Here is a 57,671-nt window from a genome sequence, read left to right as displayed (position 1 = left end):
TCTGGGTGAATCAGTCTTTTCCCAGATTCTTTACAGTAGAATCAATAATTGATAGAACTCTTGAATTTCTTTAGGCATAAGTAATCGAGGTTCATTTATTTAAAAAGACCGAAGCCAAGCTACGCGCCATTATTATTATTTTTTCAAAAAGCCTTGGAATTGCCGTTTCAATTGTAATGGCTTTGCACTTATGGCATTTAATGCAAAGTTTAAATTGTATTTGATGTGGTCTGCATATTTTGTCTTTATAGAAGATGCACTTTAGTAGCTCATTAGTGGCATTGAGCTTTTTATATTTTTCATTTATTTTCATTGATGATATTTCTTCTGGCACGGGGACATTTTAACTCTAAAGCTTATTAACTACAAGGTCAAGTTTTTATAGAATGGGACTGTTGCATAATGGTCATTCCCGTGTGGCTCCCCGCTTTCGCGGGGATGACAAATTACAAAAACTGTCATTATGCAACAGTCCCAGAATGTAAGTGTTGCCAAAAAACTGAAAAGGTACAAGTTTTTGTATTGTAGCGGCAACATGATAATGTCCGATGACACAAAATCGAATCAATCCCAGTCTATTCTTTTAATTTTAATGTTCTAAACTGCATGGCTTCTGCGATGTGTTCTGTTTTTATATCAGTTGATCCTTCTAAATCTGCAATAGTTCTTGCTAATTTAATTATTCTATCATAGCCTCTTCCGCTTATTTTCAGATGGGTAATAGCCGATTTTAAAAAATTGCCGACTTCTTCTTTTAAATCACAAAAAACTTTCATGTATTTTGGATTTAAATTTGAATTTAGCCTGAATGATAAATCTTTAAACCTTTTTTCTTGAATGTTTCTCGCTTTACATACCCGTTCTTTTATTTGGGCGGACGTTTCGCATTGAGGGAGAGAAGTTAATTCATCTTTTTTTAATCTTGGAACTTCTATGTGGATATCTATTCTGTCTAAGAGCGGTCCTGATATTTTGCTCCAGTATTTTTGGACTTTATTTGGAGGACACAAACATTGTTGTAGCGTATCCATGTAATTGCCACAAGGGCAGGGGTTCATTGCCGCGATAAGCATAAAGTTTGCGGGATATGTAACAGAGCCAAGCGCCCTTGAAACTGTAACTTTATTATCTTCTAATGGTTCTCTTAGAACTTCTATTACTTCTCTGTTAAATTCAGGAAGTTCATCTAAAAATAAAACGCCAAAATGGGCAAGAGAGACTTCTCCCGGCCTTGGAATTCTCCCTCCTCCTATTATTCCGATATTTGATGTTGTGTGATGTGGGGTTCTAAATGGGCGTTTTGTTATAAGAATCCTTTTTTTATTAATTAGTCCTGTTACAGAATAAATTTTTGTCACTTCAAGGGCTTCATCAGAAGATAAAAATGGCATAATGGTCGGAATCCTTTTTGCCAGCATTGTTTTTCCTGACCCAGGAGGCCCTATCATCAGGATGTTATGTCCCCCGGCGGCTGCTATCTCTAATGCTCTTTTTGCATGAGTTTGCCCTTTTATTTCGGAGAAATCGACATCAAATTCCTGGTCGTTTTTAAATAAATTAGAAACATCTACAATATGAGGCTCAATTTCTTTTTCTTTGTTTAAAAATTCGACAGTCTCTTTTAAGGAAGTGACAGAAATTACTACAAGGTTTTCTACTAATGCAGCTTCGTCGGCATTCTCTTTTGATACAACAACATTTTTTACTCCTTTTTTATAGAGAGAATGACAAATGGGGAGTATTCCTGATACCCCTTTTACATCTCCGTTTAAAGAGAGCTCTCCTATAAAAACGGATTCTTTTAATCTCTCTTTTGATACTTGATTTGAAGCGCAGAGGATTCCTACTGCCATAGGAAGGTCGTATAAAGAGCCCTCTTTTCTGGTATCGCCCGGAGCTAAATTAATAGTAAAGTAATAAGGAGGGAATTCAAACCCGGAGTTTATAATGGCACATCTTACCCTATCTCTGCTTTCGCGTACCGCTGCATCTGGAAGTCCCACGATGCTTTGGCCCGGAAGTCCTTTGCTTGCGTCGATTTCTACTCTTATTATTTCTCCTTCAAGCCCATATAAAGCCGCACTTTTTAATTTTACCAGCACAACTCTTCACCCTCTTTTTTATTTATATCCCGAAAGAGTTTTTAATATGATCTATAATTATCTCCCCTGATATATGACGATAAATCGCCACTACATCAAACCGGCATAGTGTGTTGTAAAGCTTTTTCTTATATATATATAATTTTGCTGCATGAATGATTGACTCTTTCTTGCTTTTTCTTATTGCATAAATTGGGGTAAAGAAACTTTTATGCGAGTAGTTTTTTACTTCAACAAAGACTAAAAAATCTTGGTCTTTTGCGATAATATCAATTTCACCTTGGCGTGATCTGAAATTTCGTTCTATAATGCGGAATTCTTTTTGTTGCAGGAAATTGCATGCTCTTTCTTCGCCATCTTTTCCTAAATTATAACTTTCTTGTCCCATATGGAAAATAGTAGCAATTTTCATGCCAGAGTTTTCTTAAGAAAAATTGATTTAAACAGCGAACCCCGATTATTCATGGATGAACAGAATTCTAGTAGGTTGTTGAGAGAATCCTTAGGTATGAATAATCGGGGTGAAGGGATTAGAAATCAGTCTTTTGCAGACGGACTTTTCATAGATTATTCACCCCGATTATCCTAATCGGAGTGAATAACCTGGGTTAATTTGCCCATGACCGGCATATGGGATATTTCTTCAATTATATCTGCGTTTGTTTTTTCTGAAGTTTCTTTTTTTATAAATCCGTTCATGACGATTCCAGCGATTTTTACCTTTCGTTTTTTTAAAGCTTCAATAGTTAAAAGTGTGTGATTTATAGTCCCGAGCCCAGCCCTGGCGACAATCAAGACAGGAATATTAAAATCTTTTATTAAATCCGCGACGAAATAATCTTTTAGAATAGGGACCAAAACGCCTCCGATTCCTTCTACGATAACAATATCGTGGTGTTTTTTAAGTTTTTCAAAGGCCGTAAAAATCTTTTTGAGGTTAAGTCTCTTTTTTAATAGTTTTGCGGCAGCGTATGGGGCGAGAGGGAGTTTTAGATGTATCGGGTTTATTAATCTCAAAGGATCTTTTAAGTTGAGTGTTTTTTTGAGTAGTCTTGCGTCATCATCCTTCTTTGAACCTGTTGAAATCGGCTTCATTATGCCGACATCAAAGCCTTTAAGCATCAAATGTTTTGCCAATAGGATTGTTACATAGGTCTTTCCCACGCCGGTATCGGTTCCTGTTACAAAAAGAGAGGCCATAAAAAAAATTATAACACGCTTTTACGAATATTCTTAGGCCTTGCGTATCCTACTGTTTCTGTTTATAATTATTTTAATACAGAAGGAGGTGGGACTTATGGCAAACAAAGAACAGGGCGGACAAAAGAATGTTAAAAAAGTCGCAAAATTATCACTTAAAGAAAAGCGCGCATTAAAGAGAGAAAAAAAAGCTAACAAAGGCTAATTATCTACGGCAGATTTTTAAGAGATTCTCAAGATTTTTCAGCTCGTTTTTTGAATGACTTGCAGTAATTGTTATTCGCAGACGAGCTTTTCCTTTTGCAACTGTAGGATATCGTATTCCTGAAACAAATATCCCATCTTCAAAAAGTTTCCTTGATATTTTCATGGTCTTTTCTTCATTGCCGATTATGATGGGAATAATGGGGAATTGGATATCTGGGTTCATGCCATGGCATGAACCCACGCTAGTATTGAAAACTTTAATATTATCCCAAAGTTTTTCTCGAAGTGTAGGTTCCCCCTCAATTACGTAAAGCGCTGCAATAGATGCTGCGCAAATAGACGGAGGGAGGGCTGTCGAATATATAAAACTTCTTGTTTTATTTCTTAAGTAATTGATTAGCTCGGAACTTCCGGCAACAAAACCTCCCAAACTCCCCACCGCCTTTGACAGTGTCCCCATTACAATATCAATTTGTCCTTCAATTCCAAAAAGTTCTTCTACCCCGCGTCCATTCTCCCCTAAAACTCCAGTTGCATGGGCTTCATCAATCATTGTTATCGCATTGTATTTTTTGGCTAGTTTTATTATTTCAGGAAGGGGTGCAATATCGCCATCCATGCTGAAAACAGAATCAGTGACAATTAAACGTTTTTTATATTTATCTGATCTTATCAAAACTTTTTCCAGTGCATGCGTATTTTTATGAGGATAGACTTGTAAATGGGCTTTTGATAATTTGCATCCGTCAATTATTGAGGCGTGACTTAAACGATCAATTATCACGGTATCTTTTTCATTAAGAAGAGAGGAAATTACTCCTATATTTGCCATATAACCTGAAGGAAAGATGATGGCCTCTTCTCTTTTTTTAAATTTGGCAATTTTTTTTTCCAATTCTTCATGTATTATTGTATTTCCGGAAATTAATCTTGATGCTCCGGCGCCGACACCAAATCTCTTAATAATTTCGATTGTTTTTTCTTTGACTTTTGGATGATTGGATAAACCGAGGTAATCATTTGAGCAGAAACAGACAAGCTTTTTTCCTCCTATCCAGACTTTAGCCCCTTCTGTCTTTTCAATGGTTTTAAGCGTTCTATAAAGGCCCGATTGTTTGAGCGATTCCAGTTCTTGAGTTATAAATTCAAGCATAATAATAAATATAGACTACCTGTTATTATATGTCTATAGATGATTTGGATGTTGATGTTTGAATATTTGTTGATATAATTAATACCAAATGACATATAAACGAGTCCTTTTAAAGCTTTCCGGTGAGATTTTTGGCGGTCAATTTAAGCAGGGGATCGATCCTGAAGTTTTGGCTGCCATAGCAAAAGAGATAGAGAAGGTTAAACGCCATAAAATAGAGATAGCGATTGTTGTCGGAGGAGGCAATATATTTAGAGGGTTGACCGGCTCTAACGCGGGGATGGAACGGGCAACAGGCGACTACATGGGGATGCTTGCAACAGTCATTAACGCCCTTGCCCTTCAAGATGCGCTTGAAAGAATAAATGTTTATGCCCGTGTTATGACCGCAATTGAAATGCGTCAGGTTGCGGAGCCTTTTATTAGACGCAGAGCAATAAGGCATATGGAGAAGGGTAGGGTTGTAATTTTGGCGGCGGGGACTGGGAATCCTTATTTTTCTACAGATACCACTGCTTCGCTTAGAGCCGCCGAGCTTGATACTGATATTATAATCAAAGCTACGAAAGTTGACGGAGTTTATGATAAAGATCCTGTAAAACATAAAGAGGCAAAAAAATTTACCTCTTTAACATATATGGAAATATTAAATAAAGGGTTAAAAGTTATGGATTCAACCGCAGCCTCACTTTGTATGGACAATGATATTCCTATGATTGTTTTGGATCTGATGCATAAAGGAAATATCGAAAAGGCGGCATTGGGCAAAAAAGTCGGGACTTTTGTTAGTAAGCTTATCAGATAGATTATAATGCTTTATGTATAAAAAATAGGTTTTTGTTGCTTAGATTAGCTTAAAAGGAGGAGTTTAAAGTGCAAGATGCTATAAAAGATTCAGAAACCAAAATGAAAAAAGCAATAGAAGTTTTAAAAAAAACACTTGCTGGAGTTAGAACGGGGAGGGCCTCGCCAGCTTTAGTTGACGGGCTTACCGTTGAATATTATGGCTCATCAGTTCCCCTAAAACAGCTTGCGAACATCTCCGTTCCTGAACCGAGGCAAATTGCTATTCAGCCCTATGATAAAACTTCAGCACAAGCCATAGAAAAAGCCATTCTTACGTCTAAGTTAGGGATAACGCCTAAAGTTGAATCAGGAATGCTTCGTCTTTTCCTCCCTCAATTAACAGAGGAGAGGAGACGAGATCTTACTAAACTTATAAAAGATGAAGCAGAAAAAGAGAAGGTTTCAATTCGTAATATCAGGCGTGAAGGGATGGATTTTTTAAAAAAACAGAAGAGTGAAAAAGCTTTGGCTGAAGACAGCGCTAAAATTCAAGAAGAGCAGCTCCAGAAGCTTACAGATAAGTATATTGAAGAGATAGATAAACTTATCCTTGCGAAAGAAAAAGAAATTTTGGAAGTATAAATTGAATGAAAAATGACTAATGTGTTGTAGCCCTTCATTTTATTGGTCGTTGGATAATTCTTCATTTTTCATTTATGAAAAAAATACCTCAACATATAGCAATTATAATGGATGGAAATGGGCGATGGGCAAAGGCAAGGCGGCTTCCTCGAATTGCCGGGCATAAGGTTGGCGCAGATTCTTTAAAAGAGTGTGTGAAGACGTGTGCCGAGATAGGAGTTAAATATCTTACTGTCTACGCTTTTTCAACTGAGAATTGGTCGAGACCGAAAGATGAAGTCTCTTTTTTGATGGGTCTTTTGGCCGATACCATTGATCGTGAAGTTGACAACTTAAATAAAAACAATGTTTGTTTAAATTTTTTGGGAAGGCTCACCCAATTTTCCGATCAGCTGAAAAATAAGATGGCTTTTTCGATGGAAAAACTTTCAAAAAACACAGGCTTGAACTTAAATATTATGGTAAATTATGGAGGAAGAGCGGAAATAGTGGATGCGGTAAATGAAATATTCCTGGGAGAATGTGGCTTAGGAGAAAAGACAGAGAAAGAGAAAATTACTGAAGAAGATATTAGTCGGCACTTGTATACAAAAAATATTCCTGATCCTGACTTGTTAATCAGAACGGCATCTGAAATGAGGATCTCAAATTTTATGCTGTGGCAGATTGCTTATGCGGAAATTTATGTTACTGATGTTTATTGGCCTGATTTTAAAAGGGAGGAATTGCTTAAAGCCATCGAATCTTATAGCCAAAGGGAGAGACGCTTTGGTAAAATATCGGAGCAAATTCACCCCGATTAGGATAGTTAGGGTTTACGCAGGGAGTTTAAAAATTCTTTCTGGCATGAACAATCGGGGTTAATTAAATATTAAAATTATGTCGAGATCATTTTTAAGTCGTGTTTTAACTATGTTGGTTGGTATCCCAGTAATATGGGGATGTACTTATTTTGGAGGGTTTGCATTTTTACTCCTTGTTTTATTGTTGGCTCTTTTTTCTGTTAATGAGTTTTACAACCTGATGATGAAAAAAGAATACCATCCTGCTTATTTAGTTGGCAATATTATTACGATCTTTTTTATAGTTTTTTCATATTATGCTTTAAAGCGAAATTGGGAGCCTGCTCATTCTGCTATTTTAACTATTGCCGCGACCCTTGCTTTAATAAGCGGGGTTTTTCTTAAAAGAGAAAAAGATACAATCGTTGACGTTGCAGTTACCCTGCTCGGGATGATTTACATAGGTTGGTTTTTTAGTTATTTTATATTTATAAGAAGCTTGACAGATCATGGCGCTTACATATTTTTTTTGGTTCTTACTGTTTGGGCAATGGATATTATGGCGTATCTTATTGGCAAAAAGTTTGGCAGGCATAAGTTGGCGCCAGCTATTTCTCCTCAAAAAACATGGGAAGGGGCTGTGGCAGGTTTTATAACTTGTCTTGTTGCTGCTGAAATATTTTCTGGGTTTGCCGGGATTAGTGGAACACATGCCCTGATTCTTGGCATCTTAATTGGCGTTGTCGCGCAGCTTTCTGATCTTGTTGAATCGGTTATTAAAAGAGATTCTAAAGTCAAAGACTCAGGTCATATGCTTCCGGGACATGGAGGAATACTGGATCGCATGGACTCTTTTATTCTGACAGCTCCTATAATGTATTACTATGTTGTCTGGTTTATTTTAAGATAAATGCTTTACCGCCAATGACCCCCTTTGCTATATGGGACTGTTGCGAAATGTCACCTATTACAAGATTTTCAGCTTGACTTTGTTTGTTGTATTATATTATACTATTTCAGTTTATTATAAAAAAATATAAAAAAATGAAATACATAGATTTTGAATTGAAAATCAATTCTCCCATATTTACAAGACAAGAAATCAAACTCCTTTCTTTTCGAGTTTTTGATTGCCAGCTTTCTTCTTGGCAAAAGAATGGGTACATCGTAAAAATAAAAAACGGCGTTTATGCGTTTTCAAAAAGAATAGATGAAATTTCAGGGGAAGAAGTTGCTCAAAAAATCTATTCTCCAAGCTATTTAAGCTATGAAAAAGCTTTGTATTTTTATGGTTTTATCCCTGAAATGGTATATGCTTTTACTCTTGCGACTCCTAAAACAACTAGGACATTTGAAAATGAATTTGGCAAGTTTATTTATCACAATATAAAAAGAAGCCTATTTTTTGGTTATGTCTCGATGCAAGGGAAAAGCGAATCTTATCTTGTTGCAGAGCCAGAAAAAGCAATCCTTGATTTTTTGTATTTAAGAAAGAGTAGCATAAAAATCAAAGAGGATATTTCTTCTTTTAGATTTAACTTTAAAGAGATAAAAGAAAAGACAGATTTCACAAAATTTAAAAAATATTTGAAAAGCTTTAACAATAAGAAATTTGAGAAAACTGTAAAAATCTTTTTTGAAACAGGCAATATTAATGCTTAATCTTAATCAAATAGAAAAATATTTTGAAAAAAAGATAACGAGACTTAATTCCAAGGGGATTGTTGTTGAATATCTTCAATATGAGATATTAGATTCGCTTTTCAAGCAAAAAGGAAGCGAATATTTAAGTTTTATTGGGGGAACAGCTATAAGAATTATTTATGACAGCCAAAGATTTTCGGAAGATTTGGATTTTGATAACTTTGGTTTAACTTATAATAAATTTAAGGAAATCATGGTAAAGGTGTTGACTGAGCTTGAGCTAAAAGGCTTTTCTGTTGAGAAAAGATTTTTGTCAAAAAATAGAAATTATCATTGTTATATAAAATTCAAAGATATCCTTCAAGGCTTTGGCATTGCAAAAGACAAGAAAGAAAAAATATTTTTAAGTATTGATGTTGAAAAAAAAGAAAAAATAGTAAATCCAAAGCTTACGACAATTAACAAGTTTGGTGTTTATCGCAAAATTCTTGTAAACCCTCCTGATGTGCTTTTAGCTCAAAAGCTTTTAGCCGTTTTTTTTAGAAAAAGAGAGAAAGGGAGAGATTTTTATGATGTTTCTTTTCTTTCTGCCAAAACAAGACCTAATTATCCATACATTGAGGGAGTTACTGGGCTTAAAAAAGATGAGTTTATTGGTAGGATGAAAGAAAAATGTTCCAAGTTGGATTTTAAATATTTGGCAAATGATGTCGAACCTTTTCTTTTTGATGCGGAGCAGAAAGAGCGGGTTTTGGGGTTTGATGAAGAAATTAATACTATTTTGCTTTGAAGGAGAAAAAATAAGAATGAACAAGTCAATAAAATCGTTAATAGAGATGGCTCTTCTTGAAGATATTGGATCGCGAGATATTACTACCGATGCCATTATTGATAAAAGAAAACCTGCTTCGGCAATCATATTGGTCAAGGAAGACGGGCTTCTCGCAGGGACATCTTTGGTGAAGGGGGTTTTTGATGTTTTGGATAAAAAGATCAAAGTCTCTTTTAAGGTAAAAGATGGTAATAAAGTAAGCGATGGGGAAGTTATCGCGGAAATAACAGGCCCCGCCCATTCCATATTAAAAGGAGAGAGACTGGCCCTTAATTTTCTTCAAAGATTATCAGGGATTGCTACGCTAACCTCAAAATTTGTTGTGGCTGTGACGGGGACAAATGTAAAGATTCTAGATACTCGCAAGACCACCCCTCTTTGGCGACAGGCTGAAAAAGAGGCTGTTTTGGCGGGCGGAGGACAAAATCACCGTTTTGGATTGTATGATGCGGTTTTAATAAAAGACAATCATATAAAATTTGCGGGGGGGATAGAACCTGCAATTAAGCTTTTAAGGAAAAAGGCCAAAAAGATTGAAGTAGAGGCTCAAAATATAAACGAAGTTAAAACGGCGATAAAGCTTGGTGTAGATAGGATCCTTTTGGATAATATGGACAAAAGAACCCTTATGGAAGCGGTTAAACTTTGTAAAAACGCAGGGATTGAAACAGAGGCGTCGGGCGGCGTGAACCTGAAAAATATAAAATTTATCGCAAAGACAGGAGTTGATTATATATCTGTTGGAGCTCTTACCCATTCTGCGAAAGCGCTTGATATCAGTCTGAAATTTGTTTAAACTTCTTGAAATTTACTTCTTTTATAATCGATAATGAATTACGGTAAGTCCAGGTTAAATTGGAAGACAAATAATGCTTTTTAAAAAAATAATATCTTTTAATATTGAAAAGACAGAAGAGCGGTTAACCGCAAAGAGTTTAGACCCTTTAATTGAAAAGCTAAAAAATGTGGACTCTTCTTCCGAGGCTATATCAGAATTTATCTCTTTGATGAAAAAAACAGGGTTTCCATTTACAATAAGCCATATAAAAAGTGGGATAATGTCAGGCGCTCTTATGAGATTTTTACAAACTCTGTCTACTTCTTTAAAAGAAAAAGACAAAAAAACGATTATCCCTTTAATTCAAACTTCTAAAATAGTTGAGGATGAAACAGGCTTATCGACTAACCAGGCTAGGGAGATAGGGCGTCAGATTGTCAATCGAGTGACGCAGATAGTGAGAAGCGGCGAAAATTTATCGCCCTTTACCATTTCATTGATTTTTATTCCTACTCTTGAAGCTTTGTCAATGGTAAGGAATAGTTTGCCGGAACCCTTCAAAATAATAGAAATGACTACTGACTCAGGACGGTGCAGGCTTACAGTTAAGCCCAATTATTAACCCCAATTATCCTGATCGGGATTAAAATTTAAAAATCTCTTTTACCTTTTCTTGAACTCCCTTTTCCAGCTCTTTTTTTGCTTTTGTCTCTTCTTCTTTTATTTTAGATTCGATTTCCACTTTTTTTGTTTCAATCTCTACTTTGAATTTTCCAATCTCTTTTTCGATGATATTGCTAAATATTGGCGAAGGGAAAGGTTTTATTAAAGCTCCTTGCAGCTCAAAAACAAGCTCAATAAACCCCTTATTATCTTTAAGAAAGACCAGTTCTTGCGGCAGTTCTTTTGCAGCGTTTGGACTGAATTGAAGATAAAGACGGTTCCCCGATACGTAATTCATAGAATTAAAATCCAGCTTGCCGTTGAATCCAATCCTTAAATCGGTATCTTGAAGTGAGAGTTTTGTAACGTTTAATATTTTGTTGTCTAGCACCGCCTGAATCCTTAAACCTCCAATAATCAGATCATGTTTTAATGTGTTGATATTATATTTTGTCCCTATGCTTTCAATCGATTTGATCTTTTTTATCTTCCCTTTTGACAAAATAATTATTCCTCTGCCGCTTAAAGTGTCAAATGTTTCAGGCATTTCTATTCCGGATCCCTTTAAATAGGATAAAGAGATATCCAGAGTTCCTTCCGTATTATTTTTAAGATCTAGGAAGTTTGGAAAAAAGGAATCAATCATATCATTTGTAAAGGGAGAAGCGGCAAAGTTCTTTAAAGACAAATTTTTTATTAAATAAGATAGTTTTGGAAGATCAAATTTTAGGCTTTCCAGCGTTAAGGCTCCTTGGTACGCGGCAAAGTTTTTTATTTTTATATATACAACCTGTTTTGAAAGATCAAGATCAAAAACAAGAGAATTTATGCCCAAAGTCTTAAATGTGATATTTTTAAAATCAACATTCGCGGAAATGGTTAAATTTTTTGGTATGTTTGAAAAAGATTTTTTCAAGGATTTGGTTAATGCTCCGTGCGGAGCTTTTTTTGCTTGTTTATTGTCGCTTCCTGCCGCCGCAAAAACTGCTAAAAGCGGATCGATTGTAAATTTTTTAGAATTTATTGAAATATTTACGACAGGCGCTTTTTTAATATTTTTTATATCTGCCGAAGCATTGATTGTCTCTCCCGCGATAGAAAGGCTAAACTCATCAACTTTTGCCTTGTCCATTGTTTTAACGTCTATCCCTATTTTCCCATGGAGAGCTATAGGGGTATCTTTCCCAAGATAATTTCCTGTGGCGGACAGGTCTACCTCTATAGGCTTTAATGCAAAAAGCGTTATATTTGATATTTTAAGATTTATATCTTTTAACCCGCTTTTCCCTGTGTAATAGTCGGAATAAATGATCTTACCATTTGATGCTTGGACTTTATTTATTAAAAGATTTATAGAAAAATCTGTTTTTCCCGATTTGCTAGATCCTTTTTCTTTAGATGACGCAACGGATTTTTTAGGTTCAAACATATCACTAAAATTAAAAAGGCCATTTTTGTCCTTTTCTATTAAAATTTCAGGTTTTACAAATGTTATCTCCGGAATTAATATCTTTTTTTGGAGGAGAGGGAAAAAGGCATATTTAAGTTCCAAAGAATCTGCCGAAATAAACGGTTCGGCTGAAAAACCTTTCCCGTTGCTTATTGTAACCCCTTTTAATTTGATTCCCGAAAAAAGGTTGAAAGATGCGCTTTTTATTTTTACCTCACGATTAAGCTGTTGAGATAAGCTTTTTGCCGCAAAATCTTTTATTATATCGACAGGGAGAAAAAAATAAAGAACTATTGATGCAAGTAGTATTACTCCGAAAAGCATAGCAACTATAATAAGAATCTTTTTCATAAAAACAACCTTTTTCATAAAAACAACCTCTCTTTTTAAACGGAAAAGGGAATTTCTCCTCAAATAAAGTTGTGTTCGGCTTCTTTTAATTTAGGGTGTTTTTTGTCTTTATCAGAAAGAAGAGCTTTCCCGTCAACTTTATCAAGCGGCCATAAAATCCCGATATCAGGATCATCCCATGCTATGGCCCTTTCGCTTGGGCCGTTGTACATCCCCGTACATTTATAAAGAAATTCAACATTATCTGTAAGCGCCAAAAACCCGTGCGCGAATCCGGGAGGGAAGTAGAGCATTTTATGGTTTTCTGCCGTTAAAACCTCTCCGTACCATTTTCCAAAAGTTTTAGATCCTTTTCTAATGTCAACGCCGACATCGAAAGCTTCCCCTCTTACCACTTTTACGAGTTTTCCCATGGCATGAGGATTTAATTGATAGTGAAGCCCTCTTATAACCCCTTTTTGCGATCTACTGTGGTTATCCTGAACAAATAAGTCTGTAAAATTGCCGTCAGTTTTGAAGGCATCTTTATTGTAGTATTCCATAAAAAAACCGCGATAGTCTTTGTAAACGTTTGGTTCTATTACTAAAACTCCTGAAATATCTGTTTTTGAAAATTTAAACTTCATACAAATGACCTATTCTATCATAGGATAGAACTAAAATTCCATGCAACTTTTCTGACATTTTGTGCGATATAAGATTATAGAGGGACTGTTGCATAATGGTCATTCCCGTGAAAACGGGAATCTATTTTTCATAAAACAACCCCGATTATTATAATCGGGGTTAAGATGGATCCCCGCTTTCGCGGGGATGACAAATTACAAAAACTGTCATTACGCAACAGTCTCATAGAGTAATCAAGGGGGTATTTAATTTATGACTACTTGGATAAGTGGAATGGGCGATACTGGAGGTTTGAGAGGGCAGCGGTTGACGGAAGCCAGGTTTTCTTGTAGAAGAGCTGACGAATCGTTTCCTTTGTCTGGGAGTTTGAGAGAAGGATGGAATCAGATTCCAATAAACGATATTGCGCGTCGTAGGGCATTTGTTTATAGTTCTGTTTTAATGAAGATACAAAGTCCTCGAGACCTTGCAACTCTTCGAGCAAGCTTGCCTTCTCCGGATATATTAAGCATAGCAAGCGGACTTCTTGTTGATATTGCTGAGATATCGCCATATTCTTCTCCTGTTTTGTATGTTTGGCGGAAGGGTGAGAGTGATTTTACAAAAGGCGTTATCGACGAATCTTTTTGCTCTAGGGATACAATGAAAAAACTTGAGCAATCTTATTGTTTGGGGCATGAACTTTTAGAATCAAGCGAATTTTATAGAAGAGAGTTTGATAGAAGAAAGGCTATTTCTTTTATTGCTGACAGTGTAGTTACAGATCCTGAAGTGCTTGGGATGAGCGTAGCTATTTTATTTAGCGCTCTTATCAAGGAAAGGGGTGACGAGACAACAAAGGCTCAATTTTGTGGAGAAATTTTAAGTGATCTTGTTGATAAATTAAAACATAAATTTGGGGATATGAATAACTTTGATAATTTAGAAAAATTTGCGCTTTTTGTGGAAAAAGCAGTATCGTGGATGTCAAAAAAATTCAGAGATGATTTTTCCGTGAAAGATGATACTTCATGGGTTGTTGATGATCGGGGATTTAGAAGCCTGCAAAGCAGTGTTTTGGCTAAATTTATCGAATTACAGATTAAAGATGAGGACATAAGAAATGAAGAGAGGTTTATGAAAAGCAAACCTAAGGTTGATCAAATTGCGTATTTAGTTAGAAAAGCAACTCGACATATTGATAAAGGAGTTTTAAGAGAGGTCTTTGGAGTGAAAAGAGATGATGAGATAGAAGGGACTTTGTTCACCGGTATAACTAGGGTTATAAACAGAGTATGTGTTTCTAGAGATTGAAAATAAAGATAATTTTATGATAGCAATGAAAGGGAATTTGCCGTTAAATAGAGCTATTCCTTACAAAAAACCAATCCAAAAAGCAGAGCACAGAAAAAGGGAGTGTTTTTATCAAAAGATAGATCTCCCTGTTGCTGCCTTGACTTCTTTGCCGAACAGACGAAAACTGTCCGTATTAAATATGATACAAGCCAAAAGAAGTGTTGTTTTGCCAATAGACTTTTTGCGGTTACTCGAAGATAAGGCCTCCGATTACCATTCTGGAGAGAGCCATAAAATTGATTTAATCAAAAATGAATTTTCAGATTATATTTTATTTGGGAGACTTAATGGCCTTGCTTTTGAGGCGGGGGGATCATTAGCCGCTTTGCTGGAAGGGACTGACCCTGAAATAACGGTTAGGGTTGCGATTGATGTTTGCCACGTTTTGGAGCTGGGGGGAGAGTTAAAACCTTTTATAGATTTGCCGGATGCAACTGTTGCTATTCTTTATGAGATTATACTTGTTTTAAGTGACTTGATAATGCAAGGGAAGATTTTCCTGGAAGATTTGAAAATACGCGATGCAATTTCTAATGCTTTGGCTGTGAGGCTGCGCCCCTTGCCAAAAATGTTTGGGGTACAAAGCTCCGGTGTAAATGTTTTTGGCGTTGACCCCGAGATTGAGCTTAATCCTATAATAATTAGAGGAATATTGAAAACCCTTGTTTTTATGCTGCAAAAGGGAGCTCCCAGAAGATTTAGCGTCCTTGCTGAAATTTGGGAGATGCTTCATGAAGTACAGGGGCTTAACTCTTCAATAAAAAATTACATGAGAAAAGAAATTCTTGGTCGGGCTTATTTGATGATTAAAGATGGATATGTTGCTGGTGTTCGTAAATCTGTTTTAAAGTTTACTCCTGTTATTTATGATTTGGAATATGAAGACTTTTCTGAGAATCTTATTGCGTTTTTGATTACTATAGGAGAAGAATCTCTGGCCCAAGTGATTCAGGGTGAATTTGCTGAAAGACTAAAATATCTTTAACCCCGATTATTCACCCATTTTTCTTAAAAAACTAGGATATCCAGTTGCAATTTCCATCTTGAGACTGTTGCGTAATGACAGTTTTTGCAATTTGTCATCCCCGCGAAAGCGAGGATCCATCTTGAGTCTGCAAGTTTTTGGCATAATAATACGATTTATTAAATAGATATGGTATATGGAATAGCAGGACAAAATATAGCTCCCGGAATGGGAGAAGAGTCTTTTGCAGCTTCTTCAGCGATGGTTGTGTCTGGGCTTGAGAAGGAACTTAGACCTACAAACATTAAAATGAAATATGAAGATGCGAAAATTGACATGGAGAAAGCGGAAGAATTTATTCAGCAGCTTGTAGATTCAACTGCTGTTGAAAGAATAAAAAAATATGATGGGGATGAAGAGAAAAAGAGAGAGAAAAAAGAAGAATCCCCTAAAAAAAAGAGAGCCTTTATCGGCAGTCAGAAAGGGGTTATTCGCCCTTTTGAATGGGCAGAGAGACCTAAAGATGAAGGGGTATTTTCTTTTTTATTTAATTTAGAAAATAATGTCCTTCGAGGTATTTTGATGGTGGTTTTACAACCTGAAATTAGAGAATTAATTGATTTGGCCAAAGACTTGAAGATAGATATTTCCGGCTGGAAACTTGAAAAAGTTAATATTGATTCTGAGGGTAATTTATTGCTGGCTTCCGGACTAACAGAAGAAGAAAAAGGGAGAATTTTACTTCTTGATGAATGTAAGATCCTTGAGATCGGAAATATCCTTGAGGATTCATGGTTAAAACTGTTAATAATTAATTGGCGCTTATTAAGGGTTAAACTCGGGCTGAAAAGGCTCGGGTTGACAAAAGAAGATCTTCAAAATATCAAGAAATCGGCACAGCAGATAGCCTTTTTAAAGTTAATTGCGATATTAAAAGATGCACATTTAAACAGGGTGTTTTCCGGATCTAAAAAAGAATTTGAAGCGTATTCACGAAAGATAAGAAAACTAACAAAGAAAATTTGGAAGCTTAATGTTAATTTCCCTCAAATTGGAATGGATTGGATTCATAAAAAATTAGAGACTCTTGCTTTGGAATCTGCTAAATATAAGCTGGAGCTTTTAAAATCTATGCAAAAAGTTGCGTATGACCCTGCAAATGAAGTGACTATACATTGGCTGGAAACTACTATAGCTCATTTCTAAAAACTTTTCGCAAGCTTCAATTCATGTTAATATTAACATATGAGTGAACTTCCAAAAGCCTATGATCCGAAAGCTGTTGAACAGAAATGGTATAAATTTTGGGAAGAAAACAAACTTTTTTCTCCAGATGACAATTCTTCCGCAGAATCATTTGTAATTGTTATTCCTCCGCCAAATGTTACAGGCTCTCTTCACATGGGTCACGCTCTTGATAATTCTCTGCAGGATGCCCTTATAAGATACAAAAGAATGAAAGGGTTTAAAACCCTTTGGATCCCGGGGACTGACCATGCAGGGATTGCTACGCAAAATGTTGTTGAAAAAGCCTTGAAAAAAGAAGGGAAGAAAAAGGAAGATCTTGGGCGCGAGAAATTCTTAGAAAAAGTTTGGGAGTGGAAAAAAGAATATGGCGGCCGTATTACCATGCAGCTTCGCAGGCTTGGCGCATCTTGCGATTGGACTCGTGAGCGGTTTACCATGGATGACGGCTTATCAAAAGCAGTGGCAAAAGAGTTTGTCTCTTTATATAAAGAAGGGCTTATCTATCGCGGGAAGAGGATTATTAATTGGTGTCCTAGATGCCAGACAGCTTTATCTGATATTGAGACGGAGTACCAGGAGAAGAGTGGGAAATTGTGGTATATAAAATACAGTGTACAGTGTACAGTTGATAGTTTACAGAAAAATCAAGAATACATTACAGTTGCTACCACAAGACCGGAGACAATGCTTGGCGATACTGCCGTTGCTGTTAATCCAAAGGATGAAAGGTATAAGCATTTGATAGGAAAAACTCTTATTCTCCCTTTAGTTAATCGAAAAATTCCGGTTATAAAAGATGATTTTGTCGATCCATCGTTTGGCACTGGAGCTGTAAAAGTTACTCCTGCTCATGATCCTAACGATTATGAAATAGGAGAAAGACACAATCTCCCTCAAATTAATATTTTAACTGCCGAGGCAAAAATAACTTTGAATGAATTTCCTGACGAAGAAAAAGGATTGGTCAATACTTTAGAAGGCCTTGACTGTTTTAAAGCTCGTGAGGAATTAGTCAAGCTTCTTTCCGAGAAAGGGTACCTTGAAAAAATAGAAGATTATCAAAATTCTGTTGGACTTTGTTATCGTTGCAAGACGACTATTGAACCTTATTTGTCTGACCAGTGGTTTATAAAAATAAAACCTCTTGCAGAAAAAGCAATACAAATTGTTGAAGAGGGGAAGATAAAGTTTCTGCCGGAGCGATGGGCAAAGGTTTATCTTCAGTGGATGACCAATTTAAAAGATTGGTGTATTTCAAGACAATTATGGTGGGGGCATCGCATCCCCGTGTGGACATGCAGGGAAATATCCAATGACCAATTACCAATGTCCAATGAATGCAGAGAGATTATAGTCTCTGAAGTAAAGCCTGAAAAATGTCCTAAATGTGGAGGGACAAAGTTAGAACAGGATCCCGATGTTTTTGACACTTGGTTTTCATCTGCCTTATGGCCCTTTTCTACTTTGGGCTGGCCGGACAAGACCGATGATCTTAAAAATTATTATCCAACCTCTGTTTTGGTTACAGGTTATGACATTATCACTTTCTGGGTTTCTAGAATGATTATGACAGGGATGCACTTCATGAAAAAAGAGCCTTTTAGTACTGTGTTTATCCATGGCTTAATTCGGGATGTTACCGGAAAAAAGATGAGTAAGTCTCTTGGCAATGTGATAGATCCTCTTGAAGTTATAGAGCATGCCGGAGCTGATGCTTTAAGGTTTGCGCTTACTTCTTTGGCCACAGGCGGTGGGCAGGATATTAAACTTGCAGAGGAAAAAATTACAGAAGCCCGAAACTTTGCGAATAAAATCTGGAATGTGAGCAGGTTTGTTTTAATGGGGACAGATGACAGACCACAGACGACAGACAACAGATTGCAGCCACAATCTTTAGAATTGGCAGATAAGTGGATTTTATCAAAATTTAATAGGGTTATAAGCCAGACTACAGTATATCTTGATAGTTATCAGATAGGGGAGGCGTCAAAGCTTCTTTATGATTTTATATGGTCGGAATTTTGTGACTGGTATGTTGAACTTGCAAAGGTACGACTTTACGGAGAAGATCAAAAGAAAAAAGAGACAGTTCAATCTCTCCTCATTTTGGTTTTAGAAGGGATATTAAAACTTCTTCATCCTTTTATGCCATTTGAAACAGAAGAGATTTATCAGATTTTACACAGAAGGGGGATTCCTAAGCCCGAAGAATCCTTAATGCTTCAAAGCTGGCCTGTTGCGGATGAAAAGCTTGTTAATGATTCTGTGGAAAAAGAGATGAATAAATTTATAGAATTAGTACGGGTGATTAGAAATTTACGAGGAACATTAAATATTCCACACAGCAAAGAGATTCGACTGATTACAATAGCAGGGGGAGATATCGTAATTGATGAAAGATTGGCAGCCCATCTAAAACCGATTGCGAAAGTTTCTTCTGTTGAAAACTTAAAAACATATCCTAAGAATACGGTTACGGTAAAATCAGGAGAGATTGAGTTTGGTATCCCTCTTTACGGGTTAATTGATTTCGATAAAGAGAGTGGACGCTTGCAAAAAGATTTTGAGTCTCTTCTTATTCAAATAAAAAAGATTGAAGAGAGACTGGGAAATGAGAATTTCATAAAAAACGCTACAGAAGGTTCTATCCAAAAAGAGAAGACAAAACTTCAGGAATATGAAGAGAGAGTTTTGATCTTAAAAGATTATCTTTCCGCCCTAAGAACTTTGGATTTTTGAAATTACGGGCTTTCTATTTTGATTAGCTGTATAGACTGTGAGTTTTTATATACTCTCTAACTGTTGCTGAGATATGAGAGGGTTCTTCTCCTCTTCCTATCTTTTCTCTTTCTTCGCTTGACGCGCTTGCCACCCTAACCTTTAGTCTCTTTATGCTTCCTGTTACATAGCCCCTGAGAGGGCCGCTTTCCGCGGAATTTAAAAATTGTCTGACTGTACACCAGCCTCTTGTTTTATCAAACCTGTCCGCGACCCATAAAGATGTGTTATCTTTAAATAGTCTTTCAATTGCCTCAAAGGCCTTTCCGTGCAAATCTGCGTAATATGCCGGTTCCATTATTCTAACCAGTGTGTCCATTCCGCAAAGGAAGGTGAGTTTCCCCTGCGATTTTGTTCTGAGCAGTTCGGCTAAACTGAAGAAGCGTGTTTGATTGGTAACCAGAACAGGATATCCAAGAAGATTAAACATGGAAATGCGATGCGCCATATTTTCTAAAGTTGCCTCTCCTTTTGAGACGATGGTTGTTGATATCTCAGGTAAAGATAAAACTTCTGCCTGCCCGCTTAGATTTAAAGCTTTTTCTAAAACCTCTATATGGCCTGTTGTCGGTGGATTAAAAGAGCCTTTATATAAAAAGATCTCTTTTTTTTCACGGGTCATTGACGGAATATCTTGAACCAGTCCATTTGAGGAAAACAGGACAAGATCTGAAAGTCCTGTTTGAACAAGTCTTATATTTCTGCAGATATGATCAAACGTCGAATCTGTTTCAACAAATATCTGGTCTATCGAAATTAGCCCGGAAGTCGCGGCTTTTATATTCTCTATGGAAAAGGGTTCCCGTGTTAAAAATTGATGGAGAGAGGCTAGGCCGAATCTCCCTGTGGCAATCTGCTGGTTTTGTCTCTCTTGATTTTGATAAACGCCGTGGATTATAACATCGGGCTTTCCTGTCCCGCATAATGCCAAGTAAAAATGATCTTGTCCCTTACGTGTTCTATCTGTTTGTGTCGCCCCTGTTAAAGCAAGGCCAAAAACCGCTCCGTCCTTTTTCGTTTTTGCCGCATTTCCCATGGCTTTTTTTGCTAATGCCAACGCCATGTCTGAAGAGACTGAAGGATAATTTGTCGCCTGCTCAAGAAATCGGTCTCTATCTGCTTGATTATAAAGTGAGGCAGTACTTGATATATATCTTGAGGTACCCCCATCAGAAAAAACACTCCTAGCTATTTCAGTCCCCGCGCCGATTTCGACGAGCATTCCCATGTACCCGGATTGAATTATTTCTTTCTTTAATAGCTGCTCTTCTCTTAAAGGTTCAAAAGGGGTAGAGCTCTGTCTTGAAAATTCGGTTGCTGCGTTAATTAGCGCTAGTCGATAAGCTTCGAGTTTTTTTCTGTTTGCGGGAGAAATTCTGCTGCTACTTAAGAGATCGTCAATTTGTCGAATTTCTCTTTCCATTGTTTCTATGACGCGGATTCCCGCCCATTTTAGAGTACTTAAGACCAAAGGGTCGTCTGTCACCGGGGTTGTTGCGCTTGTCACTGTTGTTGGAATTTCACTAAACCGCCAGATTAATATATTTCTGACTAACATTCTGTTTTCTTCAACCGATAAAAAATTTCTTATACTTTCTCCGTGAGAGAGTTCGCGTATTTTTAAATTTGCAAAAGCATCAGGGTTTTCTGTCATTAGTTTTGTGATTTTTTTCAATAAAATGGATTTTGAATTTATAGCCCCTTGCCCCTTAAGCTCTTTTAGCAGTCGTTGATCATCTGCAGAATAATTTGTTTCCTTCCGCAGGGGGACACTTCTTGTTCCCATATTATAATGGGGGAGCATCCTTTGAGAGTGTCTTTTTTCTATTTGAAAAACCATAACTTAATTTTCCTTTTTGGGTTTATCGTGTAATGATAGTTTTTGCAATTTGTCATCCCCGCGAAAGCGGGGATCCATCTTGTTTACGACACGGGAATGACTATTTTGCAACAGATCCCACTATATATCGTTGATATTCACTTGAAATTGCAGGCCAGGGCAGATTTTTCATGGGAGCCGAGTCCTTTGCCTTGTAATGCGATTTTTGCTATGTTAAAATCTTTAAATGATTTTCCGTGTGATTTTGTGTTTGGTTCTAATCTTTTCTTTTGTAGTCCCTTCTTTTTCTGAGTCAGAAGTGAATTTGACTTCTACTTCGGAAAAAACAATTAAAGAGAAGAAACTTGAAGAGATCAACAGGAAACTTAAAGAAAAACAAGAGAAGCTGGAAGAGACAAGGAAAAAAGAACAGAATGCTCTTTATAATCTTGTTGTTACCAAGAAAAAATTAGATCGCACAAAACAAAATTTAAAACGCGCTAATGAGAAGATAAGTCTTAATAAACAGAAACTGGACAAACTGGTTTCAGACCTTGAAACTACCCGCCAAGATCTGGAGATTAAGAGGATAAGGTTTAAAAAACGTATTGTTGAAGTATATAAAAACAGCTCTGTAAATTATCTTGAACTTCTTTTTTCTGCCAGAAGCATGGCTGATTTTATTAATCGGTTTTATTTTTTTTCGAAAATCGTGGAGCTTGACGGAGGCCTTGTTAAAAATATTTCTACAAGTTTTTCTTATCTTCGAGATAAAAAAGTGAAACTTGCGGATACCACGGAACAGATTAGAGGGCTTGCCTCAGAAATATCAAATGAAAAAGAAAAAATCTTAGCGCAGGCAAAAGAGATAAACAATCTTCATCTCTCGTTACAAGAGAGACGAAAAACCTATGAAAAACAGGTTGCAGAACTTGAAGCAAGTTCCGCTCAATTAGAAAAGGAAATACTTGCGAAGACATCGGGGGGGGCAGGCGCCGCCCAAAAAGGTACTGGTTCACTTGATTGGCCTTTGCGTGGTAGAATTACTTCAGTATTTGGCTACAGGGCACATCCTCTTTGGAGAAGGAAGGACTTTCACACCGGAATGGATATTGCTGCCCCTTATGGAGAGGTAATTAGAGCGGCAGACAGCGGAGAGATTATACTTGCTGGCTGGTGGAATGGATATGGCAAAGCTATAGTAATTAATCATGGCAAAGACATGTCTACTGTTTATGGCCATATGTCTCGCTTGTATATGAAAGTTGGGGATCGTGTTAAAAAAGGACAAATAATAGGATTGGTTGGAAGTACCGGTTATTCGACAGGGCCTCATTTGCATTTTGAAGTCAGAATTAAAGGCAAGCCAAAAAATCCAAGAGTTTTTTTGCCCTAAATAAAAAGGAGATATAAAAAATGAAGGGGAAATCAAAACGTTTTTTTGCGGTAATTATTTTGGCGATTTTTATTTTTTCTGTTGGGTTTTTATACGGAAAAAGCAGGGCGAACGATGATTTGGAGAAAAAACTGGAAGTTTTTCTTCAGGTTCTCAGCGTAATTAAAACTCAATATGTTGAGAAAGATGTTGATAACACAAAATTAGTTTATGGGGCTATTCGTGGAATGTTAACTTCTTTAGATGATCCTTATTCAAGATTTTTAGAGCCAACTGCTTATTCCGAAATGCGCATGAGGATGAAAGGGAGTTATAGCGGAATAGGCATATATATAGGGATGAAAGAGCATCAATTAATTGTCATCTCTCCTATAGCTGGAACACCGGCAGAAGAAAAGGGGTTAAAACCAAAGGATTTGATAGTTAAAATTGATGATAAACCTACTAAAGACATGGCGCTTGAGGAGGCTGTTTCCCTAATAAGGGGGAAGAAGGGGACAAGAGTAAAACTTTCTGTGATGCGTAAAGGATTTGATGAGCCAAAAGATTTTGTGATAAAAAGAAGCGAAATTCTCATAAAAAGCGTAGAGTTTAAAATGATGCAAGATGATATAGCCTATATAAAACTTAATACTTTTGAAAAACAGGGAGCTCCCGCTGAATTTAAAAAAGCAATTAATAGCGTCAAAAAGGATAATGCAAAAGGGTTGATTTTGGATTTAAGGGGGAATGGCGGCGGGCTTCTGGAAAATGCGATTGAAATAGGGAGTATGTTTATTCGTTCGGGGGCTATTGTTCAGACTGTAGACAGGAATGGAATGAATGAAATTCAATATTCAACGGGAGATGTTATTTGGGTAAATCCTATTGTTGTATTAATTGATGAGTCTTCAGCATCGGCCTCGGAAATCTTGGCAGGCGCTTTGCAGGACAATAAAATTGCTACAATTGTCGGAACCAACTCTTTTGGAAAGGCTTCTGTTCAAAGCGTCAGAATGTTGCAGGATAATTCGGCTATTCTTTTAACTATTGCAAAATATCTTACGCCAAGCGGGAAAGATATTACTAAAAAAGGGATTATTCCTGATGTTGAGATTAAGTTGCCAACCGAGGAAGCAAAATTAAAACTACTCGAAGAGACTGGCTCTGACCTCCAGCTTGATAAGGCGGTAAAAGTTTTGAAAGGGCTTATTTAAATAATGCTTTTACTTGATGATTTAAAACATATAAAAAAGATAGATAAAAGCGGGATGCTCTTTAATATTGAAGACGCGCCAAATCAGATTTCTTCTGCGATTAATTCCGTCTCATCGCAACTTTTTGGAGTTGATAAAGATCTTGAGTTTTTTGATGGGGTTGTGATCTCCGGCATGGGTGGGTCTGCTATTGCGGGAGATATTATTTTTGATCTGTTTGCTTCAGAATCGGACAAAAAGATATATATAAATCGCGGTTATGATATTCCCGGCTTTCTTGATAAAAAAAATCTTTTTATTGCCATAAGTTATTCCGGAAATACACAAGAGACATTGGCATCTTTAAAGGTTGCGGAAGAGAGAGGGATGAGAATCATTTGCGTAAGCAGCGGCGGAAAATTAAAAGAACTGGCAGAAAAGAAAAAGTATCTTTTCTTATCTCTTCCGGAAGATTTTGTTCCTCGTGCGGCTTTTTATTTTATATTTGTTTTTCTTGTCAGACTTTTTGAATTTTTAGGCTGTATTCCTATGCAAAAAGAAAATCTTAACAGCTCAATAGATATTTTAATTAAACTTAAAGAGAGTATTGGGCATGATGTTTTAGAAAAGGATAATATTGCAAAGCGGCAAGCAAAAATGATTAAAGGAAAGCTCCCTTTAATTTGTACTTCAAGTATGTATACGGCCGCATGTGGCTTAAGGCTCAAGGGGCAATTTAATGAAAACGGCAAAAAACTGGCAATTTATTCCGTCTTGCCGGAAATGAATCATAATGAAATAGGGAGTATTTTTGCCATTTTGCCAGAGAAAAATAAATTTGTCGCAATATTATTAAGAAGAGGCGATGAGCTTTTTCCAGTCAAGAAGAGGCTTGATGCTGTGGAGCGTTTATGGAAAGATAAATTTGGAAACTCCTCGATTTTACAGATAGATAGTTTGGGAAAATCAAAGATTGAAAAAAGTTTATCTTTAATATTTTATATTGACATTTTAAGTGTCTACTCTGCCGTTTTAGAAGGGGTGGATCCGACCCCTATTGAGGTTATTTCTGCATTTAAAAAGGATATGCAGAATGAGTAGGGCAAAAGCCGTAATTATTGCGGGGGGGCTTGGCACGAGACTTAGACCATTGACTTATGATATGCCAAAACCGATTGTTTCTGTTGTAAACAGGCCTTTTATTGTTCATCAGATAGAACTTTTTAAACAGCATGGCATAACTGATATTATTTTAAGTTTGCACTATATGTCCGAGGCTATAAAGCATATCCTTGGCAACGGTTCGGAGTATGGCGTTAAACTATACTATTGTGTAGAAAAAGATCCTTTGGGAACGGCTGGGGCGGTTAAAAATGCTGAAGAATTTTTTGGGGATGAACCTTTGGTTGTTTTTAACGGGGATATTTTAACAGATATAAATATTTCTAAGGTTTTAGATTTTCATATTTCAAGGAAATCAAAAGTTACATTGACATTGACATCTGTCGATGATCCTACAGCCTATGGTCTTGTGCTAACTGATAAAGAGAGAAAGATCAAGCAGTTTATTGAAAAACCGACTTGGAGCATGCTTGAGGGCGTTGATTGCAGAGAGATTAACGCGGGTTTATATGTTTTAGCCCCTTCTATTTTTAATGATGTTCCCAAAAACAAATTATATATGTTTGAGCACGATCTTTTCCCTAAGCTCCTTTGTGAGGGAGCTGCGATATATGGATTTTTGTCGGATCGTTACTGGATGGATATTGGTAATACTGAAAAATATATTCGTGCTCATGAAGACATTTTAAGAGGGGAGGTCTCCGTTCGTATTTTTGGAACAAGACATCAGGAAGGATATTGGCTGGGAGAGAATGTCTCTTTTGGTGAGGCGGTTAAAATTTTTGGTTCGGTTTTGATTGGGGACAGAGTCAAATTAAACAGTGGAGTTGCGTTGAAAGATTATACAGTTATTGGCGAAAAGGTTGAAATTGGCGAGCATTCTACTCTAGAGAGGTGCATTGTCTGGAGGGGGGCGCATATCGGAAAAAATGTGAAAATGTCGAATTGCGTAGTAGGTTTTGATTGTAAAATTGAGGATGATTGCAAACTTAACGGGGCTGTCCTTGCAAGTAAATCTCTTATCAAAAAAGGATCGATTATAAATGTTTAAAATCCTTGAAAAAAGCGATGAAATTTTAAAATATCTAAAAAGGCTTGAGGAGAGTTTTTTTGTGCCTTACAGTGCCGATTCTGTTATTAAAGATATTTTAAATAGAGTAAAGAGAGATGGGGATAAAGCTTTAATTGAACTTACAAAAGAATATGATCAAGTGGATATTTCAGGAAAAACTGACCTTAAACTGAGAGAAGAATCTAAAGAGACTGATCTTGCTGTTTCAGATTTAAAAGTTTCAAAGATAATAATCAATGCTGCTTATAAAGAGATCGATCCTTCGTTTTTAAAATCTTTTAAAAGACTGGTTAAAAATGTAAGGAGCTTTCATGAAAACCAGAAAGAACCCAAAGAGTGGAAGCGAAAATTCGCGGACGGCTCTTTTTTTGGCATGAGGAATATCCCTCTTTCGAGTGTCGGTGTTTATGTCCCCGGGGGGAGGGCTGTTTATGCCTCTTCTGTAATGATGAATGTTATCCCTGCGCAAATAGCCGGAGTTAAAAGGATTGTGATGGTCTCTCCTCCAAAGATAAATCCGCATGTTCTTGTCGCTGCAAACGAATTAGGAGTCTTAGAAATTTATCAGGTGGGAGGGGCTCAAGCAGTGGCGGCTTTAGCTTACGGTACTGCCACAATCCCAAAAGTAGATAAAATAGTAGGCCCCGGCAATATTTATGTTACACTTGCAAAACACAAGCTTTCGCCTATTGTTGGGATAGACTCATTGGCGGGGCCTTCTGATGTCTTAATAATAGCGGATAGAAAGGCAAATCCGAGATATATAGCCTCTGATTTGCTGGCTCAGTGCGAACATGATCCTAATGCTCAGGCTATTTTAATTACAGATTCGGAAGAATTTGCAAAGAGTGTAAATCAAGAGGTCAAAAAACAGTTTGATAGCCTTTTACGCAAAGAGATTGTGAGAAAAGCGATTGAAAGTAAGGGGTGTTTTCTTGTCGTAAATAATATTGAAGATTCTATTGATATTGCAAATAGAATTTCGCCTGAGCATCTTGAACTTTTTATTTCAAAGCCTGACAAGTTTTTAACTGGAATAAAAAATTCGGGGGCAGTTTTTGTTGGGGAATTTTCCCCTGTGGCGATTGGAGATTATGGTGCGGGGCCTAATCATGTTTTGCCTACTTATACAACAGCCAGATTTTCATCTCCTCTTGGCGTTTATGATTTTATTAAGAAGCAGAGTGTATTGAAATACTCTAAAAGAGCCCTCGCAAAAATCCGCGATGATGTTGTAATGCTTGCTGGTGTTGAAGGTTTAGATGCCCATAAAAAGTCTGTAGAGATAAGACTTACATAACAAGACTGCCGTGTTTTCCTGGAATGCTCAGGGTTTGTGTCATAATATTTAACAGATTATGGATAAAGATAAGATAAGAGATAATTTTTCAAAAAGCGCTTTAACTTATGATCAGTGCGCTGATGTACAGCTTGAAATGATGGAGATGCTTCTTAAAAAGATTTTTTGCCGTGATGATTATAAGCATATTTTAGATATCGGTTGCGGAACGGGAAGATTGGCGTCTATCCTTTCAAGCAGATTTCCTTCTGCCAAAATTGTAGGGATTGATATTGCCCCGGGGATGATTGAAATTGCTTCTTCAAGAATAAAAAATGAGAATGTCTCTTTTTATGTGGAGGATGGGGAGTCTTTGTCTTTTAAAAATAAGCAGTTTGATTTGGTTGTTGCAAATGCTTCTTTTCAGTGGATGGATTATAAAAAGGTCTTTTCTAAGATTCCTTCTTTTTTAAAGAAAGACGGGGCTTTCTTTTTTACTACCTTTGGCCCTGCCACTTTTAACAATATCAGAAGAGTCGGCCTCTCTGTAAATAAATTCCCTTCAAAAATTGAGCTTGAAAGATGCTTGAATAAATATTTTAATAAAGTAAAGCTTGAAGAGAAAATAATTGTGAAAGAGTATAGAGATGTTTTCTCTTTTTTTAGTTATCTGAAAAATATAGGAGGACAGAATCCCTTGGAAGTTAGGAATAAAGGGCTTTTAACCAAGAGACGGCTTCTTTCGCGTTTTGGCGAAGAGGAAGGAACGTTTAAAGTAGAATGGGATATCTATTTTGTGGAGACTCATACCCTTCCCCCCGATTAGGATAATAGGGGTTCACGCCAGAATCAATAACTAACAAATTGTCAAACATTACTCGAGTATGGATAATCGGGGTTAAAGCTGTCTGTCAATTAAAAGGCCTTTACCCATTGAATAAGAGTTGCTATAATTCAACTTGAGAATTGGAAAATGTCTGAAAATAAACAGAAAATACTTTTATTAGAAGATGATCAGGAGTTAGCTGAACAGATAACTGAGATTCTTTCATCTTATGATGTTACTTGCTCAGAGGCGGAAGAAAAATTTTTACAAGAAGCTTCCAACCCTAAGTATAAGCTTATTTTAATGGACTTTGATTTGAAAGAAAGGGACGGATTAATGATTTTTCGTGAGCTCCGCAAAAAACTGCCATTAAATAAAGTTATAATGTTTTCTTCATCAAATAGCATCCCCCTTGCGGTTCAAGCTACCAAGCTTGGCGTTTTGGATTTTTTGCGAAAACCTTTTGACTCGGAAATTTTAGTAAATTCTGTGGGGAAAGCCATTGAGACTCATGAGGTTTTTGATTTGGATTTTTCCGGGCTAAGTGATACAGAATGGCTGGAGGGAGTTAGCCCTGTTATAAGCGAACTTCTTGAAAAGATAAAAAAACTTGCAATTGATACAAATGATCTTGTAATTTACGGAGAAAAAGGGATAAGCAGAGAGGTTATAGCAAAAATTTTACACCGCCACGGGAGAAATTCTGACAGGCGTTTTTCTAAGATAGATATCGCTTCTTTTGATAAAAATCTTTCCGAGGCGCATTTTTTCTTGACTTTAAAAGAATTGCTCTCCTTTTCGGAGGAAGAAGGAATTGAAAATAAAAATAATTTCCCCGGAACAATTTTTCTTTCTGGTGTTGATTCTATTCCTGAGGCCTTTTGTTTAAGTGTCGCTCATTTTATAAAAGAGAAAAAAAGTCCTGTGAGAATAATCTTGTCTGTTTGCAATAAAGAAAGATTCTCTGGCTTTGAAACCTTGGAATTGCCTCCTCTTCGTTTAAGACGTGAAGATATCCCAATTATTGCTTTGTCTTACTTAATAAAACATGCTCCGCGGATAAAATATATTTCGCCTCAAGTGATAAGTTTTTTAATGTATTATGATTTTCCTGGAAATTATGATGAGCTGCGAGATTTAATACAGTCTGCATCTGTTTGTTTCCCGGGCGCTGAGGTTTTAAATTTTAAAAGTTTGCCGCTTGATGTTTTTTCTTTTAATAATGTATTACGAAACAAAGTTTTTTCCCTTAAAAAATATAATTTAAGTGAAATTAGAAGCTTTTTTGAAAAGGAATTTATAGATGTGATAATGTGGAAAGTAAATCACGATCCTCACAAAGCTAGCAGATTTTTGGATGTTCCGCATTCTGTTTTTTCTGAGAGGATTAAAACTCTCGGCCTCTCTGAATAGATTTTTTCTAAATTATTATGTCAAAGTATAAATCCCGAATATTCACAGTCGAAGCAATCATAAATACTCAAAACTTCGATTTCCCTTCACTTCCAGGCATATATATTTTTAAAGATGCGGAAAGCAATGTTATCTATGTGGGAAAAGCAAAATCTTTAAAAAATCGTTTGGCATCTTACTTTAAAAAAAATATAGATTCTCCAAAAACAGAATCATTAATTTCTAACTATAAGACCATTGAATATATTGTTACCTCTTCAGAACTTGAGGCCCTTCTTTTAGAGCAAAAATTAATAAAAAAATATAAGCCTAAATATAATGTTCAATGGAAAGACGATAAACGTTATCCTTATCTTAAGCTTTCTATAAGCGAGGATTGGCCGCGGTTGTTTCTTGTCAGGACAAAAGAAGATGATGGTTCTCTTTATTTTGGTCCATATGAAGCAGGAAGTGTCAAGGAAACTATTAAGTTAGTGGGAAAGCTTTTTTCTTTTAGAAAATGCAAATCTTCCCCTTTAAAAATAAGAAAGCAGCCCTGTCTTAATTTTCATATTAAAAAATGTCTTGCTCCTTGTGTTTATAAAACATCAAAAGAGACATACAAAAAGATTATTTCGGCGGTGGTTGAACTTTTATCAGGGAATCTTGAAAAAACAATATACAACCTTGAGGCTGAAATGAAGGAGGCTTCAGATAGACACGATTTTGAATATGCTGCAAGTATAAGGGATAAAATTTATAAAATAAAAAAAATTACCAGGGCAAAACCTTTTTGGTTGTCTAACAGTAAAGCGACCAGCTATAAACCGGCGCTTAATCAGCTTAAACAGGTTTTAAGGTTAGATAAGAAACCCTATAGAATAGAAGGGTTTGATGTTTCAAATACGCAAGGGACAAAAACAGTAGCCTCTATGGTAACTTTTATTAATGGAGAGCCTTCAAAAGAAAACTATCGAAAATTTACAATCAAAACAATAGAAGGGCCAAATGATGTAGCGGCAATATATGAGGTTGTTTATAGACGATACGCGAAGACTTTAAAAGAAAAACTTCCTTCTCCTGACCTTATATTAATAGATGGAGGAAAGGGCCAGGTTAACGGGGCTTACAATGCGATGATGAAGGCTGAATTAAAAATTCCGCTGATAGGACTTGCAAAAAAAGAGGAATTAATTTTTTCTCCCAGGAAGAAAACTCCTTTAAAACTGCCGGAAACATCTGCTGCCTTGAAGTTGTTACAAAGGATAAGAAACGAGGCGCATAGATTCGCTATCTCTTTTCATAGAAGTAAAAGAGGAAAAACCCTTTTTAATTAATCCCGACAATCATAATCGGAGTTAATTTCTGGTTCTATAGTGAATGATCGGGGTTAAAAGGGTCATCTATTGTTTTTATGATTTTTTTTATGCTTACAGCTCTACCTGTTTTTGAATCTATTTGGGCAAATACCGCATTAAATATTCCATCGTCTTCTTCTACCGGCTCAAATTTTTCGTGCATGCCGGTTATAAATTTTTTTAAAATCTGCTCTTTTTTCATGCCAATTATAGAATTTTTTCCTCCAACCATTCCGACATCTGTGATGTATGCTGTTCCACCAGGCAATATCCTCTCATCTGCGGTAATAACATGGGTGTGCGTGCCAAAGATAGCCGAAACTTTACCGTCTAAATAATAACTTAAAGCTACTTTTTCAGAGGTTGCTTCTGCGTGTATATCTATAATAATGATATCTGCATCTTTTTCTATCTCTTTTAATATTCTATCGCTTGCTTGAAAAGGACAATCAAGTGGAGACATAAATACACGCCCAACAAGGGATACAACTGCTATTCTATGGCCGTCTTTTGTTTTTTCTATAACGTATTCCTTGCCTGGAACCCCTTTTTCAAGAGGAAAATTAGCGGGCCTTGCCATCATTTCAAAGCTTGCAGCATCTTTTATGATCTCTTTTTTATCCCATACATGATTTCCCATGGTTATAACATTAATTCCTATATCAGAAAACCAATTGTAAATTTTTTTGGTTATGCCATAACCATGGGCGGAGTTTTCACCCTGAGCAATAGTAATATCTACGTTTAGCTCTCTTTTTAATTCCGGGAGTATATTCTGTGTAACTTTTCTTCCGAGAGAGCCTATAATATCTCCTATAAATAAAATATTAACAGTTTTATTTTGCAACATCTGTACTTCTTGTCTCTCTAATTACAGTAACTTTTATCTCTCCGGGATATTCAAGCTCAGTCTCAATCTTTTTAGCAATATCATGAGCTAATTTTGCCGACATTATATCGTCTATTTTATCAGGTTGGACTATAACTCTAATTTCGCGACCTGCTTGTATAGCGAAACATTTTTCTACTCCCTCGAAAGACTTTGCCACTGATTCGAGTTTTTCTAGACGTTTTACATATGATTCCAAACTATCGCGCCTAGCGCCTGGACGGGAGCTTGAAATTGTATCTGCTACCATCACAAGTACGGCTTCAATGGTTTTTGGCTGAACATCTTCGTGATGGGCTTCTATGGCATGAATTACTTCGGGGCTTTCTCCTGCTTTTTGAGCGAACAAAACTCCTAATTTTACGTGTGTTCCTTCTACTTCCTGGTCGATTGCTTTTCCTATGTCGTGAAGTAGCGCACCTCGTTTTGCAAGCTTAACATTTACTCCCAGTTCTGAGGCAAGCATTCCGGCAAGATGCGCCATTTCAATTGAATGTTGCAAAACATTTTGACCGTAACTTGTTCTGTATTTTAATCTTCCAAGCAATTGAATTAAGACAGGAGGAACGCCATGTATATCTGTTTCCATTACTGCCTTTTCTCCTGCTTCCCACATTGCGACCTTCAGTTCTTCTTTGGATTTGTTGTACATCTCTTCAACTCGTGCGGGGTGGATACGTCCGTCAACAATTAATTTTTCAAGAGTTCTTCGCGCTGTCTCCCTTCTTAGCGGATCAAAACTCGAAATAATAACAGCTTCCGGTGTGTCGTCAACGACTAAATCAACCCCTGTTAATGTTTCAAATGCTCTGATATTTCTCCCTTCACGACCTATAATTCTTCCTTTCATTTCATCGGAGGGAAGTTCTACTACTGAGGTGGTGGTTTCAACGACATGATCCACAGAGCATCTTTGAATAGCTGTTACTAGAATTTCGCGGGCCTTTTTTTCCGACTCCTGCTTTATTTTTTCTTCATTTTTGCTTATTCTAAGAGCTGCGTCTCTTTCTAATTCTTTTTCTAAATTTTGAAGCAGAATCTTTTTGGCCTCTTCCTTTGGAAGAGATGAGGCTTTCTCCAGCTCTTTTATGTGTTCTGATAAAACATGTTTTAGCTCTTCTTTTGTTTTTTCAACATTTTCAAGCTGTTCTTTTAGTTTTAGCTCTTCGGTATCTATGTTTTTTTCTTTTTTCTCAAGGTATTCTTCTCTTTGGAGCAGCCTGCGTTCAATGTTTCCGAGCTCTGTTTTTCTCTCTTTCGATTCTTTTTCAAATTCTTGCCGCAGACGGACAGCTTCTTCTTTTGCTTCAAGCAGAGCCTCTTTCTTTTTGGTTTCCGCATTTCTCTTGGCCTCTTCGAGGATCCTTTTTGCTGTTTCCTCTGCAACTTTGACTTTGTCGTCGCTGTATTTTTGTCTTGCAATAAGGTATATAATTGCTGCGATTAAAATTATTACAATAAGTACGCCTAAATACATTAAAAATTGTGTTTCCATTATTTTATCACTCCTTTAACTAGTTTTTTTTAGGCAGTTGCTTGGTTAACTGCTTTTTTTATATCTTTTCGAGAACTGGTTGCAACTGTTCGCGAACTCGTTGCGACGGAACGTTTTTCTTCGCTTGTTTTTTTTGCTTCTTCTATTTTTTGGCGGATTTTTGTTTCTATTTTATTGGAAATCGCCGAATGTTCACTTAGAAATTTTAAACTTGCATCATATCCTTGGCCTAATTTTTCTCCTTCAAATGCGTACCATGAACCGCTTTTTTCTACGATGTCATAATTAGTTCCCATATCAAGTAATTCTGCCTCATGAGAAATTCCTTCCCCATGAATTAATACAAATGATGTTGATGTGAACGGAGGGGCAACTTTATTTTTTACTACTTTTATTTTTACTCTTGTTCCAATGATTTTTTCCCCTTCTTTTATTTTTTCCTGAGCCCTAACATCTAACCTTAATGATGAATAGAACTTTAAAGCTCTCCCTCCTGGCGTTGTTTCCGGACTTCCAAACATTACTCCAACTTTTTCTCGTAATTGGTTGATAAAAATAAGGACAGTTTTAGACTTTGAAACAACTGCTGTTAGCTTTCGCAGAGCCTGGGACATAAGCCTCGCTTGTAGGCCGATATGAGAATCTCCCATTTCCCCTTCGACTTCCGCCTTTGGCACCAAGGCTGCCACGGAGTCGATCACAATTATATCCAAAGCATTTGACCTGACCAATGTTTCACAAATTTCCAGAGCTTGTTCTCCATAGTCTGGCTGCGAAATCAAAAGGTTTTGCGTGTCTACGCCTATTTTTTTTGCATATAATGGATCCATGGAATGTTCCGCGTCTATAAAAGCTGCTGTCCCTCCTTGTTTTTGTGCTGCGCCAATAGCCTGTAGCGATACAGTTGTTTTTCCTCCTGACTCAGGCCCGAAAATTTCAATAATCCTTCCCCTCGGAAAACCTCCAACCCCTAACACTGAATCTAATCCTATGCTGCCTGTTGAAATAACTTCAACATGCAATTTGCTTGCTTCCCCCATTTTCATGATGGACCCTTTACCGAAATTTTTTTCTATTTGAGATATTGCCATCTCCAGTGCTTTTGCCTTTTCATTTGACATTTTACTTCCTCCTTTTTTTACTTGTGCATAAGACTTTTTATCTTTGCACCTTAACTAAAGTTTTGTTCCGCCACCTAAGTGAAACCATAAAAGCCCCATTGCAGCCTGGGTTGCTTTCTCCCTTATTTCACTTCGCGTCCTTTCAAGAGTTAACTCTTTGCATTCACTTGATGCATTTGTTACAAGTGATAAATATACTAACCCTACTGGAGCGGGAGGTAGCGGATCCGGACCTGCACAACCTGTAATTGCAAGTCCAATATCTGTTTTAAATTTTCGCTTTATTCCTTCGGCCATTAAAGTGGCAATCTTTGCGCTTACAGCCCCTTCTTGTGCAAAAATTTTTGGCGGGATTTGCAGTTCCTGTATTTTTATCCTGTCATGATAACTTATAACCCCACCTATAAAATAATCAGAACTTCCAGGAATGTTTGTCAGCCTTGCAGCTATCATTCCTCCTGTCATAGATTCTGCTGTAGCTATTGTCTGATGACTGGTTTTTAATAGCTCAGCAATTTCAAAATCTGTTATTTTCCCCAACGAACTTAAAATTTTACTATAAAAGTCTTCAAGTTTAACCTCTATGGGTTTTATATTTTCTCTTTCCATTGTTTTATCTACTTTAGCTCCATACCAAATTTTTTGGCGTGGAGATGTATATATTCAACTCCGGAATACACAGAAAGGATCATTGCGATCCATAGGCATAAATTTCCAAAAGGGATTTCTAACATAAGCATTAAAACAGCTAAGACTTGCATAACTGTTTTAGCCTTTCCAGACAATCCCGCGGCTATTATTTTGCCTTCTGCTCCCAAATGGGCTCTCCATCCACTTATAAAAATTTCTCTAACAGAAATTATTACAACCGGCAGGGATGCTGCCATCCCCTTTTCTGTTAAGATTATCAATGCTGATATGACAAGAACTTTATCAGCAATAGGATCCATCAGCTTGCCAAAATTTGTCACTTCTTTGTTTTTACGCGCCAGATAACCGTCAAAAAAATCGGTTATAGCCAACACTGTAAATAACGCTGATGCCAAGTAGTATTTGTTTAAATACAACAAGGTTACAAGTAAGGGGATTAAAGCAATTCTAAACGAAGTTAAAAGATTTGGGATATTCAGGTTAAAACGGCTTCAAGATCGTAAGCAGACGCTTTGACAATTTTAGCTTTAACGAACCTGCCCAATTTTAAATTGGGATTAAATATTTTTACAGAACCATCTATATCTGGCGCATCCATATAAGTTCGTCCTATACAGAAGTTTTTACCGATTTTTTCTATTAAAACTTCGAATGTTTTACCGATCAATTTTTTATTCAGCCCCTTAGATATTTGGTTCTGCAAAGCCATTAACTTGTGAAACCTAAATTCTTTAACTTTTTCGGGAATCTGCCCCCTTAATTTTGCTGCAGATGTCCCTTCTTCTTTGCTATATTTAAAAATTCCCAACCTTTCAAACTGCATTTTTTTTATGAAATCGGCAAGTTTTAAGAATTCTCCCTCTTTTTCTCCTGGAAAACCGACAATTAAACTTGTTCTTAAAACTAAGCCCTTTATTTCATTTCGTAGGGTTTCTATCAAACCCTGAACATCAGAAGAGGAGACTCCTCTCCTCATCTTTTTTAAAATATTATCACAAATATGTTGGATAGGCAAGTCTATGTATTTACATATTTTTGCTTCTTTTTCAATGGTTTTTATCAGATTTTTTGATAAATGTTTGGGGTGTGTGTACATTATACGAATCCATTTTATATCTTTTATTTTTGCCGTTTTTCTTAATATCTCTTCAAATTTTGGATGTGCGGAAGTGTCTTGGGCAACAAAAATAATTTCTTTTACTCCTTTTTTTGAGAGTTCTCTCGTCTCTTTTAGAATGTCGGCGACTTTACGGTTTTTTAGCGGTCCTCGAATTTTAGGTATTAGACAATATGAACACCTGTTATTGCAGCCCTCAGAAATTTTTATGTAGGCGGTCCAAGGATTTGTAGCTTTTATGCGGGGGGAGTGGCTGTCGAAAATATCATCTGAATTGATTATCCCGTTGAGCTTGCTTAGCTTGTTGAGCCTGTTTTTTTCGTTTTTTATTTTTGGCAGGCAACCAGCCACATAAATTTTCGCTTTATGTTTTTTATTTTTTATTGCCTTTTTAATTATTGCAAAAGATTCGTCTCTGGCGGATCTTAGAAAAGCGCAGGTATTTATAACTATTATGTCTGCATCTTTTAAATTTTGCGTTATTGAGTAGCCGGCACAAACAAGTTCTCCCATGATGACTTCGGTATCGCAAAGATTTTTAGGGCAGCCCAGAGAAATTATATGTGCTTTCATTCAGGGGATTCCCATTTAACATTTTTAAATCTTTTAAACCAGGTCATTTGTCTTCTTGCAAAGTTTCGGGTCCTTTTTTTTAATTCTTCGATCATTTCTTCCTTTGTCCATCTTCCTTCCAGATATTCTACAACCTCTTTGTATCCCAATGCCTGAAATGATCTAAGGTTTTTTGAATATCCTTTGGCCAACAATCCTTCTACTTCATCAATCAATCCTTTTTTTATCATGTTGTCTGCTCGCCTATTTATTTTTTCGTAAAGTTGTTCCCGAGAGAGGTTAAGCCCTATTATATTTGCTGTTTCTGTTGTGTCAGATTTTTTCATTTTTTGCATCTGAGTAATTGGTGATCCCGTCAGTTCATAAACTTCAAGCGCGCGTATAATTCTTTTTCGATCGTTCTGATGGATTTTTTCGGCGCTCTGTTTGTCGACAGAGTTTAATTTTGTATAGAGCTCTTCTATTGTTAGTTTTTCTAGGTTTTCTCGGATTTTTTCATTTCCGGATACGATAGGGAAGGAAAACCCGTTAATAAGCGCCCATAAATATAGGCCCGTACCCCCTACGATAAGGGGCGTTTTTCCTCTGACAATGATTTCAGGGATTATCTTTTTCGTGCTTGCTATAAAATCTGAAACAGTCCATTCTTCGTCTGGATTTATAATATCTATTAAGTGGTGAGGGATGTTTTTTCTCTCTTCCAGGGGAGGTTTTGCTGTTCCTATATCCATTCCGCGATAAACTTGCATCGAATCGGCAGAAATTATCTCTCCGTTTGACTCTTCTGCTAACTTAATTGAAAATTTTGTTTTTCCTGTGGCGGTTGGGCCTAGGATAATTATTGTTTTTTCTAAAGGCATACTAATTAATTTAAAGGCTTGTCTTTGTCATGTATATATTTTTTTTCAAGACGATGGAGTGAATGTAAGACAATTAAAGTTAGAGCGGTTGTAAAGATTGCAACATGATATAATTCAAAACTTATAGACATCCCAATTGCAGCAGCTATCCATATTGATGCGGCAGTAGTAATTCCGGAGATAGATCCTCCGGCATTTCTAATGATAGTACCAGCTCCGATAAAACCTATACCTATTAGTACATTGGATGCGATGCGGGTTGGATCTACGTTTGGAAACATAGAAAATGCCATGAATGAGAGCATAGTAAATATCGTTGCTCCTATGCAGACTAAAATATGAGTCCTAAGTCCGGCAGCTTTTCCTTCTTTTTCCCTTGAAAACCCTATAAATCCTCCCAAAATACACGCAAAGATAATTTTTGTTATTAAGTTGCATTCAAAAGGAGATATGGCAAGTAAATTGCTCATGTAATTTTAAACCCCCCGTGTTTTTTAAAATGTTCTATAAGTCCGCCATCTTGAAGTAGCGTCTGCATCGTTTTTGGCAAAGGGGCAATTTTAATCTCTTTGTTTTTTGTAGAATTTTTAATTAAGCCATTATTCAGGTCTATTTCTAATTCATCATTTTCGTCAATTTCATCTGTATTACATTCAATTGCTAGGAGTCCCAGATTAAAGCAGTTTCTATAAAATATTCTGGCAAAAGATTTTGCAATGACAGCCTGTAATCCTGAGTATTTAATAGCCTGCGGAGCCTGTTCGCGGGATGACCCACAACCAAAATTTCTTCCGGCGACTAAAAAATCTCCTTTTTCTATCCGCCTGTAAAAATCGGGGTCCAAATCTTCCATAACATGTTTGGCAAGTTCATAAGGGTCTTGTATTTTAAATTTATAACGGCCTGAAATTATATAATCTGTATTTATGTCGTCTTTTGTTTTTGTTGTTCGCGCTTTTCCTTTTATGCTCATGATCTTTAAATTTTAGCATAGCTTTTATTGGTAGTAAACCAAAAGTGGTTTCATTTTATAATAGCTGAAATTTTTTTGTGAATGAGGTGATAAAGAATCATCATAGGAGAATCGGAACTTATTCTTCTAAAATCAAACGGGAGGTGAAAAAATAATGACACAAGTAAAAGATGCATTATCACATACATTGGCAACGTTAAAATTTGTAGGGTTGCCAAAATGGAAGGAAGAAAAACTGCAGACATCAATTTTTAAGATGAGCATAGGTAAATTGTTAGGTGGTGACTATGTATATGAGCTAACGTCAAGCAGAAGCCACCAGATAGCAGAAACAAAAAGAACTGGGATTCCTGTATCAGCGATGCGAAGAATATGGTTTAATTTATTAAGACTTAATCTTGATAAAGAGGTGCAAATGTTTGCTATGGCACAACTTGGGGGATCGCCAGCTTATTGGGATAGAATTGCCAGAGATGATATGGCTAGAGAGGCTATTTTAGCGCAAGCTCAGCTAGTCTATTCTCCCGGAGGAATTTTTAAAGCTCTTTCTGATGTTGACAAGCTAACAGTAATGACGGCGAAATTCAATTCAAAAACGGTTCATCCTGAAGATATTGAGGCTGCAAAGCCCTTTAAGGATAATCCTTTGTTTAGAAATACTGTAGAAACCTTTGTTAGTAGTATACCAGAAGCACATAAAGAAGCACTAAAAAAGCTTTTAGACCTAATTCATAACGAACTTTTGCAGTAACTTTATCGAATCATAATTTTAAGATATACTGTCTCAGATTAACCCCGATTAGGATAATCGGGGTTAATCTCTGGGGCAGTATGTGTTTTTGTGGTATTTTGTAATGGCTCCCTTCATTCGCGCCTTATTCTGTTGATCTCTTTGATAGCCCAAGCCTTATTTTAGCTGCTCTATTAATAAAAAAATGAAATTATTTATTTTTTTGACCGAATACTATTATATGCAACAGTCATATTATACAGGGACTGTCGCGAAATGACAGTTTTTGCAATTTGTCATCCCCGCGAAAGCGGGGATCTATCTTGTTTTCTGAGAAATAGATTCCCGTTTTCACGGGAATGACCATTTCGCAACAGTCCCATACAGGAAAATTGACACAGAAAATGTCAGAAATAGTCAAAAAGGAGTTTTATGCTTGGCGCTGTTTCTTTAGTCCCTTCATCTGCAACTTTTAAAAAACCTGTTTTTCTTGACAGGGCGATGCGCTTTGCCGTTGGTCTCTGGATTTTGGGTAAAGGACCATTGCTGAACGAAGACATGGTTTTGTTTGCTGATAAAAAGGGGCGACTCTTTTTATCTGAACATGAGTTAAGCATGAGCGACTTTCAATTGGCGGAAAGAAGCAGGCATAGAATAGTTGAAAAATTTTTAATTCCTGGCGTTGAACCCGGTGCCTTGTGTAGAGTCAGTTTCAGCGAAGAGTTGGAATTTTATAAGGGAGATTATCGTAAAAATTATCTGGTAGATGTTGATGTTAAAGGCAAAAAAGAGACATATTATCTCTGCTGGCGGGAATGGAATTTTGGTTATGCGCAAAAAGCTTCCTATGTTGTAAAGAACCCTGATGTTCTGACTTCAAAACAATTGGATTTTTTTTCTGACATTAAAAGGAGAGAATTTGGTTTGTCTGGATATTTAAGGGGTCCTTTCCCTTTAGATTTTGAAAAAGAGACATTTCTTCTTATGCTTGCAAAGGCTGGAAATAAAGAAGCTAGGGATTTGTTGGTTTACTTTTATCGCCGGTTGATAAAGAGAATTGCAAATGGCAATCCCGACAGCGACGACTTAATGCAAGAGTTAAGTTATAAACATTTTCCACGCTCTATCGATAAATTTAATCCTGAACTTGGGGTTTTGTTTTCCGGGTATGTAGCAGAGCGGTTGAATTTGATAGCTTTTAGGCTTGTTAATAGAGGGGATAAAACCAGGACAGGCAAAATTTCTTATGAGCCGGGATGGAGAAGAGAGGAGCGTGTGAGGGTTGGGAATATTATTACAAGGCTTGAAAAGGAATTAGGCTATAAACCTGAGGAGAGAGAAATTGAGCTTGCCCTTGCAGAAGTTGTTGATATTGATTCTTTGCCTAAACGACTGATTAAGAGCCTTGAACGTGAAAAAGGAAAAAAATTAAGCGATAGTGAGCGTAAGGTGGCCGGAGGAGAATGGTTGCTAAGCAGGTATAAAAAAATAGGGGAAGAGAGATTTTCTGTTGAATTGTCTTTAGACTCCAAAGGTATGAGCCCATTAAAATTAAAAAACATATCTTTGTGGGGCGTAAGTTCTTATGGTTTGACTCAAGAGGGGAGTATTGATGAAATTGTAAGAGAAGGGGTTACTCTCTCTCCTTTAACTTTTGCAGAAAGAGATATTCTTACGAGACTTTATTTATATGATGAACCTATGTCCAGAGAAAAAATTGGGGTAGAACTAAAAATAACAGGAGAACGGGTCGGACAAATTGAAGTTAGAGCGCTTTCAAAAATGGCTTATTATCTTTCTCAAAAATACCCTGAATTTTTTTCTGTAAGAAATTGGGAACTTAACGGTAGAAGGGCAAAAAGATATCTTCCCCAAACTTCTCTTGTTGGATGCTTAATAAAACAAAAAAGGAAGAGCCTGGGAATGTCTCAAACGGAGCTGGCCGAAAAACTTGGAATTTCGAGGTCGTATGTAAGGGGGCTTGAGAATGGAGAGAATAACATTAAAGGGCTTGATGAAGGGATAGCCTTAACTCTTTCTCTCTTTCTTGGGGTTAAAGATATTTTCGAGGGTCGGATATTTTCCCTTCGATCATAGAGGCTGCTACCGTTGCCGGAGATCCAAGATAGATGAAAGAATTTACATTCCCCATCCGCCCTTTAAAATTTCTGTTTGCGGTTGATATCACGTTTTCTCCATCTGAGGGAACTCCATTGTGCGTGCCGACACATGGGCCACAGCCTGGAGTGACCGCTATTGCGCCGGCATTTAATAATATTTGATATGTCCCGTCATTTATCATATCTAAAAGAATATCTTTTGACGCGGGGGCTATTATTAATCTGCAGCTTGGATTTATTTTTTTATCTTTTAAAATTTTTGCCGCAACTTGAAAATCTTCCAATCTTCCGTTTGTGCAAGTTCCTATATATCCTTGTTGGATTGGAACATCGCCTATTTTTGATATAGGAACAACATTGTCTACTGTATGTGGCTTTGCAATCTGAGGCTCTATTTTTTCAACATCAATTTCAATTGTTTTTGCGTATATGGCATCTTTGTCCGCGTATACAGGCTCTGCTTTTTTAGGCGAGTTACTTTTTACCCAATCTAAAACTTTTTGGTCGGCTTCCATAATCCCTGCTTTTGCTCCGCATTCTATCGCCATGTTTGATATAGTAAATCTTGCGTCTACTGATAAGTCGGAAATAGCGTCCCCCCCAATTTCCAGCGCCATATAAGTTGCTCCGTCTGACGTTATATCTCCAATAAGTTTTAGTATTAAATCTTTGGAATATATTCCTTTCTGAATTTTACCGTTATATAAAACTTTTATAGTCTCCGGGACTTTAAACCAAAGTTTGCCTGAAATCATTCCCGCGGCTAAATCTGTCGATCCGATTCCTGTGGAAAAAACATTTATAGCCCCATATGTGCATGTATGTGAATCGGCTCCTATTACTAAATTTCCAGGGACGACATGTCCTTGTTCTGGAGTAATTTGGTGGCATACCCCGCAACCGATATCATATAATTTAATGCCATAAGACCTTGAAAAATCTCTTATTTTTTTATGTATTGCAGATACTCCTGAGTTTGGGGATGGAGAGCTATGATCTATTATTATTGCTATTTTTGAAGGATCAAAGACTTTGTTTGCTCCCATTTTGTTGAAGGAATCTATTGCTACTCCGCTTGTGCCGTCTTGCCCAATCATAAAATCGAGATTGGCGATTACTATATCTTTAGCTTTTGCATCGGTTTTTGAGTGTTCTGAAAGGATCTTTTCAGAAATTGTTTTTCCATTCATATGTTTTATTATATCAAATTTAGCCTATCTGTCATAGAGAGGGATCAAGGGTTTATGATTCTTGTTTAACGGGCAGGATAATTTTAACCCATGTCCCTTTTCCTAACTCTGAGTCTATATTGATGCTTCCTTTATGTCCGTCTATTATACTGTGAGTTATGGCAAGCCCAAGTCCTGTTCCTAAGTGTTTGGTTGTAAAAAATGGATCAAAAATCTTTTTTAAATTTTCAGGTGAAATCCCATGTCCTGTGTCTTTTATTTCTATTATTATATCCTGCAGCACCCCTTCTATTTTCCTTCCTTCTCTTATGTCAATATTTATTTCCCCTTTGTTGTGAATTGACTGGATCGCATTAAGTATTAAATTTGAGAAGACTTGTGATAACTGTTCTTTGTCGGCGGTTATTAAAGGTAAATTTGTTTGATATTGCGTATTAATTTCTATGGAAGATAGTTTTGCTTTTTCAGTGAAATATTTGACATTATCTTCCACGACCTCTTTTATGTTTAAATGAGTAAAGCTGGGAGAGTTTGATTTTACAAAACCCATCAAAGTTTCGACTATTGAATTTATACGTTTTATCTCTTTTGGCATTGTCTCTATCAATTTATCGATAAACTCTTTTTCGTTGCGTCTTTGCGGAAGAAGTTGAGAAAAAACATTTAGAGAAGAGAGCGGGTTTTTTATTTCATGGGCCATCCCCGCGGCCATTGTTCCAAGCGCTGAAATTTTATCTACTCGTCTTGCCTTTTCTTCCAAAACTTTAATTTCGGAAAGGTCAGTTATTGAAAGAAGAGCTCCTATCTTTTTCCCTTGAGTGTTTACAAGGATTGTGCTACTTAACGATACAGGAACAAAATGGTCAGAAACCATGAGTTTTGATTCAAAACTGTTGAAACATCTGTTTTTAAGAGTTGCTTCAAGTATTTTTGATATTTCGTTGTTTAAAAACAGCTCTTTAAAATTTTTGCCAATAACATCATTGTGTGACAAGCCGGTTATTTTTTCCGCCATCGGATTAAAAATTTTTATTTCTCCGTAAACATCAATTGTTAGGACTCCCGATATCATGGCATCTACAATATCCTGAATATAATTTTTAACAGTTAATACCTCTTCATACAGTTTTGTGTTTTCCAGCGCTACGGCGACCTGATTTGCCAACGTTATCAGAAGCACCATATCCTCCAGCGTAAAGGTTTCGCCTGATGCTTTTTGTCCTAAAAATATTATAGCTGTCAGCTCATTCTTTGATATTACCGGTATCCAGATAATCCCTCCGAGACGCGCCATATCATCTCTTGTTTTCTTTAAAAATATCTCTTCATCTTTAGACTGGAACCCTTTTTGTTTTGATATTTCGTCTTCTATTTCATCTATAAAAAGTATATCGTTTCGCATAAGAAGCCAATTAGGTATTGGTCCGTTCGCATCCATCTCAATATATTTGTATTTGTTTTCTTCTGCATCTCCATTGAATGGAACGGAACGGTATTTTCCCCGCTCCTTTTCCAAAAGCAAAAAGGATACTTCCGAGACTTTCATTGTTTTTATAAATGTTGATACTATTAAATCTGTTAAATCTTCGACTCGTATTTGGGTTGCAATTTTACGGCTCATGTCACGCAATGTTTTTTGGTAATCATATTTAGTTTTAAAAAATATTTTATCTGTTATATCTTGCAGAGATTTAACAAATGGCATAGCAATAAAAGAAATTATTATTACTACCGATCCTATTGCAAGGTTGGAATTGTATCCCAAAATCCCCCTAAGAAACTGTTCGGAGAACATTATGGCGATAACATAAATTGCCATAATAGCTGCCATTGCAATTCCATAAATAAAACTTTTTTGAATAATTATTTCTAAGCTCATTAAGCGATGGCGAAGGATTGCATAAGTGATAATTCCAATCAAAATTATCGTAGAATTAGGTCCAAGGAAAGTAAGGTAAGTAATTCGCATTGATGGAAGGATTAAATTTGTTGTAATTGCAATAAGGGCAGAAAAACCAAAAGCCAACGCCACATAGCGAATTTGTATTTGGTTAACCCCTGAAAATTTTCTTGCTTTCGTAAAAAGAACATGAAAAAACAGGCCAAAATATATTAAGTAATATAATAAAAATAGCGGATACATAAATCCATATGTTCTCATAATTCCATTAGCCCCAAAACTTACTTCTTTTAAAATTAAATTACTAAAAACACATATAGGGAAAAATATAATTGGAAACACAATAAGTCCCCATTGCACCTTAGAAATGGGGTTTATTTCTTTAGGAAAAACAAGGCTAAAAAATAATAAGAAAGCCGGAATAAAAGATGCGCCTAGAAATGCTATCTTGCCGCTTGTAAAAAGGATATCTAAGTCTGTATTATGCCAGAAAAAGATATAAACTCCTATTGTCCATAAAATGACTCCGCAGATTACTCCAAAAAATGAAAGATTAATCTTGTTTTTTACATTGTTTAGCAATACCATACTTCCCAAAGCCAGGTTTGCCAAAACCAAATAAAAAGAAAATAAAAACTTACCCCAACCAAGAATAAAAGATACAATTGTACCAGTAACTGCCAGGATTATGAATAAAAACAACACTCCGCGAATTAAAAAATTTTCTATGTTCAACAGCTTGTAATGTATAATGGCATATGTGATAAAAAAAGCCATAATAAGAGTAAAAGGAGGACCAATTGTAAAGAAAGAGGAAAACCCCATCAGTGGTAATATTAAACTAGCTATGCTTCCAAAAAAACCAGATGATACAATTCCAAAAAGAATATAAAAAATCTAGAGCTTCTCTATCCCTACTGACTTCAAATATTTGTAAAATAAATTGCCCAAGCCTAAAACAAAATAAACAATAAAATATACGCTATAAATTCTGTAAAGAGGCCCAAAAATTGGACCACCTAAAAACGGATAATTATAATCTTTTATTAATAATTGGCTTATCATTAAAGGGGTAAATAAAGAAAATAAAGAAAAAATCAATCCTGGCAAAAGACAAACCATTTTAATAGTATTTGAAAGTTTTCTTTCTTGTTTAGGGAAAATAAAGCTAAAGTACAATATTAAGCCCGCTATCATCCCAGATCCTACGGGAGTCATTCTCCTAAAAAAAATAGCCCAATCTGCAGTTTTTGCATTTAAAAATAAAAGAACACTTAGCGTCCATAAAGCAGAAGAGATGAGAAAATAACTAAAAACACGGGAAGGTTCATCTTTAGGATTTTTAAAATAAATGTATAAAGCCAATCCCAGGTTAAGTGCTAACGCAATCAACAAAAGAACACTATTAGAAATTACAAAAAGGGCCACGCTTGAAATTATATCGTTTTAATGAAAAAGCGTCAACCGTCCTTGACACCGTCCTTGGCGCGGCCTAAGTGTCAAGAAAAAGACTTTCGAGATACGAAAAAACCTATTCCATGGAAAGGAGCAACAATATGATTTTTCCAAAAACGTCTTATTATCAAAGCTCTTCTCGTCCATTTGGTGTACAATCCAGTAATAATCATCATATCGCCATTCTCTCTTTTTATATTATCACAAAATTTTGTAACAGCTGGATCTTTATGATAAAGACGTATCCCGTCATAGACAAGCCCGCCCAAAATAACTTTTGTTATTCCTCTCCAAACAGAGAATTTCTTGTCATATTCTAAAGTCTGACCTAATTTTTTGTGATATTTTTTTAGCAACCTTTCAATAAGGATGCTTTCTTCTTGCGTAGGGGATCTCATTGTTCTTACATTGGGGTAAATATTTTTTAAAAACTGCAATGACCCAACAATTCTATCTGCAGGAGTAAAGGCAAGAAGCCGAATAGTTCCATTACTAAGGCTATTATATTCTCTGGAAACCTCGTCAGTCATTCTTTCGTTAAGTTCAACAGACCACCTCGATCCTTGAACGCGAGGGTCAACAACGGTTCCGGAAAACCTAAAAACTCCTTCCTCCTCCTTTTTCATAGAAGCAAAACTTAAAATTTCACCATCCTTATCTATCAGGAGCGCTAACCTTTCCGCAGATTCTAGATAAGCATCTGTAACATACTTTGAAATAAACTCAATATTATATTTCTCTCCAAAAATTTCACCTTCTTTGCAAGTCACTGGAGTAAGACTTCTAATGAAAGCTTTCACCATCTTATTTTTTAATTCTTCTTTTTTTACAGGATCAAGCGCTATGGCAGGGGTCCTCATTATATTTAAACAAAATTCTTCTTTTTTGCCTTGTGGATTTCTTCTCTCTACCATTTTAAAAAAACTACCCGCAAGAAATGGCGTTAATTGAATCGAAGCCTTTGATATTCTTGATTGGGCTGAGCCCTGTGCCTTTGCCCTAACATTAGCAGGCGTTAATTGAAGGGTGTCTTTTGCTTCAGGAGTTGCCTCCTTTTCTTTATGCCATGTTGTTGGAATTTGAGTTGCTTTATTGCCTGAAATTTCTTTTGCTCTATTAAATACTTTTTCTACTAAAGCTAATAAAGTCTTTTCTAAGTCTGTTGGATTTGTATTTTTGCTTATCAAAACCCCCCTACTATCATCGGAAGTTAGCTCGCAGGTAATACCAAATTTCTTCTCATGATATATAATGCGTATTTTATCTTTTTCATCGATAGAAGAAGGAGGCAGATGTTCAAATTTGATACTATCTCTTATCATGTTTATAAGTTTTGAGTCAAGTTTAACCCAATCTTGCGTAGAAAATAAATCTAAAGATTGAAGCGACGCCCTTGATGCGCTTTCACTTATTCTAGGCGCAACCAAACTGACTTTAACCCTGCCGAAAAGAGCTGTTTCTAAGGATTCTTTAAATTCTGTGAACAATTCATGAAAGGTTTCTATTGAAGATAGATTGTCACAAAAATCTGCGGTTGCTCTGTTTATATGTGCAATCTGATTATAATACTTAAGCGTATTTGAGTCTTCCCAGTAAACTCTTTTATGGAAAACTAAATAGTCTACGGCTTTTTTTAGGAGCTCTAAATCAAACTTTTTAAAAAAGAAGTATTTTTCTGTTAAAAGGGGAGGTAGCTTTCCTTCGGCAATTTTTTGAGAATGGTTTTTTGTGTAAGCTTCAGCAATTTCTTGTAATGTATAACTGCGGGTTGGGTCGGCATTTGGGTCTATCAATCCAAAAATTTTCGAGGCTAAAATTTTGATTTGAGAATTTGAAATATTAGAACTTGATCCATTGCCGGAAAGATATCCGTCAGTAGGGGATGCGCTTTCAATTCTTTGTGATAATAATGGCATGTTTGATGGAGAAAAACATAATTTTGGATCAAATTGAACTCCATACAAGAGTGGAATAAAGCTTGGTAAATAATTTATTAAAACAAACCAATACAGCCCCTTAACTTTTTGTGGGAATTTGGGGTTGTAATCATAAGGAAATATGACATTTCGCGCTCCATTATTTAAGAGCATTATTCTTTGTTCGTTGCCTTTGTTTGCTGCCCAGGTTGCTTTGGTTGTAAGATTGGAATGCATAATATTTTTTCGTAATATCCTTCTAAAAATTGCAGGCAATAATATTTTTCGCGGATTTATGTTTGACTTTCTAGTCTAATAAGATTTGTAAGTTGTACATTTAGTTTATGCCCTGATTTTTTCGCGATAATTTTTGCCTTTAGATAAGCTTGTAATAACGCTAAATCACCTATTAAATCTAGGATTTTATGGCGAACCATTTCATCTTTGAATCTAGGCTTGTTAACATAACTGTTTTTACTTAGAACCAGAGCGTTTTTGGTTGATGCCCCTTTTGCAATTCCGTTTTTTTTAAACATTTCAACTTCTTCTATATATCCAAAAGTTCTTGCGGGAGCAACCTCCTTTATAAAATCTGTGTTTTTATTGTAAATGAAATGTTGTTTTCCAAAGGCGGGAAAATCGACTTCAAAATCTATACAAAATCCGTCGTAGGGAATAACCTTAATAGAACTTTCTCTCTCTTTTACTTCAATAGTTTTTTTAATTACTATAATTGTTTTTTTCTTTTTAAGTATTTTTATGCCGGCGCTTAACAATGCTTTTACAAAAAAAAGCGCGCTACCATCCATTGCAGGGGGTTCGGGTGTCGAAAGTTTTATCTCTAAAGAATCTATCCCTAGTCCATAGGCAGCTGCCAGGACATGTTCTATTGTTTGAATCTCGCCAAGGTTTGTTCCTCTGTTTGTTGTTGTGACATTATTAGAAGAAGCTTCAATTTCTTTATCTCCAAGTATAAAATTGATTTTACCCTTTTCTGAGGGTAAAAAACTGATTTTACCTTTTTCCCCGGAATGAAGGCCTATTCCTGATAAGGAAACTTCTTTCTTAATGGATTTAGATTGGTTCTCTTCTTTTGATTGGGACATTTACACCGTCTCCATACAATCTATAATAGCTGCGTATGAATTCTTCTTTAAGAACCTCTTTTGAATCCTTGTTTGTTACGGTTCGTTTTACGACGGTACGAAATGGCGCGCCCGAATGAATTATAGTTTTATACGATGTCGGAATATATTTCCCTCCATGGCTTGCCATATATATAGCGGGGCTTGAAAAAGTTACCTCTTTTGACGTCGGTGTCCCGTATATGCTAAAAGATAATTTATGATTAGTTGCGGTAGTTTTTATTAGAATCGGACGCCCTGTGTCATTTTGGAACTTAAAGTCGGCGGATCCTGGATAGACTGTAGCATCTCTCCCTAAGGGGTATATGTTAAAATAAAAAGAGTGGTTACGCCTGGCAATAACTTTTAAATCAGCCAGGGAGACTACATTATAAAGGGTTGTGGCAATTTGACATGTTCCTCCCCCATATTCAGGAACAAGCTCATTATTTGAGATGACAAAGGCTTGCCTGAACCCTCTTTGAGGAGAAAAATCTCCTATTTGTTCTGTTAGCGAAAAGATACCATCCGGCATTATTAATTTCCCATCAAGCCATGATGCAATAAGTTTTATATTGTGAATTCTATTTGGAGAATCATGAGAGCCAAAGTATGTTGTAAATGAGGCTATTTTATGTACGGGTGGCATTGAACGTAAGGATTCTTCTGTTATTTTTTGATCAAACGAGTATTCTACCTCCGCGGAGACTATATATCCTCCGTTTAACAACGCCCTTCTTAATTTTTCTAATGTTTTCTCAACATTTAGTTTTCTACTCGGGTTGTCTGGATAAATGTGGTATCCCCCTGTCTTTTCATCAAATTCTATTTTTGCATCTATTGCCGGGGCATTTATTTGTTGAGCCAATTCGGAAAGGATTGCTTCGGTCTTTGAAGGTGTAAATGAAAGGGAAGGAGTAAAAACATGATAGTGCTGGGATAACCGTTTTTGCAAACTAAGAAAATAATTTGTATTTTGAGGGAGCGAAAAAATGTTGTTTGCTGTTTTTTCTGAAAGATAGTAAAGCCCTAATTCTCTGGGCAAAAAAGAAAAACTCTCATCGGAACTGACCGAAAGAACTATAGAATGAGGGAATACCTCTGAGATAAAACTTCTATTTAACTTATCTACTACTTCTTTTCTGGTAAGCTTGGAAATATTGACTTCGCCTATAAAACTATTGGGAGGAAGCTTTTGATTGCTGATGATAAAATCAAAAGCCATTATTCCAGCCAAAACAAAGACTGAAAGTATAGCGAGTATAAATAAAAATTTTATTCCAGCTTGGCTATTCAATAATTTTAGTTACAGCTCCAGCTCCGACGGTATGTCCGCCTTCGCGAATAGCAAATCTCATACCTTCTTCTATGGCAACCTCTGTTATTAAAGAGACAGACATTTCTATATTATCTCCAGGCATGACCATTTCAACTTTATCTGGTAGTCCGATTTCTCCGGTAACATCAGTTGTACGAATAAAGAATTGTGGCTTGTAACCTGGGAAGAAAGGGGTATGTCTTCCTCCTTCTTCTTTTTTTAATACGTATACTTGAGCTTTGAATTTTGTATGTGGTTTAACAGTTCCAGGCTTTGCGGCGACCATCCCTCTCATAAGTTCTTCTTTTTCTATTCCTCTTAAGAGTAAGCCTACGTTATCTCCTGCCATCCCTTCATCCAGTGTCTTACGAAACATTTCTACTCCGGTAACAGTTACTTTTTTATGTGATCCTAAGCCGATTATTTCTACTTCTTCTCCCACTTTTACTATCCCTCTTTCAATACGGCCTGTTCCTACTGTCCCTCGTCCGGTAATTGAGAAGACATCTTCCACAGGCATCAAAAATGGCTTATCTATAGGTCTTTCAGGATCTGGAAGATAAGTATCTAAGGCATTTGCTAGTTCCAAGATGCACTTAGCTGCCTCCGGATCTGTTGGATTTTCCATGGCTTTTAAAGCTGATCCCCTGATGATTGGAATTTTATCTCCGGGAAATTCGTACTTTGAAAGTAATTCTCTGATTTCTACTTCTACAAGATCTATTAATTCAGGATCGTCAACCATGTCACATTTGTTTAAAAACACTACTACGTTTGGTACGTTTACCTGCCGGGCAAGGAGAATGTGTTCACGAGTTTGAGGCATAGCTCCATCTGCGGCGGAAACAACCAGTATAGCTCCATCCATTTGCGCTGCGCCTATGACCATGTTTTTTACATAATCTGCGTGACCAGGACAATCGATATGAGCATAATGCCTCTTGTCTGTTTCATATTCTACGTGAGCAATAGCAATTGTAATACCTCGAGCTTTCTCTTCAGGCGCGGCATCAATTTCATCAAATCTCTTTGCTTTTGCAAATCCCTTTTGCGCTAAAACATTTGTAATAGCTGATGTTAGGGTTGTTTTTCCGTGATCAACATGTCCTATTGTTCCTACATTCAAGTGCGGTTTTTTTCTTTCAAACTTTTCTCTTGCCATTATTTTTCCTCCTTAGAATTTTAGACATTCAACCTTATACTTTTCCTAGCATAATAAGTAGTTCGGACAAATGTTATATTATCAATAAAACTTGTTAATTGTCAAGATCAAATTTGATGTGATATTGTATTGCTTCTTGCTAGAGTTTTCTAATTAGTGTAGAATTTAACATAGAATTAAAGGTTATCAATTTATAATTTGAAGGGATTGGGACAAAATTGATACGTAATTGGCTCCAAAAAAAATGGTATAAATTTAAAAAGTACCGCTTTGCTTATTTTTTTGTGCTTCCTACTGTTATAGGAATGGTAGCTTTGCATTTGACTCCTATTCTGCAGGGAATTTGGATGTCGTTTCTTAAACTTAATCAATTCACTCTTGATCAATATGTAGGGGCCCCTTTTATAGGACTTAAAAATTATTATGATGTTTTGTTAAATTTTAAAAGCCCTATACGAATAGGCTTGTTTGACGCCGCTAGAAATACTTTTATTTACACCCTTGTTGTCACTTTCGGGACAGTTTTTCTTGGAATGCTGGTTGCGTTAATGGTTAACAGAGAATTCAGGGGGAAAGGGATGATTAGAACTCTCTTTTTGTTTCCGTGGGTTGTCCCTACCTATGTTACAGGTTTATTGTGGGGGTTTATGTGGCAGCGAAGTGTCGGAATAATTAATATAATACTTGTCGATATCTTGCATTTGTTGCCGGACAAGCCTTTTTGGTTAATAGGGCCAAATACAATTTGGGCGATTATTGTTCCTACAATTTGGAGATACTGGCCGTTTTCCATGCTTCTCCTTTTGGCTGGGATGCAAAGTATTCCGGAAGAGCTTTATGAGGCAGCTGATATAGACGGAGCTTCCGGATGGAGAAAGTTTTGGATGATTACTTTTCCTCTGTTAAGGCCGGTATGGTCCATTTTAATACTATTTGGATTGATATTTAATGTATACAGCTTTAATATAGTAATAATGATGTTTGGTTTTGGCGCCGGATTTCCCGGTGAGTGGGGGGATTTATTGATGACGAACATTTTTAGAAATTCGTTTATGCAATGGAATTTTGGTTCAGGGGCCGCGACCTCAGTTTTGCTTATGATAACTATGATTCTTATTGTGAATGTTTGGTTCTATTTTTATAGAAAAATTGAAGAAGAAAGTCGATGAATATAAAACTTATTTGATTATAAAAAATATGTAGTTACAACAAAAAGAAAAAGAGGACAACAGTGATTAATATATCATATTATGCAAAAAAAAGAATAAAAGATTACCTGATCCATTTTGTGATGTTGGTGATCCTTGTTTTTACTCTTTTTCCTATTTGTTGGATGATTTATACATCATTGAAAGAAAACACAGATATCCTTGTTGGTAAAATTCCATTATCCCATGCTCATAACAATGTTGTTGATATAAAAGTTGAGGGAAAAACCCTTTGGGTTTTAACCTCAGATGGGGGCATTAATAATCTTGACAGAAAAACATTAAATTCTAAAGGGCATGTAAGCGCTCAAACTATGTCAACAGACTTTTTGGTTGATAAAGATTATATTTGGGTCTCTTCAGCAAATCACGGATTATTAAGATATGATAAAAATAATTTAAAAACAAAAAAGGAGTTTGATCTCCGCCTCCCCAGCTTTGATAAGGCTAAGGTTGGGCCTACGACTCTTCATTCAAATGGCAACAATATTTATTTTACAATGAAGTATAAAGGGTATGAGCAGGTTGTCGAGTTTAATAAAAAAACAGAAAAAATTTCTAAAGTTTATACAGTTAAAAACATGTTTTCACCCTCTCAGATTCAATCTGTTTTAGCAGTTGGCAATAGTTTGTTTGTTGGTCTTGATACAGGGCTTATCGAAGTAAATAGAAAAAGTGGTCAAATCGTAAGATCTTTTTCTGTGATAAAGCATCTTCCTCTAGGAGTGGAAAGGATGGCGCAATTTTCAAGACTTGGCGATGAAATAATTATTGCGGGGAATAGCGGTGCTTTCCTTTTTAATATAAAGAAGGGAGAGATCGTAAAAAATGTTTATCCAAATGCTGTTTATGGTTTAAATGTTATTGGGGAGAGTATTTATATCGGGACAAACAGAGGTTTAGTGGAATATAAAGCCGGCGTCGATTTTAAAAAGATTTTTGCTAAAGAGTCTTTATTTCGCCAAATAAAACAAGGTGGAACGGTAATAACTGATTCATCTTTTACCCCTTCAGAAGTTATTGTTTTTGATAGAAGCGGGGATAAGCTTTACTTGGGGTCTACTTATGGACGTTTGTCTGAATATTCTTATGGGGCTAAAAAAATAACGGCAACAGCTGCAGCAAACCCCGGGCATTTGGTTGTTTCCTGGGTTAACTATGTTGATATGTGGAAGAATGTTGATTTCGGTTTGTATCTTAGAAATTCTTTTATAATTTGTGGGATATCAATGTTTTTTGCCATGATTTTTGCTACAATGGCCGCGTATGCTTTGTCCAGGTTTGATTTTCCCGGAGCCCGATGGATTTCTGTCGCAATTCTAGCAACACAAATGGTTCCGGGCATTATGTTTTTGATACCTATTTATTCTAATTTTGTTAAAATTTCAGATATGACTGGAATTCCTATAAAAGGGACATTTTATGGGATAATTTTTATGTATTCTATATTTTTTATACCTTTTTCTGTTTGGATTTTGAGAGGATTTTTTGCTGCGATTCCGATAGAGCTTGAAGAGGCTGCCCGAATAGATGGTTGTTCTCCCCTTCAGGTTTTTTGGCATGTGGTTTTACCCCTTGCAATCCCTGGAATTATAGCGACAGGTATTTATATCTTTCTTACAGCTTGGGATGAGCTTATTTTTGCTTGGGTTTTGACATCAGCAGATACAATGACAATCCCTGTGGGAATTAGAAACTTTGTGGGGAATTATCAAAACAGATTTGATCTGATAATGGCTGCTGCAACCGTTGCGACTGTTCCTGTTATGATTCTTTTCTTTTTGTTGCAAAAACATATTGTTAAAGGTCTTACCGCAGGGGCGGTTAAGGGGTAGTTGTTTTTACGTGAAATTTATTTATTACTATTTAGATAAACAGATGGAGGAGGTGAAAACAGTGAGAAAGCTTATTATTCTTTTTGTATTGATTTTTGTTTTGTCTGCTGTATCGTATGGTTTTGGAGAGAATAAATCTTCAAATAGTTCCTCTAAAGCTTCTTACCCTTATTTAATCGATGGGTTTGCAGATGGGAATTACAATGAAGGACCGGAATGGTTTGTGTTTGATAATATCATTCCTACGGTGGTTTCTAACTCAATGTTGCCCCAGAATAATATCGAAGTTGGAGAATATTCTTTAAATATTGTTGGGACAGCAAAGAATTGGTATGTTGGCGGAATGGGAACCGTTTTGGGGATAGATGCCACCAAATATAATTCTCTTGAAATGAATGTTTATGGTAACGGAGAGGGTTCTGGTCTTTTAAAGATTGAACTATACGATGATGATAACGGAAATGATGAGATCGAAGTTGACAAAGCATGGAAGCCTACAGAAGATGATTTATGGAGCTATGAATTGACAATTGATTGGAAAGGCTGGAAGCATGTGTCTATGCCTTTTACTGAATTTGCCAATACAGGCAGAGGGAATGGAATTTTTGATCCCAACCTGACTGGTGGATCTAGCGGATTGAATAAAATGCAATTAATTGTAGTTGCGAATCAAGAAGACGGAGCTGTTGATTTTAATATAGATTCACTTGAATTTGGTCTTTCTTCTTCTGAAAGTGAAGGCATGTGATAGTTTTTTGATGTGTGGATAAGGTTATAGTTGTTTATCTGAAAAGGCACAGGCATTTTTTGCTTGTGCCTTTTTGTTTGTAGTATATTTTGGCGCTGTTAGGAAGAGGGAGTATTTTTTCTTCGAATAATTTCTAAGTACACCATTAATACAGAAATATCAGCGGGGGATACTCCTCCTATTCTTGAAGCTTGGCCCAATGTCAATGGCTTTTTTTCTGATAATTTTAATCTTGCTTCTTTAGATAAGGTTGTTATTGAATGATAGTCAATTAAGTCAGGGATTTTCTTTCCTTCCAGTCTTTTCAGTTTTTCTGCATGCTCAATTTGTCTTTTTATATAACCCTGATATTTTTTTGATATTTCAATCTGATTTTTAACTTCTTCTGATATAAGATTTTCTTTTTCAATAGCATCCTTCTTTACTAGAAAAGCATTGTAACGGTCTTTTGATATTAAGCCGATATTGTACCCTTTTTCTGTTAATCGTAAATCCGCATTATCTTGCCTTAGAAGTAAACGATATTCTGACCGTGCCGTTAGCATTCTATAAGGCTCATCTATCTCTTTTGTTATCAGATCATCAATTAATGTTCCGATATATCCTTCATCTCTTCGAATAATAAGGGGGGGCTTGTTTTTAATTTTCTTTGCGGCATTAATTCCTGCAATTATGCCAAGAGCTGCAGCCTCTTCATATCCGGATGTTCCGTTTATTTGTCCTGCGCAAAAAAGCCCGTCTATTTTTTTTGTTTCCAGGGAATATTTTAACTGTGATGTGGGAATATAATCATATTCCACAGCATACCCGGGCCTTAGTATTTCTACGTTTTCTAATCCGGGCATTGATTGCAACATTTCTAGTTGTACGTCTGCAGGGAGGCTTGTATTTAACCCTTGAGGATAAATTTCCATTGTATTTCTTCCAGTTGGCTCTATAAAACATTGATGTTTCTCTTTTTCAGCAAAACGGACAACCTTATCTTCAATTGAAGGACAGTATCTAGGGCCGATCCCTTTAATTTTCCCTTGATATAAAGGCGACCTGTTTAAATTGTTCCGAATTATTTCGTGTGTTTTTGATGTTGTCCATGTTAAATAGCATGGGATTTGGGGAAGCTGTTGTTGTGGATTTTTCGGGACTTCTAGGCCATATTGTTTATATTCCCAAACAAAGGAAAACATTTTAGGAGGCTCATCTCCCGGTTGTACTTTCATTTTAGAAAAATCTATAGATCTTTTATTAAGTCTTGGAGGAGTTCCTGTTTTTAATCTTCCAAGTTTTAATCCGATTTTTTTTAAGCTTTCAGAAAGTTTTTTTGCGGGAAGTTCTCCCGATCTTCCCGCTTCCTGGTGGTTCATTCCTGTATGGATGACACCGTTTAAAAAAGTTCCGGTAGTTATAATTACTGTTTTACTTTCATAGATAATACCTAGAGCGGTTTTAACTCCTTCTATCTTTCCATTTCTTGCAAGTATTTCATCTACAATATCCTGTTTAAGGTCAAGGTTTTTTTCTTCTTCCAGGATGTTTTTCATCACAAGATGATAGAGGTCGCGGTCGGATTGAGCTCGCAGGCTGTGTACAGCATCTCCTTTAGTGGTATTTAATGTTTTCATTTGTAGAAATGTCAAATCGGCGGAAATCCCGATTTGCCCTCCCAGGGCATCAATTTCTTTTACCAGTTGGCTTTTTGCCGGTCCACCAATTGCCGGGTTGCAGGACATAAGGCCTATGGTATCTAGGTTTATTGTCAGAATAAGCGTTTGGCATCCTAAACGGGCAGAGGCTAAAGCTGCTTCAATCCCGGCATGACCGGCCCCAATTACTATAATGTCGTATTTTTTTGAATGGATATTTTTTGATGACATATCTATAAAGCCCGATTATTCATATTTGAGAAAAATTTCAACAGTCTATCTACCATTGGCTCCGTTGTGATTAATCGGGGTAAATAAATTATATCATGATTTTTCCCACCACGCCCTAAGACGGAGTTAATCGTAAAACCTCAACTATTCTCAGACATAATGAACCCCGATTATTCACCCCGATTAGGAAATCGGGGTTCATACCTGGGAAAATTTTCAACACTCTGCTAGAATTCTGTTCGTCTATGAATCATCGGGGGAACTATTTTTTTGAGTGAAATTTTTTAAAAAACATGCTGAAGATAGACCATAATGAAATCAGTGGATTTTTCAATTATTTGCGAGGAGGTTTTTATTTATGGTTGAAGCTGTTACACGAAGGCCGCATATTGGAAGGGATTTCTTCCGTGGAGTTATAGCGTTTCATCAAGGGG

At 36.4% G+C, this 57,671-nt stretch carries 50 protein-coding genes; 25 read left to right on the top strand and 25 right to left on the bottom strand.

Annotation, left to right across the window (positions count from 1 at the left end; all coding sequences use genetic code 11):
• Positions 1-91: 91 nt before the first annotated feature.
• The 5 genes from A2290_01690 to A2290_01670 form a co-directional block, all read right to left on the bottom strand.
• The gene (locus A2290_01690) at positions 92-313 is read right to left on the bottom strand and encodes a hypothetical protein (GenBank protein ID OGC15018.1); all 222 of its coding nucleotides are present in this window, start codon (positions 311-313) and stop codon (positions 92-94) included.
• A gap of 262 nt (positions 314-575) precedes the next feature.
• Positions 576-2,102 (bottom strand): hypothetical protein, encoded by a 1,527-nt coding sequence (locus A2290_01685; protein ID OGC15017.1) that lies wholly within the window; start codon positions 2,100-2,102, stop codon positions 576-578.
• Between the two features lie 22 nt (positions 2,103-2,124).
• Positions 2,125-2,490 carry a YraN family protein gene (locus tag A2290_01680; GenBank protein OGC15031.1) on the bottom strand — a complete coding sequence of 122 codons (366 nt, stop codon included), beginning with the start codon at positions 2,488-2,490 and terminating at the stop codon, positions 2,125-2,127.
• 197 nt (positions 2,491-2,687) lie between these two features.
• On the bottom strand, positions 2,688-3,302 hold the full coding sequence (locus A2290_01675) for a dethiobiotin synthase (protein OGC15016.1): 615 nt from the start codon (positions 3,300-3,302) through the stop codon (positions 2,688-2,690).
• A 205-nt stretch (positions 3,303-3,507) separates the two neighbouring features.
• Positions 3,508-4,662 carry an 8-amino-7-oxononanoate synthase gene (locus tag A2290_01670; protein OGC15015.1) on the bottom strand — a complete coding sequence of 385 codons (1,155 nt, stop codon included), beginning with the start codon at positions 4,660-4,662 and terminating at the stop codon, positions 3,508-3,510.
• Positions 4,663-4,750: 88 nt separating this feature from the next.
• On the opposite strand from A2290_01670, the gene A2290_01665 reads away from it, so the two are divergent.
• The 8 genes from A2290_01665 to A2290_01630 all read left to right on the top strand — a co-directional run bounded on the left by A2290_01665 (position 4,751) and on the right by A2290_01630 (position 10,748).
• Positions 4,751-5,467: a UMP kinase gene (locus A2290_01665; GenBank protein ID OGC15014.1), complete on the top strand. Its 717-nt coding sequence runs from the start codon at positions 4,751-4,753 to the stop codon at positions 5,465-5,467.
• 68 nt (positions 5,468-5,535) lie between these two features.
• Entirely contained in the window at positions 5,536-6,090 is a 555-nt protein-coding gene (locus A2290_01660) for a ribosome recycling factor (protein ID OGC15013.1), read from the top strand.
• Between the two features lie 74 nt (positions 6,091-6,164).
• Entirely contained in the window at positions 6,165-6,893 is a 729-nt protein-coding gene (locus A2290_01655) for a di-trans,poly-cis-decaprenylcistransferase (protein ID OGC15012.1), read from the top strand.
• A gap of 76 nt (positions 6,894-6,969) precedes the next feature.
• Positions 6,970-7,782: a hypothetical protein gene (locus tag A2290_01650; GenBank protein ID OGC15011.1), complete on the top strand. Its 813-nt coding sequence runs from the start codon at positions 6,970-6,972 to the stop codon at positions 7,780-7,782.
• 134 nt (positions 7,783-7,916) lie between these two features.
• A complete protein-coding gene (locus A2290_01645) occupies positions 7,917-8,534 on the top strand; it encodes a hypothetical protein (protein OGC15010.1) in 618 nt (205 codons plus the stop codon).
• A complete protein-coding gene (locus A2290_01640) occupies positions 8,527-9,306 on the top strand; it encodes a hypothetical protein (protein OGC15009.1) in 780 nt (259 codons plus the stop codon). Before A2290_01645 ends, A2290_01640 begins: the two co-directional genes overlap by 8 nt.
• 16 nt (positions 9,307-9,322) lie before the next feature.
• Positions 9,323-10,144: a nicotinate-nucleotide diphosphorylase (carboxylating) gene (locus tag A2290_01635; protein OGC15030.1), complete on the top strand. Its 822-nt coding sequence runs from the start codon at positions 9,323-9,325 to the stop codon at positions 10,142-10,144.
• Positions 10,145-10,217: 73 nt separating this feature from the next.
• Positions 10,218-10,748, top strand: a complete 531-nt coding sequence (locus A2290_01630; GenBank protein ID OGC15008.1) for a hypothetical protein — start codon at positions 10,218-10,220, stop codon at positions 10,746-10,748.
• 21 nt (positions 10,749-10,769) lie between these two features.
• Here the strand turns inward: A2290_01630 and A2290_01625 are convergent, their stop codons facing one another.
• Both A2290_01625 and A2290_01620 read right to left on the bottom strand, forming a co-directional pair.
• Entirely contained in the window at positions 10,770-12,653 is a 1,884-nt protein-coding gene (locus A2290_01625; GenBank protein OGC15007.1) for a hypothetical protein, read from the bottom strand.
• Positions 12,650-13,216 (bottom strand): dTDP-4-dehydrorhamnose 3,5-epimerase, encoded by a 567-nt coding sequence (locus A2290_01620; GenBank protein ID OGC15006.1) that lies wholly within the window; start codon positions 13,214-13,216, stop codon positions 12,650-12,652. Before A2290_01620 ends, A2290_01625 begins: the two co-directional genes overlap by 4 nt.
• Positions 13,217-13,469: 253 nt before the next feature.
• Between A2290_01620 and A2290_01615 the strand changes: the two genes are divergently transcribed.
• From A2290_01615 to A2290_01600, 4 genes are all read left to right on the top strand, one after another.
• A complete protein-coding gene (locus tag A2290_01615; protein OGC15005.1) occupies positions 13,470-14,510 on the top strand; it encodes a hypothetical protein in 1,041 nt (346 codons plus the stop codon).
• A complete protein-coding gene (locus tag A2290_01610) occupies positions 14,494-15,537 on the top strand; it encodes a hypothetical protein (protein ID OGC15004.1) in 1,044 nt (347 codons plus the stop codon). Before A2290_01615 ends, A2290_01610 begins: the two co-directional genes overlap by 17 nt.
• A 168-nt stretch (positions 15,538-15,705) precedes the next feature.
• Positions 15,706-16,722 (top strand): hypothetical protein, encoded by a 1,017-nt coding sequence (locus A2290_01605; protein ID OGC15003.1) that lies wholly within the window; start codon positions 15,706-15,708, stop codon positions 16,720-16,722.
• Between the two features lie 39 nt (positions 16,723-16,761).
• A complete protein-coding gene (locus A2290_01600) occupies positions 16,762-19,503 on the top strand; it encodes a valine--tRNA ligase (GenBank protein ID OGC15002.1) in 2,742 nt (913 codons plus the stop codon).
• 22 nt (positions 19,504-19,525) lie between these two features.
• On the opposite strand, the gene A2290_01595 is transcribed toward A2290_01600, so the two are convergent.
• Positions 19,526-21,382, bottom strand: a complete 1,857-nt coding sequence (locus A2290_01595; GenBank protein ID OGC15001.1) for a hypothetical protein — start codon at positions 21,380-21,382, stop codon at positions 19,526-19,528.
• Between the two features lie 226 nt (positions 21,383-21,608).
• Between A2290_01595 and A2290_01590 the strand changes: the two genes are divergently transcribed.
• The 8 genes from A2290_01590 (at position 21,609) to A2290_01555 (ending at position 30,960) form a co-directional block, all read left to right on the top strand.
• Positions 21,609-22,757 carry a hypothetical protein gene (locus tag A2290_01590; protein ID OGC15000.1) on the top strand — a complete coding sequence of 383 codons (1,149 nt, stop codon included), beginning with the start codon at positions 21,609-21,611 and terminating at the stop codon, positions 22,755-22,757.
• A 20-nt stretch (positions 22,758-22,777) separates the two neighbouring features.
• A complete protein-coding gene (locus tag A2290_01585) occupies positions 22,778-23,953 on the top strand; it encodes a hypothetical protein (protein OGC14999.1) in 1,176 nt (391 codons plus the stop codon).
• A 3-nt stretch (positions 23,954-23,956) separates the two neighbouring features.
• On the top strand, positions 23,957-25,033 hold the full coding sequence (locus A2290_01580) for a bifunctional phosphoglucose/phosphomannose isomerase (GenBank protein OGC14998.1): 1,077 nt from the start codon (positions 23,957-23,959) through the stop codon (positions 25,031-25,033).
• Positions 25,026-26,105: a hypothetical protein gene (locus tag A2290_01575; GenBank protein ID OGC14997.1), complete on the top strand. Its 1,080-nt coding sequence runs from the start codon at positions 25,026-25,028 to the stop codon at positions 26,103-26,105. Before A2290_01580 ends, A2290_01575 begins: the two co-directional genes overlap by 8 nt.
• 61 nt (positions 26,106-26,166) lie before the next feature.
• Entirely contained in the window at positions 26,167-27,426 is a 1,260-nt protein-coding gene (locus tag A2290_01570; protein ID OGC15029.1) for a histidinol dehydrogenase, read from the top strand.
• Positions 27,427-27,484: 58 nt separating this feature from the next.
• Entirely contained in the window at positions 27,485-28,231 is a 747-nt protein-coding gene (locus tag A2290_01565) for a hypothetical protein (protein OGC14996.1), read from the top strand.
• A gap of 147 nt (positions 28,232-28,378) precedes the next feature.
• Entirely contained in the window at positions 28,379-29,644 is a 1,266-nt protein-coding gene (locus tag A2290_01560; GenBank protein OGC14995.1) for a hypothetical protein, read from the top strand.
• Positions 29,645-29,700: 56 nt separating this feature from the next.
• A complete protein-coding gene (locus A2290_01555) occupies positions 29,701-30,960 on the top strand; it encodes a hypothetical protein (GenBank protein ID OGC15028.1) in 1,260 nt (419 codons plus the stop codon).
• Positions 30,961-30,994: 34 nt separating this feature from the next.
• On the opposite strand, the gene A2290_01550 is transcribed toward A2290_01555, so the two are convergent.
• The 9 genes from A2290_01550 to A2290_01510 form a co-directional block, all read right to left on the bottom strand.
• Positions 30,995-31,831 carry a metallophosphoesterase gene (locus tag A2290_01550; protein OGC14994.1) on the bottom strand — a complete coding sequence of 279 codons (837 nt, stop codon included), beginning with the start codon at positions 31,829-31,831 and terminating at the stop codon, positions 30,995-30,997.
• Positions 31,818-33,347 carry a ribonuclease Y gene (locus A2290_01545; protein OGC15027.1) on the bottom strand — a complete coding sequence of 510 codons (1,530 nt, stop codon included), beginning with the start codon at positions 33,345-33,347 and terminating at the stop codon, positions 31,818-31,820. The genes A2290_01550 and A2290_01545 overlap by 14 nt, the downstream gene beginning before the upstream one ends.
• Positions 33,348-33,394: 47 nt before the next feature.
• Entirely contained in the window at positions 33,395-34,486 is a 1,092-nt protein-coding gene (locus tag A2290_01540) for a recombinase RecA (GenBank protein ID OGC14993.1), read from the bottom strand.
• A 54-nt stretch (positions 34,487-34,540) separates the two neighbouring features.
• A complete protein-coding gene (locus A2290_01535; GenBank protein ID OGC15026.1) occupies positions 34,541-35,038 on the bottom strand; it encodes a hypothetical protein in 498 nt (165 codons plus the stop codon).
• 65 nt (positions 35,039-35,103) lie between these two features.
• A complete protein-coding gene (locus A2290_01530) occupies positions 35,104-35,616 on the bottom strand; it encodes a CDP-diacylglycerol--glycerol-3-phosphate 3-phosphatidyltransferase (GenBank protein ID OGC14992.1) in 513 nt (170 codons plus the stop codon).
• A complete protein-coding gene (locus tag A2290_01525; protein ID OGC14991.1) occupies positions 35,613-36,827 on the bottom strand; it encodes a ribosomal protein S12 methylthiotransferase RimO in 1,215 nt (404 codons plus the stop codon). The genes A2290_01530 and A2290_01525 overlap by 4 nt, the downstream gene beginning before the upstream one ends.
• Positions 36,824-37,687, bottom strand: a complete 864-nt coding sequence (locus A2290_01520) for a tRNA (adenosine(37)-N6)-dimethylallyltransferase MiaA (protein OGC14990.1) — start codon at positions 37,685-37,687, stop codon at positions 36,824-36,826. Before A2290_01520 ends, A2290_01525 begins: the two co-directional genes overlap by 4 nt.
• 5 nt (positions 37,688-37,692) lie before the next feature.
• The gene (locus tag A2290_01515) at positions 37,693-38,157 is read right to left on the bottom strand and encodes a hypothetical protein (GenBank protein ID OGC14989.1); all 465 of its coding nucleotides are present in this window, start codon (positions 38,155-38,157) and stop codon (positions 37,693-37,695) included.
• Entirely contained in the window at positions 38,154-38,660 is a 507-nt protein-coding gene (locus tag A2290_01510) for a 3-isopropylmalate dehydratase (protein OGC14988.1), read from the bottom strand. Before A2290_01510 ends, A2290_01515 begins: the two co-directional genes overlap by 4 nt.
• 154 nt (positions 38,661-38,814) lie before the next feature.
• Here A2290_01510 and A2290_01505 point away from each other — a divergent pair, with 154 nt between their 5' ends.
• Both A2290_01505 and A2290_01500 read left to right on the top strand, forming a co-directional pair.
• On the top strand, positions 38,815-39,411 hold the full coding sequence (locus A2290_01505) for a hypothetical protein (GenBank protein ID OGC14987.1): 597 nt from the start codon (positions 38,815-38,817) through the stop codon (positions 39,409-39,411).
• A 411-nt stretch (positions 39,412-39,822) separates the two neighbouring features.
• On the top strand, positions 39,823-41,487 hold the full coding sequence (locus A2290_01500) for a hypothetical protein (GenBank protein OGC14986.1): 1,665 nt from the start codon (positions 39,823-39,825) through the stop codon (positions 41,485-41,487).
• Here A2290_01500 and A2290_01495 read toward each other — a convergent pair.
• The 7 genes from A2290_01495 to A2290_01465 form a co-directional block, all read right to left on the bottom strand.
• Positions 41,444-42,700 carry a 3-isopropylmalate dehydratase large subunit gene (locus A2290_01495; GenBank protein ID OGC14985.1) on the bottom strand — a complete coding sequence of 419 codons (1,257 nt, stop codon included), beginning with the start codon at positions 42,698-42,700 and terminating at the stop codon, positions 41,444-41,446. The genes A2290_01500 and A2290_01495 overlap by 44 nt on opposite strands.
• Before the next feature lie 52 nt (positions 42,701-42,752).
• Entirely contained in the window at positions 42,753-45,425 is a 2,673-nt protein-coding gene (locus A2290_01490; protein OGC14984.1) for a hypothetical protein, read from the bottom strand.
• A 72-nt stretch (positions 45,426-45,497) separates the two neighbouring features.
• The gene (locus tag A2290_01485; GenBank protein ID OGC14983.1) at positions 45,498-46,028 is read right to left on the bottom strand and encodes a hypothetical protein; all 531 of its coding nucleotides are present in this window, start codon (positions 46,026-46,028) and stop codon (positions 45,498-45,500) included.
• A gap of 71 nt (positions 46,029-46,099) precedes the next feature.
• The gene (locus A2290_01480; protein OGC14982.1) at positions 46,100-48,208 is read right to left on the bottom strand and encodes a hypothetical protein; all 2,109 of its coding nucleotides are present in this window, start codon (positions 48,206-48,208) and stop codon (positions 46,100-46,102) included.
• 56 nt (positions 48,209-48,264) lie between these two features.
• Entirely contained in the window at positions 48,265-49,077 is an 813-nt protein-coding gene (locus A2290_01475) for a UDP-3-O-[3-hydroxymyristoyl] N-acetylglucosamine deacetylase (protein ID OGC14981.1), read from the bottom strand.
• A complete protein-coding gene (locus A2290_01470) occupies positions 49,046-50,392 on the bottom strand; it encodes a hypothetical protein (protein OGC14980.1) in 1,347 nt (448 codons plus the stop codon). The genes A2290_01475 and A2290_01470 overlap by 32 nt, the downstream gene beginning before the upstream one ends.
• A complete protein-coding gene (locus A2290_01465) occupies positions 50,385-51,575 on the bottom strand; it encodes a translation elongation factor Tu (GenBank protein ID OGC14979.1) in 1,191 nt (396 codons plus the stop codon). The genes A2290_01470 and A2290_01465 overlap by 8 nt, the downstream gene beginning before the upstream one ends.
• A 206-nt stretch (positions 51,576-51,781) precedes the next feature.
• Between A2290_01465 and A2290_01460 the strand changes: the two genes are divergently transcribed.
• From A2290_01460 to A2290_01450, 3 genes are all read left to right on the top strand, one after another.
• Positions 51,782-52,744 (top strand): ABC transporter permease, encoded by a 963-nt coding sequence (locus A2290_01460; GenBank protein OGC14978.1) that lies wholly within the window; start codon positions 51,782-51,784, stop codon positions 52,742-52,744.
• A gap of 1,142 nt (positions 52,745-53,886) precedes the next feature.
• Positions 53,887-54,618: an ABC transporter permease gene (locus tag A2290_01455; GenBank protein OGC15025.1), complete on the top strand. Its 732-nt coding sequence runs from the start codon at positions 53,887-53,889 to the stop codon at positions 54,616-54,618.
• Between the two features lie 61 nt (positions 54,619-54,679).
• Positions 54,680-55,366, top strand: a complete 687-nt coding sequence (locus A2290_01450; GenBank protein OGC14977.1) for a hypothetical protein — start codon at positions 54,680-54,682, stop codon at positions 55,364-55,366.
• A 98-nt stretch (positions 55,367-55,464) separates the two neighbouring features.
• Here A2290_01450 and A2290_01445 read toward each other — a convergent pair whose 3' ends face one another.
• The gene (locus A2290_01445) at positions 55,465-57,237 is read right to left on the bottom strand and encodes a tRNA uridine-5-carboxymethylaminomethyl(34) synthesis enzyme MnmG (protein OGC14976.1); all 1,773 of its coding nucleotides are present in this window, start codon (positions 57,235-57,237) and stop codon (positions 55,465-55,467) included.
• Positions 57,238-57,671 lie beyond the last annotated feature (434 nt).

The sequence above is a fragment of the candidate division WOR-1 bacterium RIFOXYB2_FULL_36_35 genome, assembly GCA_001771505.1.
GTDB lineage: Bacteria > Margulisbacteria > WOR-1 > XYC2-FULL-46-14 > XYC2-FULL-37-10 > XYB2-FULL-36-35.
Note: the sequence above shows the minus strand (reverse complement) of the source record. Positions and strands in the feature narration are given on the sequence as shown.

Coding starts and splice junctions, on each gene's coding strand:
- A2290_01615 (OGC15005.1), top strand. CDS start 13,470: ATGACTACTTGGATAAGTGGAATGGGCGATACTGGAGGTTTGAGAGGG.
- A2290_01665 (OGC15014.1), top strand. CDS start 4,751: ATGACATATAAACGAGTCCTTTTAAAGCTTTCCGGTGAGATTTTTGGC.
- A2290_01595 (OGC15001.1), bottom strand. CDS start 21,382: ATGGTTTTTCAAATAGAAAAAAGACACTCTCAAAGGATGCTCCCCCAT.
- A2290_01655 (OGC15012.1), top strand. CDS start 6,165: ATGAAAAAAATACCTCAACATATAGCAATTATAATGGATGGAAATGGG.
- A2290_01540 (OGC14993.1), bottom strand. CDS start 34,486: ATGTCAAATGAAAAGGCAAAAGCACTGGAGATGGCAATATCTCAAATA.
- A2290_01520 (OGC14990.1), bottom strand. CDS start 37,687: ATGCCTTTAGAAAAAACAATAATTATCCTAGGCCCAACCGCCACAGGA.
- A2290_01580 (OGC14998.1), top strand. CDS start 23,957: ATGCTTTTACTTGATGATTTAAAACATATAAAAAAGATAGATAAAAGC.
- A2290_01495 (OGC14985.1), bottom strand. CDS start 42,700: ATGAATGGAAAAACAATTTCTGAAAAGATCCTTTCAGAACACTCAAAA.
- A2290_01515 (OGC14989.1), bottom strand. CDS start 38,157: ATGAGCAATTTACTTGCCATATCTCCTTTTGAATGCAACTTAATAACA.
- A2290_01630 (OGC15008.1), top strand. CDS start 10,218: ATGCTTTTTAAAAAAATAATATCTTTTAATATTGAAAAGACAGAAGAG.
- A2290_01500 (OGC14986.1), top strand. CDS start 39,823: ATGCTTGGCGCTGTTTCTTTAGTCCCTTCATCTGCAACTTTTAAAAAA.
- A2290_01690 (OGC15018.1), bottom strand. CDS start 313: ATGAAAATAAATGAAAAATATAAAAAGCTCAATGCCACTAATGAGCTA.
- A2290_01550 (OGC14994.1), bottom strand. CDS start 31,831: ATGTTGCAAAATAAAACTGTTAATATTTTATTTATAGGAGATATTATA.
- A2290_01670 (OGC15015.1), bottom strand. CDS start 4,662: ATGCTTGAATTTATAACTCAAGAACTGGAATCGCTCAAACAATCGGGC.
- A2290_01525 (OGC14991.1), bottom strand. CDS start 36,827: ATGAAAGCACATATAATTTCTCTGGGCTGCCCTAAAAATCTTTGCGAT.
- A2290_01635 (OGC15030.1), top strand. CDS start 9,323: ATGAACAAGTCAATAAAATCGTTAATAGAGATGGCTCTTCTTGAAGAT.
- A2290_01545 (OGC15027.1), bottom strand. CDS start 33,347: ATGTATTTAGGCGTACTTATTGTAATAATTTTAATCGCAGCAATTATA.
- A2290_01560 (OGC14995.1), top strand. CDS start 28,379: ATGTCTGAAAATAAACAGAAAATACTTTTATTAGAAGATGATCAGGAG.
- A2290_01505 (OGC14987.1), top strand. CDS start 38,815: ATGACACAAGTAAAAGATGCATTATCACATACATTGGCAACGTTAAAA.
- A2290_01510 (OGC14988.1), bottom strand. CDS start 38,660: ATGAGCATAAAAGGAAAAGCGCGAACAACAAAAACAAAAGACGACATA.
- A2290_01490 (OGC14984.1), bottom strand. CDS start 45,425: ATGGGGTTTTCCTCTTTCTTTACAATTGGTCCTCCTTTTACTCTTATT.
- A2290_01605 (OGC15003.1), top strand. CDS start 15,706: ATGGTATATGGAATAGCAGGACAAAATATAGCTCCCGGAATGGGAGAA.
- A2290_01475 (OGC14981.1), bottom strand. CDS start 49,077: ATGTCCCAATCAAAAGAAGAGAACCAATCTAAATCCATTAAGAAAGAA.
- A2290_01575 (OGC14997.1), top strand. CDS start 25,026: ATGAGTAGGGCAAAAGCCGTAATTATTGCGGGGGGGCTTGGCACGAGA.
- A2290_01620 (OGC15006.1), bottom strand. CDS start 13,216: ATGAAGTTTAAATTTTCAAAAACAGATATTTCAGGAGTTTTAGTAATA.
- A2290_01590 (OGC15000.1), top strand. CDS start 21,609: ATGATTTTCCGTGTGATTTTGTGTTTGGTTCTAATCTTTTCTTTTGTA.
- A2290_01445 (OGC14976.1), bottom strand. CDS start 57,237: ATGTCATCAAAAAATATCCATTCAAAAAAATACGACATTATAGTAATT.
- A2290_01465 (OGC14979.1), bottom strand. CDS start 51,575: ATGGCAAGAGAAAAGTTTGAAAGAAAAAAACCGCACTTGAATGTAGGA.
- A2290_01675 (OGC15016.1), bottom strand. CDS start 3,302: ATGGCCTCTCTTTTTGTAACAGGAACCGATACCGGCGTGGGAAAGACC.
- A2290_01640 (OGC15009.1), top strand. CDS start 8,527: ATGCTTAATCTTAATCAAATAGAAAAATATTTTGAAAAAAAGATAACG.
- A2290_01585 (OGC14999.1), top strand. CDS start 22,778: ATGAAGGGGAAATCAAAACGTTTTTTTGCGGTAATTATTTTGGCGATT.
- A2290_01565 (OGC14996.1), top strand. CDS start 27,485: ATGGATAAAGATAAGATAAGAGATAATTTTTCAAAAAGCGCTTTAACT.
- A2290_01480 (OGC14982.1), bottom strand. CDS start 48,208: ATGCATTCCAATCTTACAACCAAAGCAACCTGGGCAGCAAACAAAGGC.
- A2290_01680 (OGC15031.1), bottom strand. CDS start 2,490: ATGGGACAAGAAAGTTATAATTTAGGAAAAGATGGCGAAGAAAGAGCA.
- A2290_01645 (OGC15010.1), top strand. CDS start 7,917: ATGAAATACATAGATTTTGAATTGAAAATCAATTCTCCCATATTTACA.
- A2290_01600 (OGC15002.1), top strand. CDS start 16,762: ATGAGTGAACTTCCAAAAGCCTATGATCCGAAAGCTGTTGAACAGAAA.
- A2290_01650 (OGC15011.1), top strand. CDS start 6,970: ATGTCGAGATCATTTTTAAGTCGTGTTTTAACTATGTTGGTTGGTATC.